Raw genomic sequence first — 56878 nt, 5'->3', positions numbered from 1 at the left:
AAGGGCGACAACGGAATTCCCCGACGACCGCCGATCTCGACCGAGCCGGAGACGCCGCGCAGCACGCCGAACAACGCCAGAAGCAGTTCCTTCTGTCCCTGACCGTCCAGCCCGCCAAGACCGACGATCTCTCCGCGTCCAACCGACAGGTCCACACCCTTCAACCGGTTTTCCCATTTCAGACCGGTGACACTTAGCAGCGGCTCGACCGGCCTCGGTTCCGGCTTTGGCGGAAACTGTGCTTCGACGTCACGACCGATCATCAGCCGCACGGTCTCGCGATCGGTATGGTCTCCCTTGGCGAAGGTCTCGATATGCTGTCCGTTGCGGAACACCGAGAGCGTATCGCACAGCGCCTCGACCTCGTGCATGCGGTGGGAAATGAAAAGGATAGCCACACCCTGTTCCCTCAAATCGGCGAGCAGATCATAAACGGTGTGTACGTCGCGTGCGGTCAAGGCAGAGGTCGCTTCGTCGAGGATCAGCACCTTGGGCTTGCGACCGAGCGCCTTGGTGATCTCCACCATCTGCCGGCGTGACAGGGAAAGGTTGCGAACCAGTGCATTGGGATCTATATCCTCGCAGCGAACCCGTGCGAGCAGTTCTTGCGCACGACGGACCTGTTGCCGCCGATCGATCAGGCCGAACCTGCGAGGCGGATCGGAGATTGAAATATTGTCGGCGACAGTCAGATCGGGAATGAGCGACAATTCCTGGAACATGCAGACGATACCGCTGCGTGTCGCCTGGTCGGGAGTGGAGAAGGAAACGGGCCGACCTTCCAGCAGCATCTCGCCTGCGTCGGGAGAAAGCACGCCGGACATGATCTTGATCAGGGTGGACTTTCCCGCGCCATTCTCGCCCAGAATGCCGTGGATGGCGCCAGGCCGACAATAAAAATCGACATTCTCGAGCGCCCGAATGCCCGCGAAATATTTGGAAATGCCCCGGTACTCGACGATTGGAGCGTTCAACCACACCTCCCCTTTGCGGCTTCAAGCTGGCGTTGACTGCAGCACATGAAGGTTCCGGGCGGAATGCCCGGAACCAACGGCGTTTCTTCTTCTAGTTCACGTCTTCTTCGGTCTGCGACATGATGGCGGGACCGGATATGTTGACGCCGCAAGGCGGGAACTCGTTGACGGTGAAGAAATTGTCGGGCAGGTCCGACCAGTAGTTGGTGCCGTCCTCAAGCTGATCGTAGGTCGCGATCGGCAGCGGAACCGAGATGAGCTGCGGCATTGGGTTGCCTTCGAGCGCCGAGACGGCCGCCTTCATGGCGATAGCCACCAGTCCCGGGGACTGGCCGATGGAAATGCCTTTCAGTCCGTTATCGGCATGCTTGGCGACCAGTTTGCGGTAGCCGTTCTCGGATTCGCCGGCTATCGGAACCATCGGATGGTCCGCATCCATAAGGGCCTGCACGACGCCAGTCGTGCCGCCCTGTGCCGCGACTGCATCGAACTGGCCGTGGACGGCTATGGCGTCGGCAGTCACCTTCTGTGCGGTGCCATCATCCCAGTTGCCGACGACCTGTACGACTTCCCAATCGCCGCCGGACCCGTCGAGCACCTCGTGGATGCCGACGGAGCGGTCGCGGTCCACGGAGTTGCCGGGCAGACCACGGACCTCGAGGATCTTGCCGGAGGTCTTGCCCTGGGCCTTCAGCTCCTTGAGCAGGAATTCGGCCCATGTGCGGCCCATGGCAAGCTGGTCCTCGTTGACCTGCATCACCTTGTCCGTATCGAGCACATTGTCGAATGGAACCAGCACGACATTGTTCTTGTCGGCAAGGCGGATCACCCGGTTGAAGCCGTCAGGTGACACGGCAATCGTCACGATCGCATCGAACCCCTGGTTGATAAAATCCTCGATGGCGCCGAGTTGAGCCGGCGCATCGGTGCCGGTCGACACCACCTTGAACTCGGCAATCTTGTCCTTGATCGATGGATCTTCTGCGAAGGCCTTGGCTGTCTTGATCATCTGGATACGCCAGGTGTTGCCGACGAACCCGTTGACGATCGCGACCCGGTACGGGCCCTCCTTGCCTTCCCATTTGAGATAGGCCGTGTCATCGCTCCATGGCGCGAAGCATTCCGGATTTGCTCCGGGACCGGAGACAGTCTCCGGACCGGCCACAGCCAGTTGCGCGGACAACGCAAGCGCTGCCGTTGCGGTTGCGAACTTCAATAGTGCTTTCATGGTCTTCCTCCCTTTGTTGCGCCTGTTGCGCTCATGAAACCTCGACGGCGCCTCCTATGCCGCCTTGGCATTTTCGTCTGCGCAGGATCGTTCCAGCGCCAGTGTCTCAGGCCACCTCCATCTCTTCCCGGAAATGCCGGAAACCAAAGTTCAAATGGCTTCTGAGCTTGTACTGGAAAGCGAGGCGGTCGCGCGCCTCCAGCGCATCCACCACACCCTCGTGTTCGGCCAGAGTGTCGGTCCTGAAGGTCCGCCGCGTCTTTCCCTTTTCCATGATCCTCAGAATCACCGGTTTCATCACGGTGTAGACGTCGAGCATCGCCGCATTGTCGAGGATCGAGATGAGCCGGACGTGAAAGCGAAAGTCGATTTCCGAAGCATCGTGCAGGTCCTGTACGGTAGCGAGCTCGGCATTGATCATTCGCATCTCGGCGATGTCGTCATCGCAAATACGTTCGAGCAGAATCTCGGCCGAGCCGACCTCGAGCAGGTCGCGAAAGGCCTGCACGTCCGAAAAGGTCTTGCGCGAGACTTCCATAGTGTTGAAGGCGAAGAGTTCGAAGGCCCGCGCCATGCGATTGTCCGAGATTGTCGCTCCGACCTTCGGCCGCACCTCGACCATGCCGTAGGCTTTCAGGATGCGCATCGCCTCGCGGACCGTATTGCGCCCGGCACTGTATCGCTCGCAGAGTTCGCGTTCGGTCGGCAGCCGGTCTCCGACGGACAAACCCTGTTCGGATATGTAGCTGCGGATTCCCGTCACGACCTGATCGACAGCCGATCCTGCTCCCGTTCCGGCCGAACTGTCCATTGTATGTTCACCTGAATCCGGAATCGCGTTCATCATTCCTGACGATCTATTTGTGGGACCAAGAAAGTAGTAAGCGGGGTGAATTCTGTCAACCAACCTCGCAAATGTTTGTTCACTGACACATATTCGACAGCGAATGATGGATGCAACTGAATTATTGTAGGACAATAAAGGGGAAGTTCACGCCGCCTGTAAGCCTTGCAGAAAGCTGGCAAGATTGGGACCGAGACCGTCGCAGAGATAACCGCCCTCCTGAACGAGGAGTGTCGGCAGACCTGACGATGCAATGGCCCCGCCAATCGCGGCAAAGCCGCCCGTGGTCACCGCCAGACCCTGCAACGGATCGTTCTCGTAGGCGTCAAGTCCCAACGCCACAACAATGACGTCGGCGCCGAAAGCGTCGATCCGCTCGAGGCCTGTCCTGAGCACCCGCATATAGTCGCCGTCGTCGGTACCGCGAGGCAGCGGCAGGTTGAGGTTGCAGCCCAGTCCTTCACCTTCGCCGCGTTCATGGGCATGACCCCAGAAGAAGGGATAGAAGCGGATCGGATCCGCATGGATGGAGACCGTCAGGACATCGCTGTTGCGGTAGAATATGCCTTGGGTGCCGTTTCCGTGATGCACATCGACATCGAGGATCGCCGGCCGCAGCCCCTTGTCGGCGAGATAGCGCGTGGCGATGGCACTGTTGTTGAGGAAGCAGAAGCCACCCGCCATATCGCCGAAGGCGTGGTGGCCGGGCGGGCGGCAGAGCGCATAGACGGCGCGTTCTCCGTCCAGGATCGCCGCCGCCCCGGAAACGGCCGTCTGCGCCGACCAATAGGCCGACGCCCAAGTGTCGGCAGAGATCGGACAGGATGTATCAGCCTGATGGAATCCCGCCTGTCCGACCGCCGATCGGGGGTAACTGGCGGTGCGGTTATCCGGATGAATATTGGGGATTACCTCTTCGGAAGCGCCCTCGATCCGCGTCCAGCGTTCGTGGATCGTCTGCAGAAAGACCAGATATTCTGGCGAATGGACGGCCGCGATCGGACCCTGACCATGATCATCAGGCGCCTCGAACACACAACCGGCGGCTTCGGCCCCGGCCTGCAGCACCTCGACCCTGCGGGGCTGTTCGGGATTCTGCAATATGGCGCCGTTGGCCATGAAATGTTTTGGATCGTGTCGCGCCTGGCGCGAATCAACTATCGCCTTCATCGTCTATCCCTGAAAGTGCCTGCAGTTGCTGTCCGGAGAGGATCAGATAATGTTCCTCGTCGTTCTCCATAAATCCGAGCCTCTCGTAGAAGGCGCGCGCACCCGTGTTGTCGTGATAGACGGTCAGTCTGATGTAGGTCGCGCCCCAGCGCTTTTGTGCATCGTCGAAGGCGGCCGCCATCAGGCGCCGGCCGAGACCTGAGCCGCGGACAGCATCGCTCACCCACAGGTCCGAAACGTAGATTCCGGAAGCGCCGCGCACGGTGGAAAACACGGGCGAATAGAGGGCGACGCCCGAAATCGTCTGGTCCCGTTCGGCGACAACCGCCCGGAAGCTCGGATGATCGCCGAAGCCTGCACGCCTCAAATCGTCGGCTGTCGCCTTGTGGCTATCGCCCATATGCGCCGAAAGGTCCCGGAGCGCTGCGTCGAGCGCCTCGACATCTGCGATCGCCGCCGGCCTGATCTTGTCACAGGTCATGGTCAGAACGCCGTCCTGTCGGCCCCTTTGAGACCCAGCATGGCGCGGGCGTCAGCAGGCGTCGCCACCTCGCGGCCCAGTTCCTCCACGATCCGACGGATCTTCTCGACCTGTTCCGCATTGGACTTTGCAAGCCTTCCCCGGGATATCATCAGGCTGTCCTCAAGGCCAACGCGGACATGGCCCCCCATGACAGCGGCCATCGTCGTCAATGGAATCTGGTGACGTCCGGCCGCGAGCACGGAAAATGCATAATCGTCGCCGAACAGCTTGTCCGCAATATGCTTCATGTGGCTCAGATTATCCGTATCCGCGCCTATGCCGCCGAGGACGCCGAAGACGAACTGGATGAAACAGGGCGCCTCGATCAGGCCGCGATCCGCGAAATGGCGCAGCATATAGAGATGGCTGACGTCATAGCATTCGAATTCGAAGCGCGCGCCGCGTCGCGTCCCCATTTCGGCCAGTACGTGGGCGATGTCGCGTGGCGTGTTCTTGAAGACCAGATCGTCCGATCCTTCCAGAAACGGCTTCTCCCAGTCATACTTCCATTCATCGATCCGGGCGGCCGCCGGATAGAGCGCAAAGTTCATGCTTCCCATATTAAGGGAACACATTTCAGGTTCTGCGGCCTTGGGCGCGGCCAACCGGTCGTCCAGCGTCATCAGGGCGCTGCCGCCGGTGGTCAGATTGACGACGGCGTCGCAAGCCTGCTTGATGCGCGGCAGAAACCCCATGAAATGCCCGTTCGCAGCCGAAGGCCGGCCGTTGTCGGGATCGCGCGCATGCAGATGGAGGATCGACGCCCCGGCTTCAGCCGCCTCGACCGACTGGCGGCTGATCTCGTCGGCCGTCACCGGCAGATAGGGCGACATCGACGGTGTATGGATGGACCCGGTGACGGCGCATGTAATGATGATTTTGCTCATTTTGCTTTGGCCAACTCAGGCGATCCGTCGATCTACCGTCACGAGCGCCGAAAACTCCTCCAGCGCGGCTGTCAGGTTTTCCATGATCTCCTCGACATGGGTTTCGGTGGCGATCACCGGTGGACAGACCATGAAGTGATCTCCCTCGTAACCGCCACGCGTCCGGCGCGAATAGATTATCAGGCCCCGTTGATAAGCCATCTCGACCAGCCGGTCATAGGCCATCAGTTCGCGCGGCAACGGGTTCATCGTCACACGGTCGGTAACCAGTTCGAAGGCGAGCAGCAGTCCCACGCCACGGACATCACCGACGAAATCGAAGCGTTGCTTCAGCCCCTCTAGCCGTTGTTTCAGAAGGTTGCCGATCCGCATGGCGTTGGACATCAGGTCCTCGCTCTCGATCTCCTCGATGACCGCAAGACCGGCTGCACAGGCAAGCGGGTTGCCGGCATACGTATACCCGTGGATGAAACCGCCGGCGTCGAGAACGGCGTCGACGATTTCGTCCCTGGCGGCCATGGCGCCGAGCGGCGCATAGCCGGCCGCGAACCCTTTGGACACGACCAGAATGTCGGGCACGACGTCCCAGTGTTCGGCGGCGAAGAATTTGCCGGTCCGGCCGCCACCCGACATCACCTCGTCATGGATGAGCAGCACGCCATGGCGCTCGCAGACTTCCCGGATCGCCTGCATGTAGCCGGCCGGTGGAACCAGCGCGCCGGTCGACGCGCCGCCGATTGGCTCAACCAGGAATGCGAGAACCGTTTCCGATCCCTCTTCGAGAATCTTCTGTTCGAGCATTGCGGCATAGTGCCGGCCAGTCGCGACATCGTCCGGATCGAGCCCGTCAAGATAGGCCCGCGGCGCAGGTATCTTGGGCATCGGCCGCATCATCGCCTCGAAAGGCACGGTCATCGGCGAATATCCGGTAACGGCCAGCGCCCCGAGCGTTGCGCCGTGATAGCTGGGAAAGCGTGAAATGACCTTCCAGCGCATGCTGTCGCCGCGCGCCACGGCGTATTGGCGCGCAAGCTTGATGGCGCTTTCGACGGCTTCCGATCCGCCGGATGTGAAAAACGCCCGCTCCATCCCGGCGGGCGCGAGTTCCGCCGTCTTAGCGGCAAGCTGTTCGGCGGCTTCCGTTTCGAAATGCAGCCGATATCCGAAAGTCGACTTCTCCATCTGCCGGCGCATGGCTTCCAGCACTCGCGGGTTGGAATGCCCGATGTTGCAGACCATCGCTCCGGAAGAGCCGTCTAGATAGCGCTTTCCCTCGACATCCCACATATAGACGCCCCGCGCCTGGTCGAGGACCGGCCGGCGGTGACGAGTCTGGTAGAAAAGATGGCTCTTGCGGTGCTCGCTCATTCACCGCTCCCCGGCAAAACGGTGCAATCGCGCGGACGAACGCCAACGGACACGTCAGCGCCCTCGGCATGGGGGCTGGTGTCGATCATGTTGATTGCCTGGAGTTGCAGGCCGCCGATGCGGATGAAGTAGCGGGCCGCCTGGCCCTGATAGTCGACCGCCTCGACCTTCGCCGCAAAGTGCTTTGCGCTTTCTGCAGCGCCCGGTCCGGCAAGCGCCAGCTTCTCGGCCCGAATGACGAGCTTGACCGGGCCTTTCGCCTTGACGAGCGGCCCCCTGTCGGCGGGAATGATAAGCTTTCCGAGATCGGCGCTTTCAACGACAATCTCCTGGCCATCGAGCCCGGTGCATTGCGCCTCGACGACATTCGACGCTCCGAGGAAGCGGGCGACGAATTCGCTGGCCGGGGTGTTGTAGACGGCCTCGGGCGGACCCGCCTGCTCGACCCGGCCGGCCGACATAACGATAATTTCGTCGGACATGGCGAGCGCCTCCGACTGGTCGTGGGTGACGAAGACCGTGGTCACGCCGATGCGATGCTGGATGCGTTTCAGCTCCACGCGCATGTCCTCGCGCAGATTGGCGTCGAGCGCCGACAGCGGTTCGTCCAGCAGCAGCACGTCCGGTTCGATCACAATGGCGCGGGCAAGCGCGATACGTTGCTGCTGACCGCCGGAAAGTTCGCGCGGATAGCGGTCGGCGACATGCGGAAGCTGCACGAGGTCCAGCGCTTCCTTGACCTTTGCCGCCCGGTCTGCCCGGGGGACATTGCGGTATTTCAGGCCGAAAGCGATGTTGTCGGCCACCGTCTTGTGGGGAAACAGGGCATAGTTCTGGAAGACCAGGCCGAGATTGCGCCTGTGGATCGGCACCTCGTTGACCCGCTTGCCCTTGATGGCGATCTCGCCTTCGCTCGGATCGAGCAGCCCGGCGATCATCCTGAGCGTCGTGGTCTTGCCGCACCCGGACGGCCCGAGGAGCGTGACGAAACCGCCCTCGGCGATGTCGAGAGACATGCGGTGAACAGCGGTGAAATCGCCAAATTGCTTGACAATGTCGGTAAGGGAGACGGCACTCAACGTCCAGCATCCTGCGTTGTTGATGAGAAGGACGACCGGCGCCCGGAATGACGGGCGCCAGTCAGTTGGTCCGGATCAGTAACCTTTCTGGATACGTCCGAACTTCTTCGACCATTCCTGTTCATGGCCGTTCCAGTAGGCGGGATCGGCGAAGGTCAGGCCGGACAGCGTCCCGGTCGGATCAAAGGCCGGCAGCGTCGGTATCTTCTTTCCGAGGTCGACCTTGGTCGGGTCCAGCGCCGGCGGATAGTTCTGGCCCTCGGCCACCGCGATCGACGTTTCAGGCGCCAGCATAAAGTTGAGGAGTTCTTCGCATTCCTGCATCGGCGATCCCTTGATCACGAACAGGCACTCCTGCCAGCCGAAGCCGTTCGGCGGGTCCATGTAGCCGATGTCGTGGCCCTGTTCCTGAAGCGCGTATATACGGCCGGACCAGCCTTCGGTGACATAAACCTCTTCCTCGGCGAGCAGGCTCATCAGTTCGGCGCCGGAGCTCCAGTATTTGAGCAGCAGATCGCGGTTCTCGCGAATGGCCTCCCAGATAGCGTCCATGTCGGTGGCGCCGTTCGGATCCTGGTCTGTCTGAAGCGAGGCGTACCAGATACGGGTGCGCCAGTCGCTCCAGCCGCTAATCTTACCCTTGAGCTTTTTGTCAAGCAGGATCTTCGCGCCCTTTTCCTTCATCTCGTCGTCGGAGATGTGCTTTCGGTTATAGGCAAGTCCGGTGGTGCCGTAATCATAGGGAACGCAAGACAGCGTTCCGTCCGTGACCTTTCTGAAGACTTCGGTCAGCTTCGGGATGACATACTGTAGATTGGGAATGTTGTCCGTGTTGAGGTCTGACGCGAGGCCGAGTTGGGCGTAGCGGGCGTAATCGAACACGCCGGAAAGATGAGCGATGTTGTATTCGCCAGGCTGGCTCGCCTTGACGCGGGAAAGATACTCGTCGGAACCCCCGAAGGTTCCGTCGACAACCTTCACGCCGGTTTCAGCCGTGAATGGATCGAATGCATATTTGCGAAACGCCTCGGAGACCACGCCGCCCCAGCCATCGAACCGGACCTCTTCCACCGCTGCGCTGGCTTCCCGGATGAAGGGCGAAGAAACGCCGTAGGCGAGGCTCGCAGCGCCAATCAGGCCAAGAAATGTGCGCCGATCAAGGTCGCCGTTCATGTAGCGTTCGCGAAGTCGTTCGTATCTCTTTGTACTGTCCATTTTCATCTCCATATTGACGGTCAAATTGTTTCCTGGGTTCAGCCGCCGCTTTTCATCGAGGCCCATCGGGCGATCGCCAGCCCCAGAACCGGCAGTCCGACGGTGAGCAAGATCATCACGGTGCCGAGCGCGTTGATCTCCGGAGAAATCGAGTTGCGCAGCATCGCGAATATTTGCGTGGGTACGGTTTCGACGCCGCCGGGCTTCCAGAACAAGGTGCCGGTGATGTCGTCGAAACTGATGGTGAAGGCGAAGAGCCCGCCAGCAAGCACTGCCGGCAACAACAGCGGCAATGTTATCTGGAAGAAGGTCTGAACCGGGTTCGCGCCGAGACTGAGAGCCGCTTCCTCGATATCGCGCCGAATGCCAACCAGCCGCGCCTGTACCACAAGGATGACGAACGGCAGCGTGAAGATGACATGGCCGAAGAGCAGCAGGGCGAAGCTCTTGTTGATCGACAGGAAGTTGAGGAACAAGAGCAGCGCCACGGCCAGAACCACCTCCGGCACCAGAATGGGCGCGATCAGGACCGTACTGATGAGGTTTTGCCCCGGCACCTTGTATCGGATCAGCGCCAGGCTCGCGAGCACGCCAAGCGTAGTGGAGATCAGCGCCGTCAGGCCGCCGAGGATGATCGAAGTGCGGAAAGCCCTCAGGATCGCCTCGTTGTTCGCAAGCTCGATGAACCAGCGGAAGGAGAAGCCGGTCATCGGGAAGCTTCCGAACTGGCTGGCGTTGAAGCTGAGAAGCACAACTACCGCCACGGGCAGGAACATGAAAATATAGACCAGAATGGCCCACATCCGGATCAGCATCCAACCCATCAGCCGAGCCCCTTCATCAATTGGGCCATGCCGAGGAAATGATTATAGAGCAGCACGAGGGCGCCGAGGATGACCAGCAGCATCAGCGACAGCGCCGAACCGAGCGGCCAGTTGAGCTGGGTGATGATCGCCTCGAACACCAGATTGGCGAACATCGCGTCGGACGGACCGCCGAGGACAAGTGGTGTGATGTAGGTGCCGGCGGCCAGAACGAAGCACAGAAGGCCGCCGGCCGCCAGGCCCGGGAGAGACAGCGGCAGGGTCACCTCGCGGAAACCCTGAATCCGCGTCGCCCCGAGGGAATTTGCGGCGTCTTCGAGATTACGATCAATTCCGTCGAGACTGACGAAGATGTTCAGGATCATGAACGGCATCAGAAAATGCACGAGACCGAGGATGACGGTTGTCTCGTTGTAAAGCATCTGGATCGGCTCGTTGATCACGCCGGTCCACATCAGGAACGTGTTGAGCGCGCCGGACACGCCGAGAATGTTGATCCACGACATGGTGCGGATGATGTAGCTCACCCAGAACGGCAACATGAGCAGGAGCAGCAGAATCGCCTTGTTACCCTTCGAACGCGCAATGAAATAGGCGGCCGGATAACCCGCCACTGCGCATACGACGGTGGTGACGGCAGCGATCTTCAGCGTATTGAGCAGGATGTCGCGATAGAACGGATCGCCCAGCGCTTCCCGCCAGTTGCCGAGAAAGAAGCCAACCTCGTCGGCGCCCGTGGCCGTCCGCAGCCAGAACGAATAGACGACGATGAACAGGAGGGGTACGAACAGGAGAAGCGTCACCACCAGCAGCGCCGGCGACAACAAGATCCATGGTTGTCGGGCTTCTCGCGCCTCGACGGTCATGCGTTTCCCCTTTTTTGATTGCATTGATGGTGCCGAGCAGGCAACAATAGGTCAAATAGATAATGCCAATCGAGGCTATAGATTGAATTTATGATGGCGTCGGAAGGCGATTTCGAGAAACTGGCGCGCCAGCTCGACTGGAACCTGCTTCGCACCTTCATCGTACTAGCCGAAGCCGGCAGCGTGACGGCGGCCGCCGACCGGCTGATGCTGAAGCAGCCGACGGTGTCGAGCGCCCTCAAGCGCCTCGAGGAACGACTGGACCGGCGGCTGATCGACCGCTCTCCCGGTCATTTCCGGCTGACGGAAGCCGGCCAGTTGCTCTACCGCGAGGCGATCGACATCCAGGGCGCCATCATACGACTGGGAACACTGATCCGGGATGTGACCGACGAGGTGCGGGGACATGTTCGAATCGCCATGGCGAGCCACGTGGTCTCGCCGCTTTTCGACGACGCTTTGACGGAGTTTCACAAGTCCCATCCGGCGGCAACGATCTCGATCGACGTCGCGGCCAGCAAACATGCGCTTGCCGAAGTTACATCGCGTCGCGCCTCCATGGCCGTCTGCCTCGTGCACCAGCGCAGCCGCAGGTTGGAATATCGACGGCTTTACCGTGAATATTTTGGCCTGTTCTGCGGCCCCTCCCATCCGCTCTTCGGCCGCAAAAACCTGACGATGGCGGACCTTGCCGGGCAGTCCTCGGTCAGCTTCGTGACCGACCAGATGGACGACGCCCTACGCCCAGTCGCCCTGATGCGCGCCCAGGCCAATCTGGAAGACCGGATCGTTGGCACTTCCGCCCATCTGGAGGAGGTCCGCCGCATGATCATCGCCGGGCTTGGAATCGGTCCGCTTCCGGTCCATGTGATGCGTCGAGATGTGGAGGATGGGCTTCTGTGGCAGTTGCCGCCATACGATCAGGTGCCGGCGATCGATGTGCATGTCGCCTGGAATCCGAGCGCAAGGTTCAATCGCGCCGAACTCTTGCTTAGAGAGGCATTGCTGGCGAAGATCGACGAAACCCCCTTGGTAAATCGCACCTATTCCTGACGGCGGGGTCCGCGTGGTAAGGGTTCTGAAACACGAAACAGGATGACCGGTCATGAAGGCAGCAGACCTTGCAAAACTCTACCGTATCAAGGACGGGACGGATTTCCGGCTTGAACGGATCGATCCATCGGACACTTGCGGTCTCGACATCGAGAAGGCAGAGGCGAAGGAACAGATCGCGGCCGACATTAAGGAGATGAAGGACCTTCAGGAAAAGCTCTACGCCGAAGGCAAATGGGCGCTCCTGATCGTGCTGCAGGCCATGGACGCCGCCGGCAAGGACAGCGCGATCGAACATGTCATGAGCGGGATCAACCCGCAGGGTTGCGAAGTCCGGTCTTTCAAGGCGCCCAGTTCGAATGAACTGAAGCATGACTTCCTATGGCGTCACGCCCGCGTGCTGCCGGAACGCGGCAGGATCGGCATCTTCAACCGCTCTCATTACGAGGAGGTTCTTGTGGTGCGGGTCCATCCGGAAATCCTGGAAGGTCAGAATATCCCGGATCAGCTTGTCGGCGAAGATGTGTGGCAAACACGGTTCAAGGACATCCGCGCCTTCGAGCGGCATCTCGCGAACAACGGCACGGTCATTCTGAAATTTTTCCTCCACGTTTCCCGCAACGAGCAGGCAAGGCGCTTCCTCGACCGGATCGAGGAGCCGGACAAGAACTGGAAATTCTCGGCAAGCGACATTTCCGAGCGCGAACACTGGGACGACTACATGCGCGCCTATGAGGACATGATCCAGAACACGGCGCGCGCGCATGCGCCCTGGCATGTCGTGCCGTCCGACAACAAATGGTTCGCCCGAATGGTGATCGCGGCCACAATCGTCGAGGCACTCGAACGGATCGACCCTAAATTTCCTGAGGTAAGCGACGAGGCCATAAAGCGGATGCAGGAAGACCGCAAGGTCCTGAAAAAGGAGCTGGACCACAAAGATTGAGCTGGCTTTTCAGACTGTCCGAAGTGCTTTGCTAAACAACTGGCTCCCCAGGGTTGATACCCCAAACGATATGCTGACGGACAGCAAGGTCTATCCAACCAGAACCCTGCTCATCAGTCTCTACGTCCCGCGAGATCGTCGATAATCGGGCAGTCCGGCCGGTTGTCGCCATGACAATGGTCGGCAAGCGCTGCAAGCGTCATGCGAAGCGAGCGCAACTCGGCGATCTTGCGGTCTACTTCCTCGATCTTGCCGAGCGCGACGGACTTCACGTCCGCGCTCGCCCGGTTCTTGTCGTCATAGAGCGACAACAACATGCGGCATTCCTCAATCGTAAAACCCAGGTTACGCGCCCTCTGCAAAAAGCGGAGCCGGTGGAGATCATTCTCGGAATATTCCCTGTACCCGTTTTCCCGGCGGGACGGACTTACGAGCGCAATCTCCTCATAGTAGCGGATGGTTTTGGCGGGCAGATTCGACTTTGCAGACACCGTGCCGATATTCATGAAGCCGCTCCTATGGCTTTCCAGTCGAGAAACGCTCAGAGGCGGAAGGCCTCAATCTACGCCCAGCCGAACACGTCTGAGCCGCAGCGCATTGGTGATGACCGACACCGATGACAGGCTCATGGCCGCGGCGGCGATCATCGGCGACAGCAGGGTTCCTGTGATCGGGTAGAGGACGCCGGCGGCGATCGGAATGCCGAGCGCATTGTAACCAAAGGCAAAGAGCAGATTCTGCTTGATGTTCCTCAACGTGGCGAGCGCCAGCAGTCTGGCGCGCAACACGCCTGTCAGGTCACCCTTCACGAGCGTCACGCCGGCGCTTTCAACGGCGACATCTGCTCCCGTTCCCATGGCGACGCCGACCTCGGCGGCGGCAAGCGCCGGAGCGTCGTTCACGCCGTCGCCAGCCATGGCGACCTTGTGGCCGGCGCGGTGCAATTCATCGACCAGATTCTTCTTGTCCTCGGGCGAGACGCCGGCGCGGACTTCATCGATATGCAATTGTTCCGCAACGGCTCTGGCGGTGCGTTCATTGTCGCCGGTCGCCATGATCACCCGCAGACCTGCCTCGTGAAGAGCCGCGATCGCGGACGCCGTCGTCTGCTTGATCGGATCGGCGACGGCTATGAGAGCAGCCAGCGTCCCGTCAACAGCGAGATACATCACTGTCTTGCCTTCGCTGCGCCAGGCGTCGGCTTCTTCGTCGGCGTCGGCCACGGAGATCGCTTCCGCCTCCATCATGGCGGCGTTGCCGAGAGCCACTTTCCTACCTTCAATCGACGCCTGAACGCCCTTTCCGGTGACTGACTCGAAATCATTGGCGGCGGAAAGCGCAAGGCCGCGTTCTTCGGCCGCCGCCACGATCGCTTCGGCAAGAGGATGCTCCGAGCCTTTTTCGATCGCTGCTGCGAATGCGAGCAGGGCGTCTTCCTGAGCGTCGCCGAATACGACGATCCCGGTCAGGGTCGGCCGCCCTTCTGTCAGCGTGCCCGTCTTGTCGACGACGAGCGTATCGACCTTCGCCATCCGTTCGAGGGCCTCGGCGTCCTTGATAAGGACACCGGCCTGCGCGCCGCGACCGGTCGCTGTCATGATCGACATGGGCGTGGCCAGTCCGAGCGCGCAGGGGCATGCGATGATCAACACGGATACGGCCGATACGATGGCGAACACGAACGCGGGATCAGGTCCGACCAGAAACCAGACCACGAAGGCGATGACAGCGGCGGCCACTACGGTTGGCACAAACCAGGAAGCCACCTTGTCGGCCAGCCCCTGGATCGGCGCGCGGGAGCGCTGTGCTGAGGAGACCATATTAACGATCTGCGCCAGCATCGTCTCGTCACCGACCTTACGGGCCTCGATGACAAGAGTTCCATTCTTGTTGATGGTGCCGCCGGTCACCGAATCGCCGTCGCTCTTTTCCACCGGGACCGGCTCGCCCGTCAGCATGCTTTCGTCGACGGAGGACCGGCCTTCGATGACGATCGAATCGACCGGAACGCTTTCGCCCGGACGAACCCGCAGCCGATCGCCTTCCATGATGTTTTCAAGGGGCGCTTCGTATTCATCGCCCTCGGGCGTAATTCTGCGAGCGGTCTTCGGCGCCAGGTCGAGAAGAGCGCGGATCGCGTCCCCGGTGCGTTCGCGAGCCCTCAACTCCAGCACCTGGCCGACGAAAACCAGCGCTATGATGACGACCGCAGCTTCGTAATAGACGGGAATATGCCCCTCTTTCGACGCCAAATCGGCAGGAAAGAGCTCCGGCAAGAAGGTCGCCACGACGCTGTAGAGATAGGCGGCCGCGACGCCAAGCATGATCAGCGTCCACATGTTCAGGTTCCAGGTGCGGACAGAGTTGATTCCGCGCTGGAAGAAGGGCAGCGCCGCCCACAAAACAACAGGCGTTGCGAGGATGAATTCCAGATAGATCGAGGTCTGTTCTCCGATCCACTGCCTGAAGCGCAGCCCGAGCATCGGACCCATCGTCAGGATCAACAGGGGAATGGCTGCTCCAGCGCTCACCCAAAGTCGACGCGTAAAATCCACAAGCTCGTGATTCGGCTCGTTCGAAACGCCGCTCATCGGCTCCAGCGCCATGCCGCAGATCGGGCAGCTGCCGGGACCCTCCTGAACAATCTCCGGATGCATGGGGCAGGTGTAGAGCGCATCGGACGATGTCTTTTTTGCAACTTTCGCGGAATTGCCGGACACGTAGAACCATGGGTCTGCTTCGAACTTGTCGTGACATTTCTGCGAGCAGAAATGATAATCCCTATCCTTGTAGACGAGGCTCGGCTTGCCAGCAGAAAGATCGACCTTCATCCCGCAAACGGGATCGATTGCCGTTCCTTCCGACCCGGAGCCCTGATGAGACCCGTGGTCATGATGGCAGCTTTCGTGTCCTGATTTGCTTTCAGTCGTGGAGTTGTTCATTGGCGGCGTCCTCTGTCTCTTAACTTTCTGATAAAGCTTCCAGCGACTGGAAGGTCAAGGATCATATTGGCCGGCGCCCGAAAACGCCTGGACATCGTCGAGTGAGGCCTTTTCCAAACAAGAGCGAGCTGACCTCCGGCATCGCAATGGCGTTTTTCCGGAAAAGCTAACGCCCCGCGCACACAAACATATTTTTGGCCAATTTTCGACTTAGTCAGACTTCGTCAGGGGTGACGCGTAACCAGGATGAATACATGGGCGTTCACTTTGACTATTTATTAGTGTTAAAGCTTCAATTTTGCCATTTGGCGCAATTTCAACGCAAGTATTCCCAGTACCAGTCTGACCAGACTTTCTACTCATTTGAGCCACGACATTTCAGCTGTCCAACGGACATCAACCTGAATCACTGACATTTCTCCCGGCGTCGCTTGAACGAGCGCAGCCGGCTTACTGATACTTGAAGACGGAATTTGATCATGAATTTGGATATGTCCGTTACTGAAAGGGCTCCTGTCGGAGAACCAAATCCCGGGTCGCCGCTCGGCGAACTTTTTGCCTCGCTTCGTCCCCTCTTGTGGGGCCTTGGCGGCGTCAGTCTGGTGATAAACCTGCTCATGCTCACCGGTCCGTTGTTCATGCTGCAGGTCTATGACCGGGTTCTTGTCAGCAATTCCGTTCCGACACTTGTCGGCATAGGCCTGCTTGCGCTCTCCCTCTATCTGTTCTTTGGCGTTCTCGACGCCCTGCGCAGCAGGGTGCTCTACCGGGTTGGCCAGCATGTGGACGAGACTCTTTCCGCGCGCGCGTTGGCTATTTCGACTGCCCTTCCCGCGCGATTGGGCGCCAAGGGGCGCAACCTCAGGCCGGTCCAGGATCTCGAATCCATCACGCAGTTCATGTCCGGCAACGGGCCGGCGGCGATGTACGATCTTCCCTGGCTGCCCTTCTATCTGGCGCTCGTGTTTCTGTTTCACAGCCTGCTGGGTTTTGTTGCGCTTGCCGGCGTGATGATCATCGCAATCCTCGTCGGACTCAATGAGCTGGCGTGCCGCAATCCATCGAAAGCCGCCGCGCATCTGCGCGCCCGGCGGACCTCCCGGGTGGAGGAAGGCCGCAGAAACGCAGAGGCCGTGTTCGCAATGGGCATGTCCGAAGCCCTGTCAAATCGGTGGGACGCCGAGAACACCCGCTTCCTGACCGACCAGCGCCACGCCGCCGACCGCAACGGCCTCTTCACCCATTCCATCAAGACGGTGCGGCTTATCCTCCAGTCAGGCATGCTCGCCGTTGGCGCCCTGCTTGCGATCCAGCAGGAGATTTCACCGGGCGTGATGATCGCCTGCTCGATCATCACCATGCGTGCGCTGTCGCCTGTAGAGCAGGCGATGGTTCACTGGCGCGGCTTCGTCGCCGCCAGACAGAGCCTCGAACGCCTGCGCGGCATGATGGCCCTGCCGCTCTTCGGAGATACCGAACATGAGCTGCCCGCGCCCCGCAAGACGCTTGTTGTCGAGAGCGTTTATTGCAGCCCCGCCGGCGCCGCCAATCCGGTGATACGCAATGTCTCATTTGACGTGCAGGCTGGCGACGGCATCGCGATCCTCGGCGCGTCGGGTTCGGGGAAGTCGACGCTGATCCGGGCCATCATCGGCGCCGCGACGATGATCAAGGGTTCGATCCGCTTCGACGGCGCAGACCTTGACCAGTGGAGCCCGGCCGCCAGAAGCGAATTCATCGGTTACCTGCCTCAGGACTTGCAGCTGTTCGAAGGCACGGTCGCCCAGAACATTGCCCGTTTCGACCCGCAAGCCACCTCGAAAGACATCATAGAGGCCGCGCTGCTTGCCAATGTGCACGACCTGATCACCGCACTGCCAAAGGGATACAACACCCCTATCGGCTCGGAAGGCGTTGCACTGTCGGGAGGGCAGCGGCAACGCATTGCGCTAGCGAGAGCGCTATACGGAAAACCGTTCATCATCATTCTTGACGAACCGAACTCCAACCTTGACGCGGAGGGCGAGGCGGCGCTCGCAAAAGCGATTATGACCGTGCGCGCCCGCGGAAAGATCGTCTTGCTCGTCGCGCACCGGCCCCGCGCCATAGGCGCTGTCAACAAGGCGCTCTGCCTGAAGGACGGTCGCGCGGTCGCCTTTGGCCCGCGCGACGAAATCATGCGCCAGACATTGACGCCAGTCGATTCAAAGAAAACAGCGGCGGCCTGAGACAATGAACAGTCAAAATCTTTCTTTCGAAAAAACAAATGGCGGAATTCTCGGGAGTATCCGGTGGCACATGGCGATTGCGTCCTTTGCGATCGCACTCCTGATCATCGGCATTGGCGGCTGGGCCGTATTCACAAAAATATCCGGAGCGGTGGTTGCGCCGGGGTCCATCGTCGTGGAAAGCGCAATCAAGAGCGTTCAGCATCGCGAGGGCGGGATCGTACATAAAATCCTGGTCAATGACGGCGACGCAGTCGAAGCCGGCGACCTGCTGATCGTGCTCGACGACACTGCGGCGCGATCGAAGCACGCCATTATCGCGAACGAGTTGCAGGATCTGAATGCGCGCGCTGCTCGGCTGGTCGCCGAACGCGACGGAGCTGCGTCCATCCGTTTTCCCGCGGGCTCTGATAACGAAGCCTCAATGGAAGCGGCGACAAGCGACATCCTGACGAGCCAGAAGCTTTTGCTGCATGCCCGCAACGGCAGCATGAAACAGCGCAAGCTGCAACTCGAAGACCAGATTACGCAGCTTGAGAAACAGATCGGCGGACTGGATGCGCAACAACAGGCCAAGCAGGATGAGATCGCCCTCCTTGACGAGGAACTCTCCGGGTTGAACGCATTGCTCGAGAAGCAGCTTGTGACAAAAACCAGGGTGACGACCCTGGAGCGCGAGAAGACGCGGCTGACCGGAGAGCATGGTGAATTGCTTCAGCAGATCGCCGGCCTGCGGGAGGCGATCAGCGAACGCCGCATGCAGATGCTGCAGCTTGACGCAGACAACCAGACCGAAGTTCTGCGTGAATTGCAGGACGTGCGCGCGCGATTGGCGGAACTGAAGGAAGAGAAAGTTGCGCTGGAGGACCAGCTTGACCGCCTGGAAATCCGCGCGCCCAGAGCAGGGTTTGTGCATGAAATGACCGCGCATACGATCGGCGGCGTCATCCGACAGGGCGAAACCATTGTGCAGATCGTTCCGCGTGAGGATCTACTGGTCGTCGAGGCGCGTGTCGATCCCTCCGATGTCGACCAGTTGCATCGCCAACAGAATGCATGGATCCGGTTTCCAGGCCTCGACCATCGAACGACGCCCCAACTTGCAGCCCGGGTCGCGCGCATAGCCGCGGACCAGACCTGGGATGACGTCTTGAAGACACGCTACTACAAGGTGCGTCTGACAATCGGCGAGGAGGAGCTTGAAAAGTTGAAGGGACAGGAACTGATACCCGGCATGCCGGTAGAGGCCTTCATGGCGACGGGGTCCCGAACGGTTCTTGCCTACCTGACAAAGCCTATCGTTGATCAGATCACCCACGCCTGGCGCGAAACCTGAGACTGCTCGGATTCGAAATAACTGACTGCAGGCAACATTGTACGACACGACGCGGAGCAAATCTCCGCGTCGTGTCATGATCCATCACGCGATATTATCGTTGCCCAGCGCTTCGAGCTGATCGACAACCTGTTCGAGAACATTCTCGTTCCAGTCCGGCGCCTCGAGATTGGCGAGCGACAAATCTTCCGCCTGGATGTTCTCAAGAACGTAAGTATGCCCGCCGTTGCCGATCACTTCGATCATAAGGTCCTCATCGGACTCGGTGATCGAGACAAGTGCGGCAGGCAGGGAACCGAAGTCCAGCACGTCTTCCGAAATATCGAAATCCGAAATCACTTCGGTCGCCGCCCAGTTCCAGGTGATCTGGTGCACATCCACGCCGTCATCCGGGATATCGGCCGATCCGCCATCGGATGCGCCGTCGTCCTGATTGCCGGAATCGTCTCCTGTATCGGTGTCATCACCACTGTCGTCATCGCTTGCCGCCGCTCCGACGAGATTGAGGATTTCGGCCGCCGTGGCGGTGTCCTTGATCGTGAAGTTGTCTTCGGACAGATCAGACAGCGAAACGCCTTCCAGAGTGATTGTCTGGTTGTTGCCAGGCATCGAAAAGACCACGCTGCCATCCACTTCGCTGACTTCGATAGCGTCCTTGCTGAACCAGTCGACGAATATGGTGTCGGTCGCCGGATCAAAGTCGGTCACGTCAGTGTCTTTGCCCCACGCCCAGGTTACCACCACAGTGGCTGTCTGCTTGGTGACGTCGGCCGTGCCGTGTTCGCTGGTCGGTCCTGTATACTCATCGGATGTATCGTCGGAGCCGCCGTCATCGTCCGATGCGCCATCATCACCGTCATCGTCCGATGCGCCATCATCACCGTTATCGTCCGACGCACCGTCGTCTCCGGTATCGTCGGAAGCGCCGTCATCGTCATCATCATTTGCTTCTTCCGAGCCGATCAGGGAAAGGATTTCCTCGGCCGCCGATTCGTCCATGATGGTAAAATTCGCCAGACTGAGATCGTCGAGAGAAACACCCTGCAACGTCGTTGTCTGATTGTTTGACGGAACGGCGAAAACTGCGCTGCCGTTTTCCTCGTAGATTTCGAGGTCGTCGGCAGTCAGCCAATCGACCCTTATTGTGCCTGAATCGGGATCGAAATCAGTAACAACTTCATTTTGCCCCCACGACCAGGTGATGGCGACGTCGGCGGTGTCGGCGTCGACATTCGCAGAGCCCCTGTTCGAGCCGAGTCCCTCGTCGCCGGTAAGGTTTTCGAGCCATTGGTCGATAAGATCTTCGTACTGCGGTGATTCATAGCCGCCGAACTGCGCGATATATTGCAGGGTCGACGTCCCGAATTCGTCATTGGCGACGGTTTCGTTCAGCAGCAGGTCAATCATGGCGGGCGCGCCGTTCAGGTGTGCGCCGGCCAGAATGCCAGTAAGTGTAAGCTCGACTGACACTTCCTGGCCGTTGACGGCATATGTTCTCGTGGTTCCGAGAAATGCATCCAGGCTCGTGCCCGCCGCCTCGAGGCCATCCTCGATGATTTCAAGATTGTGGCCGAACGCATCCAGGATCGCCTGATCCTGAACCTCCTTGGTCATGAAGTCTTCGAGGGAATTTGCGCCGTTCTTGCCTGTCCAGGCGCCGTCCCATGTGTTGGTGTCGGCGCCATTGAGATAATAAACGTCGTCGTCGTAATAACCGAGGTCAATCAGCAGCGCCTCTCCAAACTGATAGCCGACGAAACCGAATACGTTCATCGACCGGTAGGCCATGGTTTCCCATTCCTCGTCGGTCAGTTCGGACCAGCTCGAATACTCCGGATAAAAATCCGCAACGCTGCCGCCAGCCCACTGATCGAGCTGCCAGTTCTGTATTATACCTGAATTATATCTTTCCCTGTCCCAGCCAGATTCAAATGCAAGAAGGGCGTCAAGAAAATCCTCAAATGTTCCGTTCATAATCGTCCTCGGGGTTAATTGTCGCCCCCGAAGTTCGTCACAAAACAGGTAAAAATGGCGATTTGTAGTTCAGACGCCGCGTCGCCGGAAGTATAAACTCAATTTTGGCTCCGGACGTAGTACGCCTGGGTCAGGCGAACGCCCTCTTCCAGCGACACGGAGGGCCACTCCCCGATCAGCTTCTTCAACACGGCGTTGTCCAGTTGCGGGGGCGCCGGCCTGATTTGCTGCGATGGAATGATCATGGCCTCCGGCGAAACCTTCTTGATGGCGGCGATGACCTCGTCGATCGTCTGCGTTCCCGTCGTCAAATCCGACACGTACGCGCCTTCCGGTTCCAGCGCCAGGCACCGCCACATCACGTCGACGACCTCGTCGACATACTGGAAACACATTGCGCCGGCAAAAGGCATCTCAAAACTCACGCCCTGCGCGGCGGCTTTGATCGCAAGCGTGATAGCCGCTGTTTCGCCGATTTCCCGGCCCGGACCGTAAACAACATTGGGCCTGAGGCCTATCGACGGCGTTTCGAGGTCGAGATACCAGATCCTGGATATATCCTCGCAGCACCGCTTGTAGGCGCCGTACAGATTTACTGGCGTGTCGAAAGGTTCGCGCGGCTTCGCGGCGACGGAACTCGTATAAACGAAACGCCGCACGCCGAGCCTTCGCGCAACCTCCAGCATGTTGATGTGGCCGATCACATTGACTTCCGCTCCCTTCGCCGGATCGGCGCGGCACGCCGGGATCACCATCGCTGCAAGATGGACGATGGCGCGCACCCCATGGCGTTTCGCCATCGCGTGGATCGCCTCGATATCCATGATGTTTCCGGTTTCTGCAATAACGCCAGCGACCGGTTCGATGGTCGGAGCAAGATCCAGCGAGATCACCGATTCACCCGCGTCGACCATTCGACCAGAGATCGCCCGTCCGAGAAATCCGTTCCCGCCGGTGACGAGAACCGGCCCGATGGGGGATGACTTCATGACGCCATTCCCTGCCCGCCGTTAACGTCAAGCAATTGTCCCGTGATGAAGCTTGCTTCCTCGGAAGCCAGAAAGGCAACGGCGGCGGTGACATCCTCGACGCGGCCATTTCGGCGCACGGGAATGCCAAGGACGGCGGCTTCTCTTTCCTCGGGCGTCATGCGTTCTGACAGGAGCCGCTCTACCCGAGGGGTGAGGATTGCTCCCGGGCAAACCGCATTGCAGGTGACGCCCATCGGACCGAACTCCTGCGCCAGTTGCAGGGTCATCGACTGAACCGCACCTTTGGCCGCTACGTAGTTGGCGCCGGTAAAAAGGCTGCCGTAGCGCCCAGCCTTCGAGCCGAGATTCACGATTCTGCCGAACCCCGCCTCGAGCATGTGGGGCAAAACCAAACGCGTCAGGCGTACGGCCGCAGTGACATTGAGAGCAAGAAGTCTGTCCCAGTCCTCGTCGCTTTCCTCCAGAAACGCACGCGGCGTATGCAGCGAACCGCCTGCATTATTGACCAGCGTGTCGAACCGCATATCGGTTTCCAGCCGGGTGAAGCATTCGGCGACGGATGCCTGGTCCAGCAGATCCACCTGCTCAAACCGGACGCCTTGCGCCTCTTGGCGCCCGCGCGCTGCTTCGATAGCCTCTGCGCTCTTGTCGAGCGCAACCACTGTCCCGCCATCGGCCGCGAAGCGTTCGCATATACCGAGACCGAGCCCGTCGGCGCCCGCCGACACCAATATGGATCTGCCTGCAAACCTTTTCATGTCGCCATGCCTCCTTTGCCTTATAAAGACGCGTAGTCGGAACAGTCGCGATGACTCGCCGCCGGATCGACCTTCACGTCGATTACGACCGGCCCTCCCAAGCGGTGCGCCTCCGCAAGCGCGTCCGCCATCTGATCCTCCTCCGTGACAGTCAAACCGCTGCCGCCCAGCCCCTCGGCCACCTTCGTGAAATCGTGATCGGCGAAATCCACGCCAATACGCTGGTTTCCGAGATTGTCGCGGACCATTCCAAGACCGGCGTTATTGGCCACCACATAGACCACATCCAGCCCGCGCTCCGCCGCCGTGGCGATCGCATCCATGGTCATGACGAAACCGCCATCGCCAATCAGCCCTGTGACCCGCTTTTCCGGAGCGATAATCTTGGCGGCTGTCGCTGCGGGCGTGCTCCAGCCCATTCCACCAACGCCGCCGGGCGCAACGAGCTGATACGGCGAGCGAAGCGGAAGCCGACATGTCGCCCAGATCCGATTGGTTCCTGCGTCGAGCGTCAACAGATCGTCGTCCGTCAGGAACGCTTGTAAGCCGCGCATGATATCGGCGTAGTGGACGGTTCCCGGACGGGTCGGAAACTCCGGTAACACGCCGTAATCGTTTTCCTGCTTGATACGGGCGATCGACGCCTTGCGACGCGATACGAGAGTGGCGTTATGCGGCGCGGCCGCAGCCAACAGACCGGCGACATCGGCGACATCGCCGGTTACAGCATGATCGACCGGCACCACCCAACCTGCATGCAGCGGATCCTGGTCGACCTGAACGATGGTCTGTTCGCCGGGCCTGATCATCTTCTCGTCGCGAAACCGTGTATATTCTGGTCCGAGACTACAGCCCATCACCAGCACGAGATCCGCCGCCTGCACCATACGGTTGGCCGCCGCCGATCCCCAGGTCCCCATCATGCCGACGGCGATTTCGCTCGCCTCGTCGATTGTTCCCTTTCCATGATAGCTGGAGGCGATGGCGATGCCATTCTGTTCGGCGTAAGCCTGCAGTGCGGGTCCGCATTTGGAACCATAGACGCCGTTGCCAATGATCATCACTGGCTGTTCGGCTTTTTCAATCAGCGCTGCTATCTCGGTTACTGCATCGCGATCGACGCGCGGCGGCGTATATTCGAGATACCCTTTCGTCGGGTAGAGCCGGGCCCGCGTTTCCTGCGGGATCTCCTGCTTGATGATGTTTGAGCGCATGATGATGGCGGCCGGCCCCTGACGCGGCGTCGAGGCGTGTTTGACAGCCAGCTGCGCCCCATAAATCGCCTCGGCCGGAGTCGTTGCATAGGTCGCATATTTCGTCATGGTTTTGAGTACGGCGAAAGCGTCAGCCGCCCCGTAGTCGCCAGTCATTGTCTGGTAGACGCCATACTGACCGAAGCCGTCGTAGCAGGACGTGTCGGTGAGGATCACCATGGGCGACGACGAGAAATAGGCTTCCAGAATACCGAAGGCGCCGGTGGTCGTGGCGAATGGTCCCTGAGCCATCAAAAGCCCCGGTTTTCCGGTCATCTTGCCCGCAACCTGAGCCATGACGGAGGCGCTCTGTTCCGAACGGGCGAGCACCACGTCAAACTCATCCTGCTTTTCATGGAAAGCCGGCAGCGACCAGGTTATCCCGAGCCCGGGCAGGGTAAAACCGCGATTGACGCCGCTTTCGAGAAACGTGTTGATGATACCTTCGTTGGTGAGCATCTTTTTCCTTTCAGTCCTGGTTTTGGCGTGCGTCTACACGCGGGTGGTCCCGCGCGTCAGGGATTTCGCCGGGCATCTAATTCAACGAGGGCAGGAACAGGCTGATCTGCGGGAAGAACAGCAGGATGAGCAGCCCCACGATAATGGTCGCTATGAACGGTATGACGCGTCGCGAAACAGCCTCGATCGACAGACCGGATATGCCGCAGGCAACGAAGAGATTGACGCCGAGCGGCGGGGTCAGAAAACCGATCTCGCTTGTGACCACCAGCAGAATACCGAAATGGATCGGATCAATGCCGAGCTGCTTGATCAGCGGCAGCAGGATCGGCGTCAGGATGATGACGGTCGAAAGCGTCTCCATGAATGTGCCGAGCACGATCAGGATCGCGCAGATGATCAGCAGCATGATTATCGGGTCGCTGGTCACGCTCAGAAGCGAAGCGGCGATCTTCTGCGGGATAAGGTTGAGCGTCAGGAACTCACCGAAGAAGATGGCCGTGCCCATGATCAGGATGAGTCCGCCACAGATCGTCGTCGCTTCACTCAGCGTCTCCCAGACATCGGCCAGCCGAATGGTCCGCTTGATCACCATGCCGACCAGAAGCGCGTAGACGACGGCGATTACCGAAGCTTCCACCGGCGTGAAGACGCCGCCATAGATGCCGCCAAGAACGATGAAAGGCGTGGCGAGCGAAAATTTGGCCTTGTACAAACTCGATGCGAATTCCTTCGCCTTGAAGGGCCGGCTTTCTCCCCGGTAGCCATTCCTGCGGGACAGAAACCAGGTCGCGCCGATCAGCAGCGCGCCCATCAGGATGCCGGGAAGCAATCCCGCCAGGAACAGGTCGCCAATGGAGACCGAGGCGAGGACCCCGTAGACGATCATCGGATTGCTGGGTGGCAACAGGATTCCGAGGGTGCCTCCGGATGAGGCGACCGCAGCGGCGAAATCCTTCGGATAGCCGTCATCCTTCATCGCCGGGATCAGCAACGTTCCAATCGCGGCGACGGTGCCAGGTCCGGATCCGGAAATGGCGGCGAAGAACATACAGGACAGAATGGTTACGATGGCGAGACCGCCATAGGCCTCTCCGACCACAGAACGCATGACGTCAATAATGTCGCGCGTGATGCCCGCCCTGGACATGATTGCGCCTGCCAGCACAAAATTCGGGATTGCCAGCAGCGGAAACTTGTCAACGCCGTCAAACAGGCTATGGGCGAGCGAGGCGAGCGGTATGGGCGAATTTAAAAGTTCGATAAGTGACGGCACGCCGAGCACGACAAAAATCGGCACGCCGAGAGCCAGGCAGACGGCGAAGACAATGAAGAATATCATGTGCCGGCCTCCCGGCTCTCGGATTCCTCGCCCGCTATCAAAGGCACGCCATATTTCCAGGACCGCCACTGGCGCTCGACGATCCGCACAATCATCAGCGCGTGCGCGAGCGGAATGACCGTATAGATGTAGGCTAACGGGAGAAACAGCGAGGTCGAGTAGACCGGGTATGTCAGCGTTCGCTGGATGAGCAATATTCCAGCCCATACGACAAAAGCGTTGAAGATGATCCAGATGATATCGGCGAGCAGAAAGGTAAGACGTTCACTGACCGGAAGCAGGCGCGCGAACAATGTCACGCGGATATGGGCGCCGCGCTGCGCGGCCACGCTTGCCGAAATGTAGACGAACCATACGAAGGCAAATCTGGAGATTTCCTCACTCCATGACAACCCGACATGAAGCACGTAACGGAAGAAAATCTGGGCGGCGAGAACGACCACGAGGAGCGCCAGGCTCAGGTTCGCGACAACGAGCTCGAATCGTCCGGCGGCGAACAGAATACGGTTCATCAATGATCTGCTCCCCTGCCCGCCTGGTTTTAGGATGTTATCAGGTTCTAATCGGCCGTTGTTCGGCGCTTTTGCCGGCTCCGCCGCCGACCAAATTTCGATGGCGGAGCCGTTTTGTCGCTCGACAGTCTATTCCAGGATGCCGGTTTCCTTGTAGCGGACCGTCGTGTCGACCCAGTCCTTGCCTCCGCCGACAAGCTCGTAGAGCTGCGGCCATGCGCCACGGGCTTTTTCCGCCCACACTTCAGGATCTTCGAGTTCACAGAATGTCACACCGTGATCCTCGGTCAGAGCCTTGCGGACACGCGCGCCGTTTTCCTTGACATATTCGGCATGCGCAATGTCGACCTCTTCGGCCACTTCAAGGATCAGCTTCTGGTCTTCCTCCGAGAGGCCGTTGAAGAAGTCGTTATTGATGACAACGACAGCCGCCAGCGGCAGATAGGTCGCTTCGGTGATGTATTTGATATGCTCGTGGAAGCCCATGTTCAGGACCACATCCGTCGGGCTGTCGAAGGAATCGACCACGCCGGTTGCGACCGCGCCGAAGGTCTCGCCCCACGCGATCGGATAGGTGGACACGTCCCACGATTCCCACATTGCGGTCATGACCGGGTTCTTGGGTGCCCGGATCTTCAGTCCTTGAAGATCGTCGATCGTCGAAATGCACTTGTCTTTCGCAAACAGGCTGCGGAACGAATTCGTGAAACCGCCAATGACGCGCAGGCTGCCGCTCTCTCCCAGGACCCGCTTGTTGAGCTCATCCCGGAATGCTCCTGAGCGCAACAATCCGCCTTCACCCGTCAGATCGTCAGGACTGTCGTTCATGTAAGGCAGCACCAGGACGTTAAGCGAGGGCGCCAGCTGGGCGACGTTGTTCGAGGTGATGCCGCCCATCTGCACCGTGCCGAGTTGGACCTTTTGGGCAATCGCCTGTTCTGTTCCCATGACGCCGCCGTCAAGCACCTCGACGACGATCTCGCCATCCGACTTTTCCTTCACCTTGTCGGCGAACTGGTGGGCGTAGACGCCGTATGTATGATCCGGCGGGCAACAATGCGCATATTTGATTGTAACCCGCGGCGCTGCGTTGACCGCCGTTGTGGCGACGAACGCCGACACGACCATGGACATGGCTATCCCAAGGACGCCCAAATATCTGAAACTCATAATCTCCTCCTTCTGTTTCGGGCCTCCCGGCCACATGTGTTGGCGCTCAGACGGCGCCGCCTCCATTCCATTGTCACTATGTCACGTCGAAACGCGGTTCCGGTATTCCCCGGACGCCCAGTCCCCGGATGGCGAACAGGCCTCCTGCGAAAGGCTCGGCGGCAATCTGCGCCTCATCCATCGAGAAGCGCGCAGACGTCACGAAAAGCACGTCCATCTGCGGGCCGCCAAAGGCGCACATTGTGGGACAGGTTACGGGCAGTCTGATATGGCGAATCATCTCGCCGTCAGGTGAAAAACAGCCAACGGCAGAACCATCGAAAAGAGCGCCCCAGTAATTGCCGTCGGCATCGACTGTCGCGCCGTCGATCCTGCCCTCATACGCGGTTGTATCGACAAAGCTCCGGCATTCCGACAATCCGCCGGTAATGGGGTCAAGCGTATACCGATAGGAACGATCAACACGGCTGTCCGAAAAATAAATTGTTTTTCCATCGATGCTGAAGGCGATGCCGTTGGAAACGGTAAAGCCCGTGTCGAGGCGATGCCAGGCAAGGTCCCGATCGAGCCGATAGAGCGACGCGTTGGGCACCGCGAAATCCAGGTTCATGGTTCCGCACCAGAAACGCCCCTGACGGTCCACCTTGCCATCGTTCAGCCGCGTATCCGCCTTTTCAGGTTCCGGATTTCCGATCCATTCGACTCCAACGGGGTCGGAAGAGATGTCGATCAAAGCGAAGCCGCTTGCAAGCCCCGAAATAAACCTTCCGTCATCGCAAAGTCCGATCGAACCAATCAGGTCCGGCAATTTGTAAGCTTGCGCGCCGGCGCCGGCGACGTCAGATCGCCAGATTATCTTCTCCAGACTGTCGATCCAGAACAGGCGCTGTCTGCGATCGTCCCAAATCGGGCACTCGCCGAGCGTGGCTTGGCCCGGCCAGATGCACTCTATTTCCAGAGAATGTTCTTCAGCAGCAGCCGTCAGGTCTTGCTTCATGAGCCGGTTGTTTCCTCTTCCCGAAAAACAGGCTAGCAAGATCAATTAACTTTGGATAATGTATTTTATAACGCTGTTAAATTTAAATTATGAATATCACACTGAGACAACTCCAATATGTGGTCACAGCGTCGCAGGAAGGCTCGATCCTCGGCGCGGCGAACGCCCTGAACATCTCGACGTCATCCATCCTGATGGCTATCGAGAAATTTGAAAGAGAGTTCGGCATCCAGGTCTTCGTACGCCAGCGATCCAAGGGATTGGTGACGACGACGGCGGGCGAAAGGGCCATTGCTCGAACCATCCGAATGCTTGACGAGGCGGAGTCCTATTTCCGCGATGTCAGCGGCAGCGACCAGGAATTGTCGGGAGAGCTACGCGTCGGCTCGTTCACCTCGATATCGCCGAGCATCGCACCACAGGTCATCCGCGACCTGAACGAAACCTATCCGAAACTGATCGTGCATCTTTCGGAGGGCGATATCATCGCCATCCAGCAAAGCCTGCGTGACGGCGTCGTGGAAATTTTGCTGACCTACGACGCCGGCATCTGGGAGGAGTTCGACTATGAGGTGTTGGCGAACGCCCCGCCACATGTCGTCATCGCCGAAGACGATCCGCTGGCTGCGAACGACAGGATATCGCTCAAGGACCTCGCCGAGAAAACACTGCTCCTGCTGAACCTTCCGCAATCAAGGACCTACATCAACTCGCTATTCGAGCGGGCCGGGGTCAGTCCCGGACGTATCCAGCGCCTGGAATCTTTCGAGATGATCCGCAGTTCCGCGGCGGCGGGACTCGGTATCGGCATCCTGAATGTGCGCCCCTTCACCGACAACACCTATGGCGGTCTGAAGGTCGTCTGCCGTCCATTGGTGGAATCAGACTCCAGCCCGAACATCGTTCTCGCCATGCGGCGCGGCGGTCGTCTCAGCCGAAGAGCCCAGGCATTTTCGAGTTATTGCCGAAAATTCTTCGTGGCGGAGAATGTAGATAGGCTTTTCGTAAAGTAACGGATGTCATGCGTCGCCTGGTTTTATCTTCCCGATATAATTCATCCAATTTGACAACAGCAGTCTAGGAATTCGCTGTGGAGTCTTCTTCGGACATGATCTCACCGAGACTCTCGACAATGCGGTCAGCAGCCGCTTCCATGAGCACCCGGCGATGATCGTCGCGAATGTCATTCAGGTGCATCCCGCCGAGGAACCCTGTGGCATGCATTCCAGCCGCTTTCGCAGCTCTGATGCCTAGGGGAGAATCCTCGACCACAAGGCATCTGTCCGGTGAGACGCCGAATTGCGCTGCGGCGTGCAGAAACAAATCTGGCGCTGGCTTGCCGTTTTCAACCTGCTGAGCGCTGAATACATGCGTGAAGCGACTGGCCAAGCCGATGGCTTCAAGCGCTATGCCCAGACGCTCAAAGGTGCTGCTGGACGCAATACAGAACGGAAGGCCACGCCTTTCGATGCGGTCAAGCAGATCGCCAAGACCGGGAACCGGCGTCAGTTCCCTGCGGAAACGATCGAACAATATGCCATGCCAGGTCTGGCTGAAGCCTTCCGATGTTCCGCGCGGACTTTGCACAGCGACATCCCTTTCGATCTTGTCGATCGCGGCGCCGAGGTAACGGCCCCTCACCTGGTCAATGTCCAGCGGCACGCCGAATTCTCGCAGGGTCGTCTGCAACGACGACAACGAAATGACTTCGCTGTTCGCAACCACGCCGTCGAAATCGAAGATGACGAGATCGACGCCCGCCTCTGCATCGGACTGTGCAAGCTTTCGGGAAAGCCCCATCGGGTCCACCATCGGCGATGTGTTCCTATCTCAAGGCCCGGCCGTCTGCATCAAACTGGTGCAACCGATGCTCGGGAATTTGCAGCCCCACTTCATCGCCCACCTGGACCCCGTCGTCGCCGTCGACCCGCGCGACGAAGGTCAGATTGTCCGAAGCGGAAAGATAGAGCAGGCTTTCTCCGCCAAGCTGCTCCTTTACGTTCACCTTGGCGTCGAGATTGCCTTGTCCGCGATTGACGACCTCGAAATGTTCGGGTCGACAGCCAATGAAACGGACTTCCGGCGCAAGCGTCAGGCCTTTCAATCCGTCCGGTTCGAAGACATTCATCGCCGGAGATCCAATGAATTCGGCGACGAACTTGCTGACAGGCTTGTGGTACAACTCCATCGGCGTTCCAACCTGTTCAACGCGGCCGGCGTTGAGCACCACAATCTTGTCTGCCATCGTCATAGCCTCGACCTGGTCGTGAGTGACATAGATCATAGTGGCGTCGAGCTGCCTGTGGAGCGCGCCCAATTCGACACGCATCTGGACGCGCAGCTTGGCGTCAAGATTGGACAGCGGCTCGTCGAAAAGGAACGCCTTGGGGTGCTTCACGATGGCCCGACCTATCGCGACGCGCTGCCGCTGACCACCAGAAAGCTGAGACGGCTTTCGGTCCAGATACTCTTCCAGCTGAAGGATACGGGCTGCTTCCGCTATGCGTTCAGCGCGTCTGGAGGGATCAACTCCATTGACCTTCATGCCGAATTCCATGTTCTGGCGCACCGACATGTGCGGATATAGCGCATAGGACTGGAACACCATGGAGACATCGCGATCGACCGGCTCGGCTTTGGAAACATCTTTGCCTCCGATGATGATCGTACCTGAATCGATTGCCTCAAGCCCGGCAAGCGTGCGCAACAGCGTGGACTTGCCGCATCCAGACGGACCGACAAATACGACGAATTCACCGTCGGCGATGTCGAGATCGACGTCGAAGAGCGCCTGGACCTTGCCGTAAAACTTGTTGATTTTCTTGATCTCGATCGACGCCATGGCGTTCTCCTCCGATCTCCGGCCCGTGAAGCTTTCAGCGACAGGAGCGTGGCCTGTGAGCAAAAAACTTCGTTGACACTTTCGTATAAAAGATACATTTGTATGCGCACCGAGACAAATGATTGTCAATCGGTTTGCTGATATTAGGGAGGTTATCTCATGAAACTGAACAGACTCCTCTGCTCCGTCGCGCTGGCCAGCGTTATGGCGACCGGCGCACTCGCTGACGATTCCGACTGGAGCTACAAGAAAGCCGCCGAGCCGTATGCCGGCACCACCATCGATGTGGTGTTTCTGCTGCGTCCGGGCTACGAGGCGATCGAGGCGATGCTTCCGGAATTCGAGAACGAGACCGGCATCAAGGTCAACGTCATCAAGCATCCCTATGAGAACGCGCTTGGAGAACAGGTGCGCGACTTCGTCGCTGGCGGTGATCTCGATATCGCGTTGATCGACCTCGTCTGGATTGGCAACTTCGCCGAAAACGACTGGATCCTTCCGATCGAAAACTTCACGTCGAACGCCGCCATCACGGACCCCGACCTCGACCTCGATGACTTCTTCCCGCTGGTGCTCGACGCCTTTGGAAGCTGGAATGGAACCGTCTACGGTCTTCCTTTCGACAACTATTCGGGCCTTCTGTTCTACAACCGCTGCATGCTGGAAGAGGCTGGTTTCGACGGTCCGCCCGAAACCTGGACCGAACTCAAGGACACCTATGGACCGGCGCTGACGAAAGACGGCAAATATGCTTTCGCACTGCAGTCCAAGCGCAATGAAACACAGTCCGCAGACAGCTTCGCGCGTGTGCTCTGGCCCTTCGGCGGCTCCTTCCTCGACGAGGAATTCAAGTCTAACCTCAACTCAGAAGAGTCCCAGACGGGTCTGAAATTCCGTCAGGATCTGATGCAGTACATGCCTGACGGCATCGTCGCCTATGACCACGCCGAAGCGGTCAACGGTTTCGCCCAGGGCGATGTGGCGATGATCACCGAATGGTCCGCATTCTACTCGACCGTGGTGTCGCCAGATACGTCCAGCGTCGCTGATTGCGTGGAAATCGCTCCCGAGCCGAAAGGTCCGGCGGGCCGTAAACCGGCGCTTGGCGGATTCTCTCTGGCTGTCGCCAGCCAGGCGGACGAAGCCGAACAGGCTGCGGCCTGGCTGTTCATTCAGTGGGCGACTTCAAAGGCGAATGCCCTTGAGTACCTGGAGCGCGGCGGCGTACCGGCGCGCCAGTCAGCCTACGAAGATCCGGCGCTGGCCGACAAGTACAAGTTCGTCCCGGCGCTCGTAGAGAGCTGGCAGGACGGCGTGCCGGAGTTCCGCCCGCGTTTCGCCGAATGGCCGGAAATCACCGAAATCGTCCAGGAGTGGGGCACGAAGATAATGCTCGGCGAGGTGACAACCGAGGAAGGCGCTCAGGAAATCGGCTCCCGCATGGAGACCGTGCTTGAAGACGCCGGCTACTACTCCGGCGAAAAGCCGCTGGCCCAGTAAGAGGCCATCTTCCCAAGCAATGCGGAGACGGCGTATCACGTCGTCTCCGCAACCAACTTTTCCAGAGGAGCACCATGCGCGCACAGGTATCCAGACGCACGATTTTTGCCTTTATCGGTCCGGCCGTCTTCGGCCTCGCCATTGTCGGAATCGCGCCGCTACTCTATGCGGGCTGGACTTCGTTTCATTTTTTTAATCTGACAAAACTCAAGAGAATAAAGTTCATTGGCCTCGAAAACTATTGGAGCGTCCTGACCGATGAAGTTTTCTGGCAGGCCATGGGCAGAACATTCTTTCTTCTCTGCACCGCGCTCCCGTTGCAGATCGCGCTTGGTCTGGGAATCGCGCTGATTTTGCACAAACCTGGACTTAGCCTGCTCAAGACGCTGGCGCGTCTGAGTCTCGTCCTGCCCATGGCGACGACCTACGCCGTCGTTGGCCTTCTTGGTCAGGTCATGTTCAATCAGAAGTTCGGCGTCGTGAATCAGCTAATGGGCGGCGCCAATATCAACTGGATCGGAGACCCGACCAACGCATTCGCAATGATTATATTCTGGGACGTCTGGCAGTGGACGCCCTTTGTCGCGCTCGTGCTGCTGGCCGGCCTGACCATGGTTCCGGGCGAGGTGGAGGAAGCCGCGCGTCTTGAGACCAAAAGCTGGTGGGTCGTGTTGCGCCACGTTCAACTGCCCTTTCTTCTGCCGGGCCTCGTCGCGGTGCTGATCCTGCGCACAGCCGACACTTTGAAACTGTTCGACATGGTCTTCACACTCACCAGAGGCGGCCCGGGATCGTCCACGGAATTCATATCGCTGATGATCCAGCGCGTCGGCTTTCGAGGCTTCGACCAGGGACTGGCGTCGGCGCAGGCGATCATTCTGCTGATTATCACCATCGTTCTGGCGCAGATTTACATCCGCGTCTTCTACAAGGAGGTCTGAGCGATGAACACCTCCCGCTCCCTTCTCTGGCAGATTGTCCTGATCCTCGTCATCATCGCTGTCTGCGTCTTCCCGTTCTACTGGATGGTGACGACCTCGCTGAAAACGCAGATCGTGGCGCTGGAGGCGCCGCCCGTCTGGCTGTTCGAGCCAACGCTGCAGAATTACCGGGAAGCGCTTTTCGAAGACGCCGTACTCAGAACACTGATCAATTCGCTTGTTATCGCTGTCTGCACAACGGCGCTGGCGCTGCTCCTCGGCGTGCCCGCCGCCTTCGCCCTGGCGCGTTTCGAATTTCGCGGCAAGAAGGATCTGTGGTTCTGGTTCATCACCAACCGCATGGTTTCGCCGATCGTTCTGGCCCTGCCGTTCTTTCTTATCGCCCGCAGCCTCAACCTTCTCGACAAGCACATCACGCTGATACTGATTTATCTGACGTTCAATCTGCCGATCGTTATCTGGATCGTCACCGATCAGTTTCGCGGCATTCCCTACGATCTCGACGAGGCTGCGCGGCTGGAGGGGGCGTCGCAGTTCACGATCATGCGCAAGATCTGCCTGCCTCTCGCCATGCCCGGCGTGGCGGTCTCGGCGATCTTCTCCTTCATCTTTTCCTGGAACGAGCTGATGTTCGGCCTGATCCTGACGCGAACGGAGGCGAAGACCGCGCCTGCAATGGCGGTGTCTTTCATGGAAGGCTACAACCTGCCCTACGGCAAGATCATGGCGACCTCAACGCTGATCGTCATTCCGGTGTTGATCTTTGCGCTGATCGCCTCCAAACAACTTGTCAGGGGCCTGACCATGGGCGCGGTGAAGTGATAGGTAACGATGTCCGCCATTTCGGCGGCTTCAATCCAACCGTCCGGTGAGGCGCCATGTCGCGACGCATAAAGATCGACCAGATCGATGAAGAAGAACAGCTTCTGGTTCGTCTTGCGTGGGCCTGCGAGTTCGAGGGCCTGACCCAGGCCGAAGCCGCCGAGCGGTTTGGCGTAACCCGTTTGCGCGTCAACAAGGCCCTGAGCGAAGTGCGGCAACGCGGAATACTACGCGTCAGCATTGATTCGATCTTCACCGCAGCGGTCAAACAGGAATGGCAACTCGAGCGTACTTTCGGTCTGACGCGCGCTGTCGTCGTGCCGACGCCCGAGGATCCCGACGCTGTAACCACCCTGGTAAGCGCCGGACTCGGCAGTTACCTGGGCGCGATTCTGTCCGACCGGACCATCACGGCGTTCGGCATGTCCTGGGGCAACACGCTGAACCTGGCGACCCGGTTCATCCGGCCTGTCGACCGCCCGGATCTCGAGATCGTCTCGGTGATGGGAGGCGTGACACGCGGCTCCGACGTCAACGGCTACGAGATCACCACCCGCCTGGCAGACCTGTGCAATGCGGAGCACAGTTTTTTTACCGCGCCGCTCTTTGCCGGAAGCGCCGAGAGCCAGAAACTGTTCATGAAACAGGACGTGATCGTGGAAATGCTGGAGAAAATCCGTTCGTGTGGCGCGATCGCCTTAGCCACCGGAGATCTGTCCAGCTCTCTGCTCGTCCGCGACGCCCTGCCCCGGAACATCGATAGCCGCGAATTGATCGCCCTTGGCGGCGTCGGAGACATCATCGGACATGTGCTCGACGCCGAAGGCGAGGTGATCGATCATGAGCTGAACCGGCGGGTTATCGGGGTATCCCTGGCTGACTTGCATGCAATCCCCAACGTTGTTCTCGCGGCGGGCGGCATGCACAAGGTTCCGATCATTCGCGCGGCCCTTCTGCGCGGTTTCGTCGATACGCTTGTTACCGACGCTGACACGGCGAACGCATTGCTGTCTGCGCCAATACCGCCCGGCCGACCTGAAAATTGATGAGTAAAAAGGGATAACAATGTCCATTGCCCTGGTTCTGGAAGAAAAAGACAAGCTGACGCTCAGAGAGATCGCTTTGCCGAACGTGTTGGGTCCTGACGATGTCCGCATTGCAATCGATACGGTCGGCATCTGCGGCAGCGATGTGCATTACTACACCCATGGAAAGATCGGTCCGTTTGTGGTTCGCGAACCCATGGTGCTCGGTCATGAAGCCGCCGGCCTTGTCAGCGAGGTCGGCAGGCAGGTCAGACATCTTTCCGTTGGAGACCGGGTCTGCATGGAGCCCGGCGTTCCGAACATGGCCTCAAAAGCAGCAAAGATGGGCGTCTACAACGTCGATCCCGACGTTCGCTTCTGGGCGACCCCGCCGGTGCATGGCTGCCTGACGCCCTCCGTCATCCATCCTGCTGCTTTTACCTATCGCCTGCCGGACCACATAAGTTTCGCCGAGGGCGCAATGGTGGAGCCATTCGCTATTGGCATGCAGGCGGCCACTCGCGCCCGGATCAAACCGGGCGACATTGCGCTCGTGACAGGCGCAGGCCCGATCGGGATCATGGTGGCGCTTGCAGCGCTGGCGGGCGGCTGCTCCAAGGTTTATATTTCCGACCTGGTGGACGAGAAGCTGGCGGTCGCCGCACAGTACGATAACATTCACCCCGTCAATGCGGCGCGCGATTCCGCCTCTGACGTCATCGCTGCGGCGACGAATGGATGGGGCGCCGAAATTGTGTTCGAATGCGCCGGCGCCGCGCAGTCTATACAGGCCGCGCTCGAGGCCGTGGCGCCTGCCGGATGTGTGGTCTGGGTGGGAATGCCGGTCAATCCGGCGCCCATGGATATCGTGCTCGCCCAGTCCAAGGAAATCAGGATGGAGACGGTTTTCCGCTACGCCAACATGTATGACAGAGCGATCGAGCTGCTGGCGTCAGGCAAGGTCGATCTGAAACCCCTGATATCGGAAACCTTCGCTTTCAAGGACAGTATCGCTGCATTCGATCGCGCCGTCGAGGCCCGTCCGACGGACGTCAAGATTCAGATTAAGGTCGGGGAAGGATAGGCTATGGCGCTGCAAAGAGACACCCTTGCGGATCGCATGCTCGCCGAGCTGCGACCGGGCTTGAGCGCAGATGTGCTGGAGCAGATCGACGATCTGGCTAAGGCTCTGACCGCAGCAAGACGCATTGCTTGTTATGGCGTCGGTCGTGAAGGACTGATGATGAAAGCGCTCGCAATGCGGCTTTTCCATCTCGGCCTCGACGCGCATGTCGTCGGCGACATGACGACGCCGCCGATGAACACAAACGATGTGCTCTTCATCAGCGCTGGTCCCGGACATTTCTCGACCGTGGAAGCCCTGATGGATGTTGCAAAAGAGGCTGGCGCCAAAGTGATATGTGTGACCGCCGAACCAGATGGCGTGGTCCCGGTGAAGGCCGATCTCGTCGTACACCTGCCGGCGCAAACGATGGCCGCGGATCGTGGCGACGACGCCACCTCCATCCTGCCAATGGGATCGCTCTACGAGGCGCTGATGTTCCTGTTCTTTGAAATTCTGGTGCTCGATCTGCGCGACCGGATGGATATCGCGCCGAATTCCATGCGCGCCAATCACACAAATCTGGAGTGAACCATGCCTGAGTGGGTCGAGCGATTCAGCCTTGCCGGGCGCACCGCGCTCGTAACTGGCGCCTCCTCGGGCATCGGATGGGCGATCGCGGAGGTCTTTGCCGACGCGGGCGCCGATATCATCGGACACGGTCGATCCACACAGCGACTTGACGATCTTTCGCGCATTGTCGAGGCGAAGGGACGACGTTTCACCGCCATCACCGGTAATCTTGCCAGCCCGGAAGAGACCGCCGACATCGCCGCCAGGGCGCTGGCGGCCAGCGGCGACCGGGTCGATATCCTGGTCAATTCCGCCGGTGTTGCAATCACCGGACCGGTCGTCGAGTTTCAGCTCGAGGACTGGAACCGAACGCTCGCGGTTAATCTGACCGCGCCATTCATTCTCGCAAAGTCGCTGCTGCCGGGGATGACGGCTCGCAAACACGGAAAGATTATCAACATCTCGTCCCAAACAGGCGTTATCGCGCTGGAGGATCATGCGGCGTACGCCGCCTCCAAGGGTGGACTGAATGCGTTGACGAAGTCGCTAATGACGGAGGCCGCGCCGCACAATATTCAGGTCAATGCAATCTGTCCAACCGTGGTGCTGACAGAGATGGGAAAGGAACTCTGGTCTCCACCGGAAAAGAAAGATCCGTTCATCGCCCGTACGCCGCTCGGCCGCTTCGGCGAACCGGTGGAGATCGCTGACATGGCGCTGTATCTCGCCTCACCGGCCTCGGATCTCGTAAACGGAGCGATCATGATGATCGAGGGCGGCTATTCAAGCAAATGAGGAGGAAATCGTGTCTATCAGTCTGAAAGGCAAGACCGCCGCCATTACAGGCGCGGCGTCCGGCATCGGCCTGGCTTGCGCGCGACAATTGCTTGCTGAAGGCGCGAAGGTCGCGCTTGTCGACCGCGACGAGGATGCGCTTCAAAGGGCCTGCGCCGATCTAGGCGACAACGCCTTTCCGATAATCACCGATCTGATGAACCCGGACAGCGTCTCGGAAATGGTGCCGCAGATCCTCGACTCCGCGGGCGACCTCGACATATTTCACGCCAATGCGGGCGCCTATGTCGGCGGCGACATCCTCGAAGGCGACCCGGATCAGTGGGATCGGGTCCTCAATCTCAATATCAACGCCGCCTTCAGATCGGTTCGCGCCGTGCTGCCGCATATGGTTCAGCAAAAAGCCGGCGACGTCATCATGACGAGTTCCGTCGCGGGCGTCACACCTGTCGTGTGGGAGCCGATCTATACAGCGTCAAAACATGCCGTGCAGGCCTTTACGCATACGGTGCGCCGGCAGATGTCGAAGCACGGCGTGCGTGTCGGCGCAATCCTGCCCGGTCCGGTTGTGACAGCGCTGCTGGACGACTGGCCCAAGGCGAAAATGGATCAGGCGCTGGCAGAGGGAAGCCTGATGCAGCCGAAGGAAGTCGCCGATTGCGTCGTTTTCATGCTCACACGGCCGAGGAACGTGACGATCCGCGATCTCGTGCTTCTGCCGAATGCGGTGGATCTCTGACGATGTCCGATCCGGTTTTCATTGGCGTGGATGTCGGAACCGGCAGCGCACGCGCGGGCGTATTCGACGCCGATGGCGCGCTGCTCGCCAGCCACAAGCACGACATCCGCATCTGGCGTGAAACCGGAGACATTGCCGAGCAGTCGTCGGACGATATCTGGTCAGCCGTCTGCGTTTCGGTTCGCGCCGCTCTGAAGGAAGCCGATATAGCCCCTGACAGGGTTGCGGGCATAGGATTCGACGCCGCCTGTTCGCTGGTCGTGCTTGATAAGGACATGAAACCATCGAGCGTCAGCCGGTCCGGCGATCACGCTCGCAATGTGATCGTGTGGATGGACCATCGCGCCGTTGAACAGGCTGACCGGATCAACGCCCTCGGCCACCGGGTTCTCGACTACGTCGGAGGGCGGATTTCGCCGGAAATGCAGACGCCGAAGCTGCTTTGGCTCAAGGAAAACATGCCGGAGACATACCATCGCGCCGGTCAGTTTTTCGACCTGCCGGATTTCCTGACCTGGGCCGCGACCGGCTCGCTGGCGCGTTCGGCATGCACGGTCACCTGCAAATGGACCTACCTCGCCCATGAAGGCGCATGGGATTCAAGCTATTTCAGAGAGATCGGCCTAGGCGAGTTACCCGGAGAGAACTACGCCCGTATCGGGCAGGAAATCCTCTCGCCCGGCGCGCCGCTCGGCAACGGCCTTAGGCAAGAAGCGGCCGATGCGCTTGGACTGCTCGCCGGCACGGCGGTCGGAGCCGGCCTGATCGACGCACACGCCGGAGGCGTAGGCACTGTCGGGGCGGATCACGCCGCCGGCCCGGAACGGACGATGGCGTATGTTTTCGGCACGTCCGCCTGTACGATGTCCTCTTCAAGTGAGGCGCATTTCGTACCCGGAGTATGGGGCCCATACTTCTCCGCCATGGTTCCGGGCTTGTGGCTGAGCGAAGGCGGTCAGTCGGCGGCGGGCGAAGCGATCGCTCATCTCATTGCGACGCACCCGGCGCGGGCCGAGGCCGAAGCCCTGGCCGAGGCGGCGGGCGAAACCGTGCAAGGCTATCTCCTGGCTGAGGTCGAGCGCAGGCATCCTGAGGCAAGCGCAGCCGTAGAACTGGCAGGAAGTCGCATTGTCGTGCCCGATTTCCTGGGCAATCGCGCGCCTTACGCGGATCCGCACGCCACCGCTGTCATATCGGGACTAACGCTGGAAAACGGGCTCGACGATCTCGTTGCATCCTATGTGGCTGCCGTTCTCGGCGTCGGTTACGGTCTTCGCAAGATCCTCGATACGCAGAGCGCGCATGGCGTGATGCCCGGCGCGGTCGTTCTCAGCGGGGGCGCAGCCGAAAGCGACACGATCAAGCAGCTTCTGGCGGACGCTTGCGGACGGCCGTTGCTTTCGACGACGTCCCCTGCTCCCGTGCTTCTCGGGGCAGCCATGCTTGGCGCTATCGCTTCCGGTCATCAGCCGACGCTGCAGGACTGCATGCGCACAATGTCGCATGTCGGAGCGCGGTTCGAGCCAGCCGACGGGAGAATTGCTGCAATCCATGCAGAGCGCCTGAAAGCCTATGACGCATTTCAGGACACTGAGCGCGCTTTGCGCGCCGGTCTTTCATCCATTTAATGCGGGAGACGAACATGCAGGGTTTGGGCGTTCACACAAGCATGTGGACGATGCACTGGGACCGCGACGGGGCCGAAGTCACCATTCCGGCGGCTGCACGCTACGGGATGGATTTCATCGAGATCGCGCTTCTGGACACTTCGGTCGTCGACACGGCGCACACGCGGGCGCTTCTGGAAAAGCACGATTTGCGGGCCGTATGCTCACTCGGTTTGCCGCAGGAAAATTGGTGCTCGGTCAATCCTGAAGGCGCGATTGCGCATCTGAAGGATGCAATGGACACCGCCAAGGCGATGGGAGCTGAAGCACTGTCCGGCGTGACCTTCGGCGGTATCGGCGAACGCACCGGCCATCCTCCGACACAGCGAGAATATGACAATGTCGCGCGCGCGCTTGAGGCCGCCGCCGGACACGCCAGACGTCTCGGCATCGGTTTCGGAATTGAACCGGTCAACAGGTACGAGAATCACCTGATAAACACTGCATGGCAGGCGCGCGACATGATCGAGAGGATCGGCGCCGACAACATCTTCATCCACCTCGACACCTATCATATGAATATCGAGGAAAAGGGGATTGCCAACGGCATACTCGACGCCCGCGACCACCTTCGTTACATCCACCTGTCTGAAAGCGACCGTGGAACGCCCGGAGAAGGATGTTGTGACTGGGACGCGGTGTTCGGCGCGCTGGCGGCGATCGGTTACAAGGGTGGCATGGCGATGGAAAGCTTTATCAACATGCCTCCGCAACTGGCATACGGTCTGTCCGTCTGGCGTCCGGTGGCCAATAGCTTCGAGGAAGTGATGGATCGTGGCCTGCCCTTCCTCCGCAACAAGGCCCGTCAATATCGGCTCATCTGAAATCCATGCGCGCGTTCGAGGCGCGACACCCCTGAGTTCTGTTGCCGCCGGGAGCCGGATGACGGTAGAAGCGAATCGTTGCAACCTTATCAGGCCCTTCCGTACTCACGTGATAACGGGAGGCAAGCGGGAAGATGAAAGAATCGTGGATCGACAGTTTTGAGGGGCTGAGCCGGCTGTCGGCCGACATTCGCGCGGAACTCGAATCGGGTAGCCAGATCGTCTCGGTTCGGGCTGGAACCCAGATCTTCGCGCCTGGCCAGTCATCGGACAATCTGCTGCTGCTGCTAGAAGGCACAGTCAGGGTGCAACAGAAATCGGATACCGGGCGCGAAGTTTTCCTTTACCGGGTGCATGCGGGAGAAAGCTGCGTGCTGACCACCGCCTGCATGCTGGCTCATGAAGATTACTCCGCGGACGGGATAGCAGAGACCGACGTATCAGCCGTCGCCATCCCGCGAACGACATTCGATGAACTTGTCGCCAAATCGAAGACGTTTCGAGAGTTTGTCTTCGCGGCGTATTCCAGACGGATAACCGACCTCTTTACTCTCATCGACGACATCGTGTTCCAGCGCGTGGATGTGCGCCTGGCTTCACGCCTGCTGGAACTGGCGAACCAGGATGATGTTGTTAACGCCACGCACGCCGTGCTCGCCACCGAACTCGGAACGGCGCGGGAAGTGGTTTCCAGGACATCGTCTGAGTTTCAGCGCCGTGGATGGATCGAGCAGTCCCGCGGCGAAGTGCGCCTGACAGGACGATCCGGCCTCGCGCGACTGGTCAAGTCGTCCGGCGGGCAGGGCTGATCAGCCTCCGCTTTCGTTTACGCGATCCGTTTTGTGACTATGTCACCGTCGGGACACGCCGCGCCGTGCGATAATTCGCGTGTTGGCTTTTGACGGAGTGAGGACATGTCCACAAATATGGGAAAAATTGACCGCGTATTGCGTCTGGTCATAGTAGCGGCTCTGCTTTTTGGCGCATTCGGCGCGGCGTCGCCATTTTCGGGCGTCCTGTTCTGGCTCGCTGTGATCATCGCCATCGTTTTCGTGGTCACGGCGCTGGCGGGCTTTTGTCCGCTATACCGGGTCATTGGCCTGAGCACCTGCAGGACCGCCAAATGATCGAAACCGCATTCACGCCATGGGCGTCGCTGGCAGGCGGCGTACTCATCGGAATCGCCTCCATCATGCTGATGTTGTTCATTGGTCGGATTATGGGCGCTACAGGAATTCTCGCCGGATTGTTTCAACCGTCGTCTGCGTCCGATTTTGCATGGCGCGCGACTCTGTTAGCCGGAATGATGACAGGTCCCGCGGTCGTCTGGCTGGTTTCCGGTGAGATGCCCGCTGTCGAGACGCCAATGTCAACCGCTACTCTAGTTTTCGGCGGCCTTATTGTCGGGGTTGGCGTGACTTTAGGCTCAGGCTGCACCTCCGGGCATGGCGTCTGCGGGATGGCGCGTCTCAGCCCACGGTCCATCGCTGCAACGCTGACGTTCATGGCCTCCACCTTCGCCACCGTCTTCATCATCCGCCACATGATCGGCGCCTGAAACCATGAAACTGATCGCAACCTACCTGATCGGCGTCGTCTTCGGCGTCGGAATTTCAATCTCCGGAATGGCGAACCCCGCAAAAGTGCTTAATTTTTTTGATATTGCGGGTCATTGGGATCCGTCGCTGATCCTCGTTATGGGCGGAGCGCTCGTAACGACATTCGTTGGATATAAAATGGTCTTCGGACGCAACGCCCCTATCTTCGAAACACATTTCTATCTTCCGGGATCGCGCAATATCGATGCGAAAATTGTCGGCGGTTCGGCCGTCTTCGGCATTGGCTGGGGTATCTCGGGTTTCTGTCCGGGCGGCGCCCTGCCAGCCCTCGGAACCGGCCGTTGGGATGTATTCGCCTTTACAATTGCTCTTGTGACGGGGATCTTCCTTGCCAGGCTCCTGCCAAAATTCAGCGCGCGCAATGAAACCAAGGCCGCGTGAATCTATTCGTCAAAAAGAGAGGAAACAGAAAATGCAATTCCACCCGGCATCCTCCAATCCCGGCAGCCCGAATGTCGCCGCCTTTTATGAAAGCGCCAGCGGATCATGGCAATACGTGGCCTGGTGTCCGCAGACGCGCAAAGCCGTGATCATCGATCCCGTGCTTGATTTCGATCCCGCGGCAGGCGCGACCTGGACCTATAGCGCGGACGAAATTCTGGCGTATATCGCCAATGAAAATCTGACCGTGGAATGGGTTCTCGACACGCATCCCCACGCCGATCACTTTTCATCCGCCAACTATATCAAAGGAAAGCTGGGCAACTCGCCCAGGCAAGCGATCGGAAAACGGGTGTTGAAGGTCCAGGAAATCTGGTCGGATATGTATGCAGATGATGGTTTGAAGGGCCATCCCGAGTACTGGGACCAGCTTTTCGAGCCGGGCGACAGCATCACAGTTGGCAATTGCAAGATTGATATCACGCTCTCAACGGGTCACACGCTGGCCTCGGTCACCTACACGATGGGCGACGCGGTTTTCGCGCATGATACGTTCATGATGCCTGACAGCGGGACGTCGCGTTGTGATTTTCCAGGCGGCTCTTCCGCTGAAATGTGGGAAACGCTGCAGGCGATTCTGGCCAATCCGGGAGACAGCCGGATTTTCGTCGGCCACGACTACTGCAAGGGCAGGCGTGAAGAAGCATGCATGGCCACCGTCGCAGAACACAAGGCCTCAAACATACATGTGAAGGATGGCGTAAGCCGCGAGGAGTATATCAAGACCCGCGATGCGCGCGATGCGACCTTGGCGTTACCGGACCGAATGCTCTACGCCCTCCAGGTGAATATCCGCGGCGGTCGACTTCCGGAAAAAGATGCAAAAGGCCGCGCGGTTTTGAGCGTGCCGATTAACCGCTTTCCCTCGAAACTCGCAAAAACGTTCGGCTCCGAAGACGATATGGCCGCTGCCGAATAGATTTGGGTTCCCGGATCCGGACGACTTCCGGATCCGGGGCACTTTCGCGATCGCTCAGACCAGCGCCGATGCGAACGTGACACAGGGGAGGAGCAATTCATGGAACTGAAGCAAGTATCATCCAAATTTTCAGTCAGCCCGCAGATTACCGCAGAGGATATGGCTGTGATTAAGGCGGCAGGCTTCGGCGCGATCATATGCAATCGCCCCGACGGCGAGGGCGCCGACCAACCGACGTTCGAGGAAATAGAAAACGCCGCGAAAGCGCACGGCCTGGAAGCCCGCTATGCGCCCGTTCAAAGCGGCGTCGTAAAAGACGAGGACGTTGTGCATTTCGGCGAGGCGCTGGATGAACTGCAACGTCCGGTTCTGGCCTATTGCCGAACCGGCACGCGCTCCGCAACTCTCTGGTCGCTCCATGAATCTGCGAAGCGTCCGATTTCTGAAATTCTCGCAGCGACAAAGGCCGCCGGGTACGACATGAACGGAGTCGCCCGCCGGATAGCCAATGGCGGAAAAACCCCGACCGACACCGGCGACGCACATTACGAAATCGTGGTGGTTGGCGCAGGCGCAGGGGGCATTGCCGTCGCGGCCAGCCTCAAATCGCGCAAACCCGATCTCGAGATTGCGGTCATCGATCCGGCGGACATCCATTATTACCAGCCCGGCTGGACCATGGTGGGCGGCGGCGTCTTTGACGCAAAAATCACGGCAAAGACCATGGGCGGCCTAATCCCGAAGGGCGTTTACTGGGTCAAATCCGCGGTCGCCGCCTTCGAACCGAAAAACAACGCCGTCATCCTCGATGGGTGCCGTGTCGTAAAATATGATCGGCTTATCGTTTGTCCGGGGCTGAAGCTCGATTGGGACAAGATCGATGGACTGGTCGAGACGCTCGGCCGCAACGGCGTGACCTCGAATTACCGCTACGATCTGGCTCCCTATGCCTGGCGGCTTGTAAAAGGAATGGACAAGGGTCGGGCGCTGTTCACCCAACCGCCCATGCCGATCAAATGCGCCGGCGCGCCGCAAAAGGCGCTTTATTTGTCCGGCGACGCGTGGTTTCGTCGCGGCGTGCTGGGCGATATCGATATTCAGTTCATGAATGCAGGCGGCGTCCTGTTTGGCGTGAAGGAGTATGTTCTTGCGCTGATGAAGTACATCAAGAAATACGATGCTACCTTGAACTTCTTTCACAATCCTGTGGCGGTGGATGGACCGGCGAAGAAGGCGACCTTCACGGTAACTGAGCCTGACAAGGAGCCTCGCAACGTCACCGTCGAGTTCGACATGATGCATGTCTGTCCGCCACAGACCGCTCCGGATTTCATTCGCGTGTCGCCATTGGCCGACGCAGCGGGATGGATCGATGTGGACCAGGCGACCCTTCGGCACAGGTCTTACGACAATATATGGTCCCTTGGTGATGTCATGAATGCGCCGAACGCCAAGACAGCCGCCGCTGCGCGCAAGCAAGCGCCAACCGTAGCGGACAATATTGTCGCTGATATTGCAGGACGTTCCGCCGTTGCACAGTATGACGGCTATGGATCGTGCCCGTTGACCGTTGAGCGCGGCAAGATCGTTTTGGCCGAATTCGGCTATGGCGGGGCGCTGAAGCCGAGCTTTCCGTCCTATCTGATCGACGGCACGAAACCATCGCGCGCCGCCTGGTTCCTCAAGGAGAAAATGCTTCCGCCGATCTATTGGAAAGCGATGCTCAGAGGTCGGGAATGGATAGCGAAGCCGGAGAAACTGGAAGTCGCCGCCGAGTAGCCTACACGGCGCAACAACACAGCGCAGCTTTCTTTAATCTGCGCAACGCCTTGCGGGCGGATCCGAAATGCTCCCTCCCTTTCTTATCTCGGACGACAGAATGATCGATCAACTCAGCCGCTTTGTCCCCGTATTCGATTGGGCGCGAGCCTATAACAGGAAGACATTTTCCAACGACTTGATCGCGGCTGTCATCGTGACGATCATGCTGATCCCGCAATCGCTCGCCTATGCGATGCTGGCCGGCCTACCACCAGAGGCGGGCATCTACGCCTCGATTGTTCCCATCATGCTGTATGCGGTTTTTGGCACAAGCCGCGCGCTGGCTGTCGGACCGGTCGCCGTCGTTTCTCTCCTGACCGCATCGGCGATCGGACAAGTGGCGGAACAGGGTACGGCGGGTTACGCTGCGGCCGCGCTTACCCTTGCCTTTCTTTCGGGCGCCTTTCTCTTGTTGCTCGGCATGTTCCGGCTGGGTTTCCTGGCCAATTTTCTTAGTCACCCTGTCATCGCCGGCTTCATTACCGCTTCGAGCATTCTGATTGCGACGAGCCAGTTGAAACACATCCTTGGCGTCAGCGCCGATGGGCGCACGCTGCCTGAAATGCTGGGCTCCATCGTCGCGCATCTTTGTCAGTCCAACAGCATCACGCTCGCAATAGGCGTGCTGGCGACCGGCTTCCTGTTCTGGATTCGCAGAAACCTCAAATCAACGCTCAAAAGACTCGGGGCGCCGGAACTGCTCGCGGATATCTTCACGAAGGCCGGTCCGGTCGCCGCCGTTGTGGCGACGACCCTCGCCGTCTGGGGGTTCGATTTGGCCGATCGGGGCGTAAAGATTGTTGGCGAGGTCCCTCAAAGCCTGCCGCCGCTCACTCTGCCGGATTTCTCGCCTGCTCTGCTGGAAGCGCTGCTCGCGCCTGCGATCCTCATCTCAATCATCGGCTTTGTCGAAAGCGTCTCGGTCGCACAGACCCTGGCCGCGAAGAAACGTCAAAGGGTCAATCCGGACCAGGAACTGATCGGCCTCGGCGCCGCCAACCTCGGCGCTGCATTTTCCGGAGGCTACCCGGTTACCGGCGGGTTCGCCCGGTCGGTCGTCAATTTCGACGCGGGAGCGGAAACGCCCGCGGCAGGCGCGTTCACGGCCGTCGGCCTCACTATCGCCGCGATAGCGCTGACGCCTTTGGTTTACTACCTTCCGAACGCAACGCTTGCAGCCACGATCATCGTCGCGGTCCTTGGTCTCGTGGACCTTTCCATCCTGAAAAAGACCTGGAATTATTCGCGCGCGGATTTCACGGCGGTCGCAGCAACGATCGTGCTCACATTGGGACTGGGAGTGGAACTGGGAGTCGCGGCTGGCGTTGCGATTTCGGTTCTCCTTCAACTCTACAAGACATCGCGTCCGCATGTGGCCGAGGTGGGCCTCGTTCCCGGAACCCAGCATTTCCGCAACGTGCTGCGCCATAAGGTCAAAACCGATCCGACCCTCCTTACACTTCGCGTGGATGAAAGCCTGTATTTCGTGAACGCCCGTTTCCTCGAGGAAATGATTGAAAAACGCATCATTGACAGCAAAGGGCTCCGTAACGTCGTGCTGATGTTTTCCGCCGTCAACGAGGTGGACTATTCGGCTCTCGAAAGCCTTGAATCCATCAATCACCGCCTGGGTGAAATGGAAATCGGCCTGCATCTCTCCGAGGTCAAGGGACCGGTTATGGACCGCCTGAAACGATCACATTTTATCGATCAACTGAACGGTCGAATATTTCTGTTTCAATATGACGCCTGGACCGCTTTTGTGTCGAAGCGGGTTTCGGTCGATGTTAAAGAGATCCAGGTCGAGACCTGATATTGACCTCGCAAGTTGCGTAGTTGTCATGCTACAAAATCACCGTAATGTCAGCCGCTGACCTGAATGTCATTGCCCATCAGGCAAGCCTCGAAGATTCGACGATGTGGCGCCCGGGTTTTCCCTCTGCGATTGCGGCGACAAGAGCGCTGCCCACGCGGCAAGGCCAACTGATCCGCCATAGCGGCGGGAGGACAGGCCCGAGCAGACCCAATGCGAGCTTGCCAGCCTCCTCGGCCAGTCGCCGCTCGGATCGCGCGCCGCCAAGAAGGCCAGGGCGGACGAAGGTCAGGGACGCAAAGCCGATATTTTGGAGATCGCGCTCAAGCTCCCCTTTGGTGCGAAGATAAAAAGAGCGGGACGACGCATCGGCGCCGAGCGAAGAGGTCAATGCGAAGCATTTTGCGCCGCCCTCGTACGCCGTTCGGGCAATGGCCATGTTCAGCCCATAGTCGACTTCCCGGAACGCCTCCGGCGAGCCGGCAATCCTCTGGGTAGTGCCCAGCGCAGAGATCACACCGTCCACGGCGAACCAGTCGGTTCCGGACGGCAAATCGCGGAGATCGACGACCGGGTTGGTCAGATTTGGGTGCGTTGGCAGGGGCCGGCGTGTCAGCGCGATAACTTCAGCAAAGCACTTTTCGGCCAGCGCCAGTTCCAGGACATGCTTGCCCACTACGCCGGTGGACCCGATCAGCAGGACACGCAGGTTTTCTTTGTTCATCGGAGATTTCCTTGCAGACAGCTTCTTTGAGGAGGCCAGGCATGGTTCGCCGACCTCAAAGCACCTACCAAAGAATATCGATGAAAGACGGACCCCGGGCAACCATGCAGCAATCGCAGCAATACGCCTTCTCCTCCTAACAGGCGCCAGGCTCACCGAAATCATTTCTTTGATGTGGGAGCACATCGATTTGCAGGCAGGTACGATTGCACTGCCGTCCCGTAAAGGAGGTGGAAGAAGAGCACATCCTGTAAATACGGCCGCGCTTTCGATAATTGCTGAGCTACCGAAGACACTTGGATCGGAATGGCTGCTACCGCGAGAGAGCGATCCGCAAAGGCACCTCTCCAGGGAGGTGTTGGAGTCGACGTGGCAAAAGGTGAGATACCATGCCAAGCTCGAAGACGTTCGGCTGCACGATCTACGACATACTGTCGGTACTTTCGCTTCTCAAGCCGGCGGCAATGCCTTCCTCATCAGTCACCTGCTTAGACGCCGAAACATCAATCTTTTCGGAAAGCACCTCGATCTGGTCAAGGTAAAGCCGTGCCGTCTCCACCACCATCAAGTCGAGGTCTGAATCGGCCTCCTCGATGTGCGCACCAAGTGCGGCGACATTGGTTATGCCCTGCGGCGCAACAATACCATGCTCAGCCAAATGTGCACGAAGGGCATTGGTCAATTGCGTTCTCTGGCGCACCAACAGGTCCCGCGTTCGAAAAACCATTGCACGGGCTTGTTGTCTCTCGCTCTTGGGCTCGACAAAGCGCATGGTCGGTCGGCTGGCCGCTTCTGCGATCGCTTCAGCATCGGCCGCATCGTTTTTCTGCCTTTTGACGAACGGCTTGACGTAGACAGGTGGGATAAGCCGAACGCTGTGTCCGAGCTTTCCGATTTCTCGCGCCCAGAAATGGGCCGTGGCGCAAGCTTCCATTGCCACAAGGCAATCAGGCAAACCGGCCAAAACCTGCAGGACCTGTCCGCGGGTTACCTTCTTGCGAAACGCAACGGTGCCGTCTGCCCGCGCCCCGTGGAGCTGAAAGACCCGCTTTGCAAGGTCCACGCCAACAATGCTAACTTCGTTCATGGATGCTCTCTCCTTCCAGCGACGTTGCAAACATCACTTTGGCACATTGCGATGCCGTCGGGAGGGGGCATCCACTCCATCAGTACTCGCCGGCCTCCGCATCCGATTTGAGAATTTGGTCTCATGGAACAGGTGACGCGGGGTCCCGCTTGGACTTCCCCCCGTGCACAAGGGCGCAGAGATCGCATTCCGCGCCCTCGTGCTGTGCCTGGGCTCGCCTCAGCCCTCCTTACGCGTGCCAAAGGTCGGAACGGGTCCAATGGGCGCGCCGGAGTCCCATTCCGTGCGATCCTCTTCGCCGTCAGCTTCCTGCGACCAACGGCCCAGTTGGACCTGAAGCCGCACGCCAAAACCGTCACTCATTCCGAGCAGCACTTGACTGATCTCGGCGGGGGCATCGGCATAATCGCCGGTTCCCCCGGTGACGGCCCGCTTAACGGTCACACCGGCATCGACAAGTTCCGGGCCATGGCTGATCAGCAAGCCGCCGTCGTTGAAACGGTAGACCTGACGAGTCATCACGAGGGCGCCCGTTTCGGTACGCATGCCGTCGCCCACGAAGTACCTGTCACAGGTCCATTCGCCGATGACGAGGTCCGGAAACGCCGGATCGCATTGGGCAGGGTGCCTTTGACACCGCCATCGAGCGTGCCCGTCGGGTAGAGATAGCCCTGGGTGATGAAGGCGTTACCATAGGCCGGCATACCGTCGTCGAAGACCGGCGCCGCCGAGAAGACGAAGCGGGACATATCTTCAGCTACGTCGAAGGCCGCAAGCGGCTCTCCGGCGTTTCCCGCAACGGGCATGACCGCAATGGCGGCGGCGAGAACAAGGGTCGTGTATTTCATTCGATTGGTCCTTTCAAGAGTTTCATGAGTTTCAGGATGGAGATGCGTCCGCGGATACGGTGCGCAGACGGACGTCACCCGATTGGGGCATGCCGAGTGTTTCGGGCGCAGCGAAGCGGCCTGCGCCGGTGGCAACACCGGTTGCGATCCGCTCGGCGGCAATGCCGGCGGCGTCGAAGAAGCCGGTGTAGATCGGCTTGAAACCGGCAAACCAGAGCCCCGGCCGCTTCGGATCGTGCTCGCCCATGGGATGGAGCGGGCGGCCGTTCTCGTCGAGTACATCGAGGTGTCCGAGAAGTGGTTCGAGGCCAGAGCGATACCCGGTCGCCGCAATCACGACATCCGGCCGGCAGACCGAACCATCGGCAAGCGTCACCGCATCGTCGGACAGCTCCGCCACGCGCGGCACCATCCGGAACCGCCCGGACTTCAACGCTGCAACGAAACCGTCGTCGATCGCGAAGGTCACACCGTCTCGCAAGAGCCGGGTGCTTCCGCCAGCGGGGTGACTGTTCAGCCCATACCGCCGGAGATTGCCGAGGAAGAGCCGTTCGGTCAGCTTGAAGGCGGGATCCAGCATGGCGTTGGGCAGTGCCGCGAAGACACGCGCCAATCCGTGGAGCGGATAACCAAAGATGGTCTTCGGCACGACCGCGGGGCCGTAACGGACCGACACCATGACCTCGGCGGGTTTGTGCCGGGCAAGATGGTTCAACGCATCCGTGCCGGAATTGCCCGCGCCGACGACCAACACGCGCTTGCCGTCGAAGCGGGACACGTCGCCGAGATCGGCCACATGCAGCAACTCGGCGCGATATCGGTCGCGCCCGGGCCAGTCTGGGATATGTGGAATGCTCTCCCGCCCGGTCGCGACGACAACATTCTCCGCGTCGTGCACGGAAGCCTCTGTGACCACGCGCCACCCGCCCGGGATCTGTTCGATGCCCGTCACCGGGCTGCCGAAGCGGATCGGCGCGTCGAGCCGGTCCACATAGCGTTCCAGATGCGTGACCACCGTGTCACGCTTGAGATACGTGCCGTCCGATTTCGGCGCGGCCTGTCCGGGAAGGCCGGCGAACTTCCGATGGATGTTCAGGCGAAGCGCCGGGTGGCGCTTCCGCCAGGGTTCAGCCACACGGTCTTGTGCTTCGAGCACCGTGACGGTGAAGCCGCGCTCGGTTAGCGCGCGCGCTGTTGCGAGACCCGAAAGCCCCGCGCCAATCACGACCGTGCTGCCGCGTACAATTCCGTTCATTGTCATTCCTTTCGAGGTTTATTGCCAGGGATTCTGAATGGTGGTCTCACGCGGGGCGGCGTATTGCTCCAACCCGACGTCGCGCAGCAGGCGAGACGAGAGACGGGAAAGCTCTCTCATCTCCTTGCGCATCCGCCGCCGTTCGCTTGCTTGAGCCGACCAACGCAAAATCGCGTTTACGATGCTCGGCGACGTCCGGCGTCAAGCGCCGGCATCTATAGAAGTCACTGTCATGTCGTATGTCCTTGTCGGAGCCCGCTCAGACGCGGGCGACGAAGTAGGCGTTGAATGGATCGTGCGGCAGTCGGTGCGTCTCGGCCGAGGCGAAACCGGTTTCCGCCAGGTATTCCTCGGCCGTTTCCACGCCCCACATCGCGCCCAGGCCCGGACCGCCCTGACCGATGGAGATCGGCGTGCAGTGCATGCTGGAGATCGTGAAGAGGAGCGGCGCGAACGGGTTGGCAGTGTTCTTTTCTAGGTCTCGCGACCCGCCAATGTCCTGCATCAGGAACACGCCGCCCGACCGGAGCGATCGACGGATCAAACTCAGGAATCCCTTGGGATCAGCCTGGTCGTGAACGGCGTCGAATGCCGTCACCAAATCGAACTTGCCGACCGATTCGGCACACGACAGATCGCTCGCTTCGAAACCGAGGTTTTGGATGCCTTCAGATTTCGCCTCGGCGATCGTGTCCGCAAAGGCATCCTCGCACAGATCGAATCCATGGAAACGACTGTTCGGGAACGCCCTCGCCAATGCGAGCATCGCCCGCCCGGCGCCGCATCCGAAATCCGCCACGTCGATCCCGCTCTCAAGGCGCTCGATCAGGCCGGGCACGACCGGCAGGATCGCGCTCGTCAGATTGGCGACAATAAGCTGTGCGCTGTCCTCGGCCATGACCTCGTGAAAGCGGTCGAAATGGTGGTAGCAGAGCCCCTCGCCGCTGCGGAACCGCTCCAGCAGCGCGTCCTCGATGCGGGCCGCAAGGCAGATGAACTGCGTCGTGACCGCCATGTTGTTCGGGCTCGCCGCGCGAGTCAGGAAGGCCGCGTGCTCCGGCGGGAGCGTGTAGCTTCGAGCGGCAGGGTCGTAGTCCACGACGCCGGAGGTAACCATGACGCCCAGCCATTCACGCAGGTAGCGCTCGTTCACGCCCGCCTTCCCGGCCAGCGATATGGAATCGAGGCCGGGATTTGCCGCCAGGGCATCGAGGAGACCGGCGCGGTGGCCGAGCGATGTCATGACGGCCAGTGCGGCCTCGTTCAGCGTGCCGCCGAAACGCTCGGCGAAGGTGTCCGCCTTTACGTCGTCGAAGGAGGCGGTCTGATCTTGGATGGTCATTGTCTCGTCCTTTCTCACAATTGAACGGCTTCGGATGGCCAATGTCATGAGCAGGGCTATGGACCTTGCCTGCGAGTCACGCTAGAAGTAATCTAGAACAAAACGGTGATTATCGGACTGCAATATGTCAAAGAAGGCCATTATGAGCGTCAATACGACCGTTATCGGATCACGCCTTGCTGGCACGTCGGTGCTGTTTTCAATCCTGGATGTGCTGGCGTCGGTCGGTCGCGACTGGGAAATGCTGCACGGGCTTCCGATGCAGGTCCCGGTCTTCAACGTAAGCCTAAGAACAGCCGACGGCGCCCCGTATTGGGACGTCAACGGGCGCAAGATCACGCCTGATGCGATGTTTTCCGAGGCCCCGGAACCAGACATTATCATTGTGCCCGACCTTCATTTCGATCCGAGTGCGGGGTTGGACGAAGAACTGAAGCCTATCGCGGAGTGGCTTCGGAAGGCCCACGCAAGAGGTGCCATCGTTGCTTCCGTCTGTTCCGGTGCGGTACTGCTCGGTTCGGCCGGCCTGCTCGATGGGAAGGAGGCAACGACCCATTGGGGTTTCGCCGATATGCTGTCTCGGGAATTCCCCGAAGTGAAGGTCTGCCGGGATCGTATCCTCGTTCCCGCAGGGGAAGGACACCGCGTCGTTACGGCCGGCGGCGCCTCGGCCTGGGCAGACCTCATGCTCTATCTGATCGGACGTTTCGCCGGCGCCGACGAAGCCCGCCGGATCGCCAAGATCTATCTGATCGACCCGCATCTCGACGGACAATTGACCTATGCATCGCTAACCTCCGGTCGCCAGCGCGAAGACCAGTTGATCTCCGATGCACAGATCTGGGCGGCGCAGCATTACCACACGCCCAGCCCCGTCGCGGCCATGGCCGAACGGAGCGGCATGACCGAGCGCGGATTCCATCGCCGCTTCAAGAAGGTGACGGGCCATGCGCCTGGTGACTACATCCAGACACTGCGTATCGAGGAAGCCAAGCAGCTTCTTGAAACCACCGCCATACCTATCGACGAAGTCTCCGCAGAGGTCGGATACTCAGAGCCTTCAAGCTTCCGCTCGGCCTTCCGCAAACGCGTCGGCCTCTCCGCTTCGGCCTACAGACGGAAATGGCAGGCTCTGGCGCCTATGCAAGCCTGAGTTTCGCGGGCAATGGAAAGCTATCAAGACAGCCTGATCGTAGCAGCCGAGTCTCAACAGCACGCTTCAGCCGCCATTCGACCACAGGGACGATTCCGTCATTCGCGACACTCCGGTTGAGAGACAGCAATCGACAGGAAGCGAAGTCCCGCCTTCAACGCTTGAATGCCCGGTTTCCATTTCGTCTGTCAAATAGCAGCTCGTCAGCTTTCGGCCCCAGTTGGTTCAATATGCTGGCCTAATCTTCTGATCGCCAATAGTGGCCGAAGGAGTATGGAAATGGGTATAGCACAATACGCTCCTGCCGCGGTCGGCAGGCCTGCATGGAACGCGGGACGGATGGTCGGTGTCAAGAAACCCCTGAAACAGCGCCAGATCTGGGCGATCCGCTTCTTTCTTGATCGCGAGGAGAGAATGCGTGATCGCGCTCTATTTGACCTCGCCATCGATAGCAAGCTTCAGGGCTGCGATCTCGTCAAGATCAAGACCGGCACGCTTGTTTCGGGACAGTTGATCCGGACCCGCGCAATGGTGGTCCAGCGGAAAACCGGTCGCCCAGTTCAGTTCGAGATCACGGCTGACGTGAGAGCGAGTTTGCCCGCCTGGCTGGAGCGAAGAGGTGGTGCGATTGATGACTACGCTTTCCCCAGCCGCGTCGATCCCGCCAGCCACCTGAGCACTCGGCAACATGTACGACTGGTCGATGAGTGGGTGACCGCAATCGGTCTGCGACGAGAAGACTATGGCACTCATTCGCTACGTCGGACCAAGGCGGCGATGATCTACAAGGCGACGGGTAATCTCAGAGCGATCCAGATTCTGCTTGGCCACAGCAAAATCGAAAACACGGTCCGATACCTTGGCGTGGACATCTAGGATGCCCTTGAGTTGGCAGAGCATACCGGAATCTGATTTTGTGCGGTTACGTTTCGATGGGGCCGTGCTCTATTCGACTGCCGCTATGTTCGGTCTAGTGCGGCTTTGCGCCCTCAAATTCCGCCGTCGATAGGTTTCCGCACATATACCGAAACCGGACATCTACACCAGTCGGATTCAGAGCAGGATTTGATCCGCGAAACGGAGCAAAATGACCCGACTCGGACTCCTCAGTCGTCTTCGCTATCGGCAGCAATGAGCAGATTTTGATAAAAAAGGCTTAGTTGATTTAGCTTCTGGTGGCTTGCCGAACAGCATCGGGTTCGGTTGTCACGCTGGCTGCGGGATCAGCTTTGCGAGCTTGCGAAGATTTTGGGCTGTTGCGGCGAGGTGGAATTCGTCTTTCGCTCCGTTGGGTCCCCGAAGACGCAAGCGGTCGAGTTTGAGGATGCGTTTAAGATGGGCGAACAGCATCTCCACCTTCTTTCGCCGTCGCTGGGCATCGACATAGGCATCGGTGGTTGCGATCTCGCGTGCAAGATCCCGTGCCTCCTCGTAGATATGTCGGGCGATCTTCCGGGCTGGTTGGTTCGGTGTGCATCGGGCCTTGAGCGCACAGGATGAACAATCGCCCTTTCGGGCATAGTAGCGGATGAAACCATCCTTGCTGATCCCGGATCGGGGCTTTGTCATCTTGCGCCAGTACTTCTTCAGCCGTTTGCCGCCGGGACAGACATATTCGTTGGCCTCATGGTTGAAGACGAAAGCGGTGTTCGGGAAAGAACCATCCATGCGTTTCGATTTATCGAAAACGGGAATGTGCGGCTGAATGCCTTCTTCATGCAGCAGCCAGTTGAGGTTCCCAGCTGACCCATAGGCCTGGTCGGCGGCAAGGACCTCCGGGTTGAGGCCGAACCGGTCGCGGGTCCGCCGGATCATCGTTCGGGTTGCACCGACTTCGGCTTGCCGGATCGCCCTGCTTGCCTCCACATCGACGATGATCGCGTTGTCGGTATCGATCAGGTAGTTGTTGGCGTAGGCGAAGAAGGCGGGACCTTTGAGTGCGCCGGTCCATTGGGAAGCCGGATCACTGTGGGAAGTGAACTTCGGTTCGACATCACTGGCGGCGCCAAAGGCGGCATCGTCCAGCGTATCCAGATATTCCTTGACTGCCCGTGGTACGGCTTCCGGATCGAGTGAGGACGGGTCCCATTCTTCCTTCGCAGTCGAGTTCTGCTTGTTCGCATCG

Annotated in this window: 54 protein-coding genes and 1 pseudogene (1 of these 55 cut by a window edge); 25 read left to right on the top strand and 30 right to left on the bottom strand. The window is 59.4% G+C overall.

All coding sequences use genetic code 11. The features are described 5' to 3' along the window. From AAFN47_RS09870 to AAFN47_RS09820, 11 genes are all read right to left on the bottom strand, one after another. A protein-coding gene (locus AAFN47_RS09870; protein WP_499809053.1) for a sugar ABC transporter ATP-binding protein crosses the window boundary here: on the bottom strand, positions 1–980 show its 5' portion. Its footprint begins 538 nt before the window's first position; 980 of the gene's 1518 nt are visible here — the first part of the coding sequence; its start codon is at positions 978–980; its stop codon lies beyond the left edge, outside the window. A gap of 85 nt (positions 981–1065) precedes the next feature. Continuing rightward, a complete protein-coding gene (locus AAFN47_RS09865) occupies positions 1066–2202 on the bottom strand; it encodes a sugar ABC transporter substrate-binding protein (RefSeq protein WP_499809052.1) in 1137 nt (378 codons plus the stop codon). A gap of 106 nt (positions 2203–2308) precedes the next feature. After that, the gene (locus tag AAFN47_RS09860; RefSeq protein ID WP_499809051.1) at positions 2309–3013 is read right to left on the bottom strand and encodes a FadR/GntR family transcriptional regulator; all 705 of its coding nucleotides are present in this window, start codon (positions 3011–3013) and stop codon (positions 2309–2311) included. 180 nt (positions 3014–3193) lie between these two features. Beyond that, positions 3194–4216: a histone deacetylase family protein gene (locus AAFN47_RS09855; protein ID WP_499809050.1), complete on the bottom strand. Its 1023-nt coding sequence runs from the start codon at positions 4214–4216 to the stop codon at positions 3194–3196. Further along, positions 4200–4697 (bottom strand): GNAT family N-acetyltransferase, encoded by a 498-nt coding sequence (locus AAFN47_RS09850; RefSeq protein ID WP_499809049.1) that lies wholly within the window; start codon positions 4695–4697, stop codon positions 4200–4202. The genes AAFN47_RS09855 and AAFN47_RS09850 overlap by 17 nt, the downstream gene beginning before the upstream one ends. Positions 4698–4699: 2 nt before the next feature. Then, the gene (gene kce / locus AAFN47_RS09845) at positions 4700–5626 is read right to left on the bottom strand and encodes a 3,5-dioxohexanoate:acetyl-CoA acetone transferase (protein ID WP_499809048.1); all 927 of its coding nucleotides are present in this window, start codon (positions 5624–5626) and stop codon (positions 4700–4702) included. A gap of 15 nt (positions 5627–5641) precedes the next feature. Then, positions 5642–6994 (bottom strand): aminotransferase family protein, encoded by a 1353-nt coding sequence (locus AAFN47_RS09840; RefSeq protein WP_499809047.1) that lies wholly within the window; start codon positions 6992–6994, stop codon positions 5642–5644. Next, entirely contained in the window at positions 6991–8073 is a 1083-nt protein-coding gene (locus tag AAFN47_RS09835; protein WP_499809046.1) for an ABC transporter ATP-binding protein, read from the bottom strand. Before AAFN47_RS09835 ends, AAFN47_RS09840 begins: the two co-directional genes overlap by 4 nt. A gap of 75 nt (positions 8074–8148) precedes the next feature. After that, positions 8149–9288 carry an extracellular solute-binding protein gene (locus AAFN47_RS09830; RefSeq protein ID WP_499809045.1) on the bottom strand — a complete coding sequence of 380 codons (1140 nt, stop codon included), beginning with the start codon at positions 9286–9288 and terminating at the stop codon, positions 8149–8151. 38 nt (positions 9289–9326) lie between these two features. Next, positions 9327–10112, bottom strand: a complete 786-nt coding sequence (locus AAFN47_RS09825) for an ABC transporter permease (protein WP_499809044.1) — start codon at positions 10110–10112, stop codon at positions 9327–9329. Next, positions 10112–10978, bottom strand: a complete 867-nt coding sequence (locus AAFN47_RS09820) for an ABC transporter permease (protein ID WP_499809043.1) — start codon at positions 10976–10978, stop codon at positions 10112–10114. The genes AAFN47_RS09825 and AAFN47_RS09820 overlap by 1 nt, the downstream gene beginning before the upstream one ends. 90 nt (positions 10979–11068) lie before the next feature. Here AAFN47_RS09820 and AAFN47_RS09815 point away from each other — a divergent pair, with 90 nt between their 5' ends. Together AAFN47_RS09815 and AAFN47_RS09810 are read left to right on the top strand one after the other, a co-directional pair. Further along, a complete protein-coding gene (locus AAFN47_RS09815) occupies positions 11069–12031 on the top strand; it encodes a LysR family transcriptional regulator (RefSeq protein ID WP_499809042.1) in 963 nt (320 codons plus the stop codon). Positions 12032–12083: 52 nt separating this feature from the next. Next, positions 12084–12977 (top strand): polyphosphate kinase 2 family protein, encoded by an 894-nt coding sequence (locus AAFN47_RS09810; RefSeq protein ID WP_499809041.1) that lies wholly within the window; start codon positions 12084–12086, stop codon positions 12975–12977. A gap of 113 nt (positions 12978–13090) precedes the next feature. Here the strand turns inward: AAFN47_RS09810 and cueR are convergent, their stop codons facing one another. Beyond that, positions 13091–13483: a Cu(I)-responsive transcriptional regulator gene (gene cueR, locus AAFN47_RS09805; RefSeq protein WP_499809040.1), complete on the bottom strand. Its 393-nt coding sequence runs from the start codon at positions 13481–13483 to the stop codon at positions 13091–13093. A 51-nt stretch (positions 13484–13534) separates the two neighbouring features. Next, the gene (locus AAFN47_RS09800; RefSeq protein ID WP_499809039.1) at positions 13535–15919 is read right to left on the bottom strand and encodes a heavy metal translocating P-type ATPase; all 2385 of its coding nucleotides are present in this window, start codon (positions 15917–15919) and stop codon (positions 13535–13537) included. A gap of 479 nt (positions 15920–16398) precedes the next feature. On the opposite strand from AAFN47_RS09800, the gene AAFN47_RS09795 reads away from it, so the two are divergent. Both AAFN47_RS09795 and AAFN47_RS09790 read left to right on the top strand, forming a co-directional pair. Continuing rightward, positions 16399–18147, top strand: coding sequence for a type I secretion system permease/ATPase (locus AAFN47_RS09795; RefSeq protein ID WP_499809038.1), 1749 nt, complete (start codon positions 16399–16401; stop codon positions 18145–18147). 70 nt (positions 18148–18217) lie between these two features. Continuing rightward, a complete protein-coding gene (locus AAFN47_RS09790) occupies positions 18218–19483 on the top strand; it encodes an HlyD family type I secretion periplasmic adaptor subunit (protein WP_499809037.1) in 1266 nt (421 codons plus the stop codon). A gap of 84 nt (positions 19484–19567) precedes the next feature. Here the strand turns inward: AAFN47_RS09790 and AAFN47_RS09785 are convergent, their stop codons facing one another. The 8 genes from AAFN47_RS09785 to AAFN47_RS09750 form a co-directional block, all read right to left on the bottom strand. Then, positions 19568–21457: a hypothetical protein gene (locus AAFN47_RS09785; protein WP_499809036.1), complete on the bottom strand. Its 1890-nt coding sequence runs from the start codon at positions 21455–21457 to the stop codon at positions 19568–19570. Positions 21458–21555: 98 nt separating this feature from the next. Continuing rightward, the gene (locus AAFN47_RS09780) at positions 21556–22446 is read right to left on the bottom strand and encodes an NAD-dependent epimerase/dehydratase family protein (RefSeq protein WP_499809035.1); all 891 of its coding nucleotides are present in this window, start codon (positions 22444–22446) and stop codon (positions 21556–21558) included. Next, positions 22443–23207, bottom strand: coding sequence for an SDR family NAD(P)-dependent oxidoreductase (locus AAFN47_RS09775; RefSeq protein WP_499809034.1), 765 nt, complete (start codon positions 23205–23207; stop codon positions 22443–22445). Before AAFN47_RS09775 ends, AAFN47_RS09780 begins: the two co-directional genes overlap by 4 nt. 20 nt (positions 23208–23227) lie before the next feature. After that, the gene (locus AAFN47_RS09770; protein WP_499809033.1) at positions 23228–24919 is read right to left on the bottom strand and encodes a thiamine pyrophosphate-binding protein; all 1692 of its coding nucleotides are present in this window, start codon (positions 24917–24919) and stop codon (positions 23228–23230) included. Between the two features lie 76 nt (positions 24920–24995). Beyond that, complete coding sequence (locus AAFN47_RS09765; protein ID WP_499809032.1) at positions 24996–26261, bottom strand: TRAP transporter large permease; 1266 nt, start codon at positions 26259–26261, stop codon at positions 24996–24998. Then, positions 26258–26773, bottom strand: coding sequence for a TRAP transporter small permease (locus AAFN47_RS09760; RefSeq protein WP_499809031.1), 516 nt, complete (start codon positions 26771–26773; stop codon positions 26258–26260). The genes AAFN47_RS09765 and AAFN47_RS09760 overlap by 4 nt, the downstream gene beginning before the upstream one ends. Before the next feature lie 129 nt (positions 26774–26902). Next, complete coding sequence (locus tag AAFN47_RS09755) at positions 26903–27943, bottom strand: TRAP transporter substrate-binding protein (protein WP_499809030.1); 1041 nt, start codon at positions 27941–27943, stop codon at positions 26903–26905. A 76-nt stretch (positions 27944–28019) separates the two neighbouring features. Beyond that, positions 28020–28940, bottom strand: coding sequence for an SMP-30/gluconolactonase/LRE family protein (locus AAFN47_RS09750; protein WP_499809029.1), 921 nt, complete (start codon positions 28938–28940; stop codon positions 28020–28022). Between the two features lie 89 nt (positions 28941–29029). On the opposite strand from AAFN47_RS09750, the gene AAFN47_RS09745 reads away from it, so the two are divergent. Continuing rightward, on the top strand, positions 29030–29953 hold the full coding sequence (locus AAFN47_RS09745; RefSeq protein WP_499809028.1) for a LysR family transcriptional regulator: 924 nt from the start codon (positions 29030–29032) through the stop codon (positions 29951–29953). A 64-nt stretch (positions 29954–30017) separates the two neighbouring features. Here AAFN47_RS09745 and AAFN47_RS09740 read toward each other — a convergent pair whose 3' ends face one another. Further along, positions 30018–30752 (bottom strand): HAD family hydrolase, encoded by a 735-nt coding sequence (locus tag AAFN47_RS09740; RefSeq protein WP_499809027.1) that lies wholly within the window; start codon positions 30750–30752, stop codon positions 30018–30020. 13 nt (positions 30753–30765) lie between these two features. Continuing rightward, a complete protein-coding gene (locus AAFN47_RS09735) occupies positions 30766–31782 on the bottom strand; it encodes an ABC transporter ATP-binding protein (protein WP_499809026.1) in 1017 nt (338 codons plus the stop codon). A gap of 159 nt (positions 31783–31941) precedes the next feature. Here AAFN47_RS09735 and AAFN47_RS09730 point away from each other — a divergent pair, with 159 nt between their 5' ends. The 17 genes from AAFN47_RS09730 (at position 31942) to AAFN47_RS09650 (ending at position 48344) form a co-directional block, all read left to right on the top strand. Next, positions 31942–33282 carry an ABC transporter substrate-binding protein gene (locus tag AAFN47_RS09730; RefSeq protein WP_499809025.1) on the top strand — a complete coding sequence of 447 codons (1341 nt, stop codon included), beginning with the start codon at positions 31942–31944 and terminating at the stop codon, positions 33280–33282. 74 nt (positions 33283–33356) lie between these two features. Continuing rightward, positions 33357–34223 carry a carbohydrate ABC transporter permease gene (locus tag AAFN47_RS09725; protein WP_499809024.1) on the top strand — a complete coding sequence of 289 codons (867 nt, stop codon included), beginning with the start codon at positions 33357–33359 and terminating at the stop codon, positions 34221–34223. Between the two features lie 3 nt (positions 34224–34226). Next, positions 34227–35045, top strand: coding sequence for a carbohydrate ABC transporter permease (locus tag AAFN47_RS09720; RefSeq protein ID WP_499809023.1), 819 nt, complete (start codon positions 34227–34229; stop codon positions 35043–35045). 56 nt (positions 35046–35101) lie between these two features. Next, entirely contained in the window at positions 35102–36091 is a 990-nt protein-coding gene (locus AAFN47_RS09715; RefSeq protein ID WP_499809022.1) for a sugar-binding transcriptional regulator, read from the top strand. A gap of 19 nt (positions 36092–36110) precedes the next feature. Continuing rightward, the gene (locus AAFN47_RS09710; protein WP_499809021.1) at positions 36111–37154 is read left to right on the top strand and encodes an NAD(P)-dependent alcohol dehydrogenase; all 1044 of its coding nucleotides are present in this window, start codon (positions 36111–36113) and stop codon (positions 37152–37154) included. A gap of 3 nt (positions 37155–37157) precedes the next feature. Further along, on the top strand, positions 37158–37724 hold the full coding sequence (locus AAFN47_RS09705; RefSeq protein ID WP_499809020.1) for an SIS domain-containing protein: 567 nt from the start codon (positions 37158–37160) through the stop codon (positions 37722–37724). 3 nt (positions 37725–37727) lie between these two features. Further along, positions 37728–38501 carry an SDR family NAD(P)-dependent oxidoreductase gene (locus tag AAFN47_RS09700; protein ID WP_499809019.1) on the top strand — a complete coding sequence of 258 codons (774 nt, stop codon included), beginning with the start codon at positions 37728–37730 and terminating at the stop codon, positions 38499–38501. Between the two features lie 10 nt (positions 38502–38511). Beyond that, positions 38512–39240 (top strand): SDR family oxidoreductase, encoded by a 729-nt coding sequence (locus tag AAFN47_RS09695; protein WP_499809018.1) that lies wholly within the window; start codon positions 38512–38514, stop codon positions 39238–39240. Positions 39241–39242: 2 nt separating this feature from the next. Then, complete coding sequence (locus tag AAFN47_RS09690) at positions 39243–40868, top strand: FGGY-family carbohydrate kinase (RefSeq protein ID WP_499809017.1); 1626 nt, start codon at positions 39243–39245, stop codon at positions 40866–40868. 14 nt (positions 40869–40882) lie between these two features. Next, positions 40883–41731 carry a sugar phosphate isomerase/epimerase family protein gene (locus AAFN47_RS09685; protein WP_499809016.1) on the top strand — a complete coding sequence of 283 codons (849 nt, stop codon included), beginning with the start codon at positions 40883–40885 and terminating at the stop codon, positions 41729–41731. A 134-nt stretch (positions 41732–41865) separates the two neighbouring features. Then, on the top strand, positions 41866–42540 hold the full coding sequence (locus AAFN47_RS09680; protein WP_499809015.1) for a Crp/Fnr family transcriptional regulator: 675 nt from the start codon (positions 41866–41868) through the stop codon (positions 42538–42540). A gap of 105 nt (positions 42541–42645) precedes the next feature. After that, entirely contained in the window at positions 42646–42858 is a 213-nt protein-coding gene (locus AAFN47_RS09675; protein WP_499809014.1) for a YgaP family membrane protein, read from the top strand. Further along, positions 42855–43289, top strand: a complete 435-nt coding sequence (locus AAFN47_RS09670; protein WP_499809013.1) for a YeeE/YedE family protein — start codon at positions 42855–42857, stop codon at positions 43287–43289. The genes AAFN47_RS09675 and AAFN47_RS09670 overlap by 4 nt, the downstream gene beginning before the upstream one ends. A 4-nt stretch (positions 43290–43293) precedes the next feature. After that, positions 43294–43731, top strand: a complete 438-nt coding sequence (locus AAFN47_RS09665) for a DUF6691 family protein (protein ID WP_499809012.1) — start codon at positions 43294–43296, stop codon at positions 43729–43731. 31 nt (positions 43732–43762) lie between these two features. After that, on the top strand, positions 43763–44710 hold the full coding sequence (locus AAFN47_RS09660) for an MBL fold metallo-hydrolase (RefSeq protein ID WP_499809011.1): 948 nt from the start codon (positions 43763–43765) through the stop codon (positions 44708–44710). 99 nt (positions 44711–44809) lie between these two features. Then, positions 44810–46489, top strand: coding sequence for a bifunctional protein tyrosine phosphatase family protein/NAD(P)/FAD-dependent oxidoreductase (locus tag AAFN47_RS09655; protein ID WP_499809010.1), 1680 nt, complete (start codon positions 44810–44812; stop codon positions 46487–46489). Between the two features lie 100 nt (positions 46490–46589). Next, positions 46590–48344 carry a SulP family inorganic anion transporter gene (locus AAFN47_RS09650; RefSeq protein WP_499809009.1) on the top strand — a complete coding sequence of 585 codons (1755 nt, stop codon included), beginning with the start codon at positions 46590–46592 and terminating at the stop codon, positions 48342–48344. A 79-nt stretch (positions 48345–48423) separates the two neighbouring features. Here the strand turns inward: AAFN47_RS09650 and AAFN47_RS09645 are convergent, their stop codons facing one another. Next, positions 48424–49068: an NAD(P)H-binding protein gene (locus AAFN47_RS09645; protein WP_499809008.1), complete on the bottom strand. Its 645-nt coding sequence runs from the start codon at positions 49066–49068 to the stop codon at positions 48424–48426. Between AAFN47_RS09645 and AAFN47_RS09640 the strand changes: the two genes are divergently transcribed. Then, positions 49028–49648, top strand: coding sequence for a site-specific integrase (locus tag AAFN47_RS09640; protein WP_499809282.1), 621 nt, complete (start codon positions 49028–49030; stop codon positions 49646–49648). The genes AAFN47_RS09645 and AAFN47_RS09640 overlap by 41 nt on opposite strands. Here the strand turns inward: AAFN47_RS09640 and AAFN47_RS09635 are convergent. From AAFN47_RS09635 to AAFN47_RS09615, 5 genes and pseudogenes are all read right to left on the bottom strand, one after another. Further along, positions 49541–50155 (bottom strand): annotated as a pseudogene (locus AAFN47_RS09635) (IS110 family RNA-guided transposase); the annotation flags it as partial. The gene AAFN47_RS09640 and the pseudogene AAFN47_RS09635 sit on opposite strands and share 108 nt — an antisense overlap. Positions 50156–50374: 219 nt before the next feature. Then, positions 50375–50701 carry a hypothetical protein gene (locus tag AAFN47_RS09630; RefSeq protein WP_499809007.1) on the bottom strand — a complete coding sequence of 109 codons (327 nt, stop codon included), beginning with the start codon at positions 50699–50701 and terminating at the stop codon, positions 50375–50377. Then, positions 50674–51003 carry a hypothetical protein gene (locus AAFN47_RS09625; RefSeq protein ID WP_499809006.1) on the bottom strand — a complete coding sequence of 110 codons (330 nt, stop codon included), beginning with the start codon at positions 51001–51003 and terminating at the stop codon, positions 50674–50676. The genes AAFN47_RS09630 and AAFN47_RS09625 overlap by 28 nt, the downstream gene beginning before the upstream one ends. 31 nt (positions 51004–51034) lie before the next feature. Continuing rightward, entirely contained in the window at positions 51035–52258 is a 1224-nt protein-coding gene (locus tag AAFN47_RS09620; protein WP_499809005.1) for a flavin-containing monooxygenase, read from the bottom strand. A gap of 259 nt (positions 52259–52517) precedes the next feature. Next, entirely contained in the window at positions 52518–53600 is a 1083-nt protein-coding gene (locus AAFN47_RS09615; RefSeq protein WP_499809004.1) for a class I SAM-dependent methyltransferase, read from the bottom strand. 142 nt (positions 53601–53742) lie between these two features. Between AAFN47_RS09615 and AAFN47_RS09610 the strand changes: the two genes are divergently transcribed. Together AAFN47_RS09610 and AAFN47_RS09605 are read left to right on the top strand one after the other, a co-directional pair. Then, positions 53743–54753, top strand: a complete 1011-nt coding sequence (locus AAFN47_RS09610) for a GlxA family transcriptional regulator (protein WP_499809003.1) — start codon at positions 53743–53745, stop codon at positions 54751–54753. A gap of 279 nt (positions 54754–55032) precedes the next feature. Then, positions 55033–55629 (top strand): tyrosine-type recombinase/integrase, encoded by a 597-nt coding sequence (locus AAFN47_RS09605; RefSeq protein WP_499809002.1) that lies wholly within the window; start codon positions 55033–55035, stop codon positions 55627–55629. Positions 55630–55959: 330 nt separating this feature from the next. On the opposite strand, the gene AAFN47_RS09600 is transcribed toward AAFN47_RS09605, so the two are convergent. Then, positions 55960–56878 (bottom strand): transposase (locus AAFN47_RS09600; protein WP_499809001.1); only part of this gene is annotated, 919 nt, incomplete at its 5' end.

It is taken from the genome of Hoeflea sp. CAU 1731, assembly GCF_039888615.1.
Taxonomy (GTDB): domain Bacteria; phylum Pseudomonadota; class Alphaproteobacteria; order Rhizobiales; family Rhizobiaceae; genus Flavimaribacter.
This window is presented reverse-complemented; position numbering and strand designations above follow the sequence as displayed.

What these genes read in the sequence shown, in the direction of transcription:
- AAFN47_RS09795 (WP_499809038.1), top strand. Translation starts at nt 16,399, where the DNA reads ATGAATTTGGATATGTCCGTTACTGAAAGGGCTCCTGTCGGAGAACCA.
- AAFN47_RS09710 (WP_499809021.1), top strand. Translation starts at nt 36,111, where the DNA reads ATGTCCATTGCCCTGGTTCTGGAAGAAAAAGACAAGCTGACGCTCAGA.
- AAFN47_RS09740 (WP_499809027.1), bottom strand. Translation starts at nt 30,752, where the DNA reads ATGGTGGACCCGATGGGGCTTTCCCGAAAGCTTGCACAGTCCGATGCA.
- AAFN47_RS09680 (WP_499809015.1), top strand. Translation starts at nt 41,866, where the DNA reads ATGAAAGAATCGTGGATCGACAGTTTTGAGGGGCTGAGCCGGCTGTCG.
- AAFN47_RS09810 (WP_499809041.1), top strand. Translation starts at nt 12,084, where the DNA reads ATGAAGGCAGCAGACCTTGCAAAACTCTACCGTATCAAGGACGGGACG.
- AAFN47_RS09665 (WP_499809012.1), top strand. Translation starts at nt 43,294, where the DNA reads ATGAAACTGATCGCAACCTACCTGATCGGCGTCGTCTTCGGCGTCGGA.
- AAFN47_RS09755 (WP_499809030.1), bottom strand. Translation starts at nt 27,943, where the DNA reads ATGAGTTTCAGATATTTGGGCGTCCTTGGGATAGCCATGTCCATGGTC.
- AAFN47_RS09765 (WP_499809032.1), bottom strand. Translation starts at nt 26,261, where the DNA reads ATGATATTCTTCATTGTCTTCGCCGTCTGCCTGGCTCTCGGCGTGCCG.
- AAFN47_RS09850 (WP_499809049.1), bottom strand. Translation starts at nt 4,697, where the DNA reads ATGACCTGTGACAAGATCAGGCCGGCGGCGATCGCAGATGTCGAGGCG.
- AAFN47_RS09840 (WP_499809047.1), bottom strand. Translation starts at nt 6,994, where the DNA reads ATGAGCGAGCACCGCAAGAGCCATCTTTTCTACCAGACTCGTCACCGC.
- AAFN47_RS09655 (WP_499809010.1), top strand. Translation starts at nt 44,810, where the DNA reads ATGGAACTGAAGCAAGTATCATCCAAATTTTCAGTCAGCCCGCAGATT.
- AAFN47_RS09780 (WP_499809035.1), bottom strand. Translation starts at nt 22,446, where the DNA reads ATGAAGTCATCCCCCATCGGGCCGGTTCTCGTCACCGGCGGGAACGGA.
- AAFN47_RS09625 (WP_499809006.1), bottom strand. Translation starts at nt 51,003, where the DNA reads ATGAAATACACGACCCTTGTTCTCGCCGCCGCCATTGCGGTCATGCCC.
- AAFN47_RS09790 (WP_499809037.1), top strand. Translation starts at nt 18,218, where the DNA reads ATGGCGATTGCGTCCTTTGCGATCGCACTCCTGATCATCGGCATTGGC.
- AAFN47_RS09615 (WP_499809004.1), bottom strand. Translation starts at nt 53,600, where the DNA reads ATGACCATCCAAGATCAGACCGCCTCCTTCGACGACGTAAAGGCGGAC.
- AAFN47_RS09690 (WP_499809017.1), top strand. Translation starts at nt 39,243, where the DNA reads ATGTCCGATCCGGTTTTCATTGGCGTGGATGTCGGAACCGGCAGCGCA.
- AAFN47_RS09745 (WP_499809028.1), top strand. Translation starts at nt 29,030, where the DNA reads ATGAATATCACACTGAGACAACTCCAATATGTGGTCACAGCGTCGCAG.
- cueR (WP_499809040.1), bottom strand. Translation starts at nt 13,483, where the DNA reads ATGAATATCGGCACGGTGTCTGCAAAGTCGAATCTGCCCGCCAAAACC.
- AAFN47_RS09645 (WP_499809008.1), bottom strand. Translation starts at nt 49,068, where the DNA reads ATGAACAAAGAAAACCTGCGTGTCCTGCTGATCGGGTCCACCGGCGTA.
- AAFN47_RS09855 (WP_499809050.1), bottom strand. Translation starts at nt 4,216, where the DNA reads ATGAAGGCGATAGTTGATTCGCGCCAGGCGCGACACGATCCAAAACAT.
- AAFN47_RS09700 (WP_499809019.1), top strand. Translation starts at nt 37,728, where the DNA reads ATGCCTGAGTGGGTCGAGCGATTCAGCCTTGCCGGGCGCACCGCGCTC.
- AAFN47_RS09735 (WP_499809026.1), bottom strand. Translation starts at nt 31,782, where the DNA reads ATGGCGTCGATCGAGATCAAGAAAATCAACAAGTTTTACGGCAAGGTC.
- AAFN47_RS09685 (WP_499809016.1), top strand. Translation starts at nt 40,883, where the DNA reads ATGCAGGGTTTGGGCGTTCACACAAGCATGTGGACGATGCACTGGGAC.
- AAFN47_RS09800 (WP_499809039.1), bottom strand. Translation starts at nt 15,919, where the DNA reads ATGAACAACTCCACGACTGAAAGCAAATCAGGACACGAAAGCTGCCAT.
- AAFN47_RS09775 (WP_499809034.1), bottom strand. Translation starts at nt 23,207, where the DNA reads ATGAAAAGGTTTGCAGGCAGATCCATATTGGTGTCGGCGGGCGCCGAC.
- AAFN47_RS09830 (WP_499809045.1), bottom strand. Translation starts at nt 9,288, where the DNA reads ATGGACAGTACAAAGAGATACGAACGACTTCGCGAACGCTACATGAAC.
- AAFN47_RS09750 (WP_499809029.1), bottom strand. Translation starts at nt 28,940, where the DNA reads ATGAAGCAAGACCTGACGGCTGCTGCTGAAGAACATTCTCTGGAAATA.
- AAFN47_RS09610 (WP_499809003.1), top strand. Translation starts at nt 53,743, where the DNA reads ATGAGCGTCAATACGACCGTTATCGGATCACGCCTTGCTGGCACGTCG.
- AAFN47_RS09705 (WP_499809020.1), top strand. Translation starts at nt 37,158, where the DNA reads ATGGCGCTGCAAAGAGACACCCTTGCGGATCGCATGCTCGCCGAGCTG.
- AAFN47_RS09770 (WP_499809033.1), bottom strand. Translation starts at nt 24,919, where the DNA reads ATGCTCACCAACGAAGGTATCATCAACACGTTTCTCGAAAGCGGCGTC.
- AAFN47_RS09660 (WP_499809011.1), top strand. Translation starts at nt 43,763, where the DNA reads ATGCAATTCCACCCGGCATCCTCCAATCCCGGCAGCCCGAATGTCGCC.
- AAFN47_RS09720 (WP_499809023.1), top strand. Translation starts at nt 34,227, where the DNA reads ATGAACACCTCCCGCTCCCTTCTCTGGCAGATTGTCCTGATCCTCGTC.
- AAFN47_RS09650 (WP_499809009.1), top strand. Translation starts at nt 46,590, where the DNA reads ATGATCGATCAACTCAGCCGCTTTGTCCCCGTATTCGATTGGGCGCGA.
- AAFN47_RS09730 (WP_499809025.1), top strand. Translation starts at nt 31,942, where the DNA reads ATGAAACTGAACAGACTCCTCTGCTCCGTCGCGCTGGCCAGCGTTATG.
- AAFN47_RS09725 (WP_499809024.1), top strand. Translation starts at nt 33,357, where the DNA reads ATGCGCGCACAGGTATCCAGACGCACGATTTTTGCCTTTATCGGTCCG.
- AAFN47_RS09820 (WP_499809043.1), bottom strand. Translation starts at nt 10,978, where the DNA reads ATGACCGTCGAGGCGCGAGAAGCCCGACAACCATGGATCTTGTTGTCG.
- AAFN47_RS09670 (WP_499809013.1), top strand. Translation starts at nt 42,855, where the DNA reads ATGATCGAAACCGCATTCACGCCATGGGCGTCGCTGGCAGGCGGCGTA.
- AAFN47_RS09825 (WP_499809044.1), bottom strand. Translation starts at nt 10,112, where the DNA reads ATGGGTTGGATGCTGATCCGGATGTGGGCCATTCTGGTCTATATTTTC.
- AAFN47_RS09620 (WP_499809005.1), bottom strand. Translation starts at nt 52,258, where the DNA reads ATGAACGGAATTGTACGCGGCAGCACGGTCGTGATTGGCGCGGGGCTT.
- AAFN47_RS09860 (WP_499809051.1), bottom strand. Translation starts at nt 3,013, where the DNA reads ATGGACAGTTCGGCCGGAACGGGAGCAGGATCGGCTGTCGATCAGGTC.
- AAFN47_RS09815 (WP_499809042.1), top strand. Translation starts at nt 11,069, where the DNA reads ATGATGGCGTCGGAAGGCGATTTCGAGAAACTGGCGCGCCAGCTCGAC.
- AAFN47_RS09760 (WP_499809031.1), bottom strand. Translation starts at nt 26,773, where the DNA reads ATGAACCGTATTCTGTTCGCCGCCGGACGATTCGAGCTCGTTGTCGCG.
- AAFN47_RS09715 (WP_499809022.1), top strand. Translation starts at nt 35,102, where the DNA reads ATGTCGCGACGCATAAAGATCGACCAGATCGATGAAGAAGAACAGCTT.
- AAFN47_RS09865 (WP_499809052.1), bottom strand. Translation starts at nt 2,202, where the DNA reads ATGAAAGCACTATTGAAGTTCGCAACCGCAACGGCAGCGCTTGCGTTG.
- AAFN47_RS09785 (WP_499809036.1), bottom strand. Translation starts at nt 21,457, where the DNA reads ATGAACGGAACATTTGAGGATTTTCTTGACGCCCTTCTTGCATTTGAA.
- AAFN47_RS09630 (WP_499809007.1), bottom strand. Translation starts at nt 50,701, where the DNA reads ATGCGTACCGAAACGGGCGCCCTCGTGATGACTCGTCAGGTCTACCGT.
- kce (WP_499809048.1), bottom strand. Translation starts at nt 5,626, where the DNA reads ATGAGCAAAATCATCATTACATGCGCCGTCACCGGGTCCATCCATACA.
- AAFN47_RS09675 (WP_499809014.1), top strand. Translation starts at nt 42,646, where the DNA reads ATGTCCACAAATATGGGAAAAATTGACCGCGTATTGCGTCTGGTCATA.
- AAFN47_RS09605 (WP_499809002.1), top strand. Translation starts at nt 55,033, where the DNA reads ATGGGTATAGCACAATACGCTCCTGCCGCGGTCGGCAGGCCTGCATGG.